General features: G+C 43.4%; 44 protein-coding genes. 30 read left to right on the top strand and 14 right to left on the bottom strand.

The annotated features are described in order from the left end of the window. Nucleotides 1–362: 362 nt before the first annotated feature. The 16 genes from mraZ to lpxC all read left to right on the top strand — a co-directional run bounded on the left by mraZ (nucleotide 363) and on the right by lpxC (nucleotide 18,888). Nucleotides 363–821 carry a division/cell wall cluster transcriptional repressor MraZ gene (gene mraZ / locus J7384_RS11950; protein ID WP_209114311.1) on the top strand — a complete coding sequence of 153 codons (459 nt, stop codon included), beginning with the start codon at nucleotides 363–365 and terminating at the stop codon, nucleotides 819–821. A 1-nt stretch (nucleotide 822) separates the two neighbouring features. Beyond that, on the top strand, nucleotides 823–1,776 hold the full coding sequence (gene rsmH / locus J7384_RS11945) for a 16S rRNA (cytosine(1402)-N(4))-methyltransferase RsmH (RefSeq protein WP_209114309.1): 954 nt from the start codon (nucleotides 823–825) through the stop codon (nucleotides 1,774–1,776). Between the two features lie 18 nt (nucleotides 1,777–1,794). Beyond that, complete coding sequence (ftsL, locus tag J7384_RS11940) at nucleotides 1,795–2,109, top strand: cell division protein FtsL (protein ID WP_209114307.1); 315 nt, start codon at nucleotides 1,795–1,797, stop codon at nucleotides 2,107–2,109. Continuing rightward, the gene (locus tag J7384_RS11935; protein WP_209114305.1) at nucleotides 2,106–3,875 is read left to right on the top strand and encodes a penicillin-binding transpeptidase domain-containing protein; all 1,770 of its coding nucleotides are present in this window, start codon (nucleotides 2,106–2,108) and stop codon (nucleotides 3,873–3,875) included. The genes ftsL and J7384_RS11935 overlap by 4 nt, the downstream gene beginning before the upstream one ends. After that, nucleotides 3,868–5,526 carry a UDP-N-acetylmuramoyl-L-alanyl-D-glutamate--2,6-diaminopimelate ligase gene (locus J7384_RS11930; RefSeq protein WP_209114303.1) on the top strand — a complete coding sequence of 553 codons (1,659 nt, stop codon included), beginning with the start codon at nucleotides 3,868–3,870 and terminating at the stop codon, nucleotides 5,524–5,526. Before J7384_RS11935 ends, J7384_RS11930 begins: the two co-directional genes overlap by 8 nt. Beyond that, entirely contained in the window at nucleotides 5,523–6,974 is a 1,452-nt protein-coding gene (murF, locus tag J7384_RS11925; protein WP_209114301.1) for a UDP-N-acetylmuramoyl-tripeptide--D-alanyl-D-alanine ligase, read from the top strand. Before J7384_RS11930 ends, murF begins: the two co-directional genes overlap by 4 nt. After that, nucleotides 6,974–8,053 (top strand): phospho-N-acetylmuramoyl-pentapeptide-transferase, encoded by a 1,080-nt coding sequence (gene mraY / locus J7384_RS11920; RefSeq protein WP_209114299.1) that lies wholly within the window; start codon nucleotides 6,974–6,976, stop codon nucleotides 8,051–8,053. Before murF ends, mraY begins: the two co-directional genes overlap by 1 nt. 33 nt (nucleotides 8,054–8,086) lie before the next feature. Further along, a complete protein-coding gene (murD, locus tag J7384_RS11915) occupies nucleotides 8,087–9,583 on the top strand; it encodes a UDP-N-acetylmuramoyl-L-alanine--D-glutamate ligase (RefSeq protein ID WP_209114297.1) in 1,497 nt (498 codons plus the stop codon). Then, on the top strand, nucleotides 9,577–10,782 hold the full coding sequence (ftsW, locus tag J7384_RS11910) for a cell division protein FtsW (protein ID WP_209114295.1): 1,206 nt from the start codon (nucleotides 9,577–9,579) through the stop codon (nucleotides 10,780–10,782). Before murD ends, ftsW begins: the two co-directional genes overlap by 7 nt. Continuing rightward, a complete protein-coding gene (gene murG / locus J7384_RS11905) occupies nucleotides 10,779–11,894 on the top strand; it encodes an undecaprenyldiphospho-muramoylpentapeptide beta-N-acetylglucosaminyltransferase (RefSeq protein WP_209114294.1) in 1,116 nt (371 codons plus the stop codon). Before ftsW ends, murG begins: the two co-directional genes overlap by 4 nt. 33 nt (nucleotides 11,895–11,927) lie before the next feature. Beyond that, nucleotides 11,928–13,406, top strand: a complete 1,479-nt coding sequence (gene murC, locus J7384_RS11900; RefSeq protein ID WP_348523869.1) for a UDP-N-acetylmuramate--L-alanine ligase — start codon at nucleotides 11,928–11,930, stop codon at nucleotides 13,404–13,406. Beyond that, entirely contained in the window at nucleotides 13,399–14,337 is a 939-nt protein-coding gene (locus J7384_RS11895; protein ID WP_209114292.1) for a D-alanine--D-alanine ligase, read from the top strand. Before murC ends, J7384_RS11895 begins: the two co-directional genes overlap by 8 nt. Before the next feature lie 59 nt (nucleotides 14,338–14,396). After that, nucleotides 14,397–15,242 (top strand): cell division protein FtsQ/DivIB, encoded by an 846-nt coding sequence (locus J7384_RS11890; protein ID WP_209114290.1) that lies wholly within the window; start codon nucleotides 14,397–14,399, stop codon nucleotides 15,240–15,242. Between the two features lie 29 nt (nucleotides 15,243–15,271). Further along, nucleotides 15,272–16,507, top strand: coding sequence for a cell division protein FtsA (gene ftsA / locus J7384_RS11885; protein ID WP_209114288.1), 1,236 nt, complete (start codon nucleotides 15,272–15,274; stop codon nucleotides 16,505–16,507). Nucleotides 16,508–16,634: 127 nt separating this feature from the next. After that, complete coding sequence (gene ftsZ / locus J7384_RS11880; RefSeq protein WP_209114286.1) at nucleotides 16,635–17,804, top strand: cell division protein FtsZ; 1,170 nt, start codon at nucleotides 16,635–16,637, stop codon at nucleotides 17,802–17,804. Between the two features lie 163 nt (nucleotides 17,805–17,967). After that, nucleotides 17,968–18,888 carry a UDP-3-O-acyl-N-acetylglucosamine deacetylase gene (lpxC, locus tag J7384_RS11875; RefSeq protein ID WP_209114284.1) on the top strand — a complete coding sequence of 307 codons (921 nt, stop codon included), beginning with the start codon at nucleotides 17,968–17,970 and terminating at the stop codon, nucleotides 18,886–18,888. Nucleotides 18,889–18,959: 71 nt separating this feature from the next. Here lpxC and J7384_RS11870 read toward each other — a convergent pair whose 3' ends face one another. Further along, the gene (locus tag J7384_RS11870) at nucleotides 18,960–19,463 is read right to left on the bottom strand and encodes a DciA family protein (protein ID WP_209114282.1); all 504 of its coding nucleotides are present in this window, start codon (nucleotides 19,461–19,463) and stop codon (nucleotides 18,960–18,962) included. A gap of 61 nt (nucleotides 19,464–19,524) precedes the next feature. Between J7384_RS11870 and J7384_RS11865 the strand changes: the two genes are divergently transcribed. From J7384_RS11865 to mutT, 3 genes are all read left to right on the top strand, one after another. Next, nucleotides 19,525–20,466 carry a M23 family metallopeptidase gene (locus tag J7384_RS11865; RefSeq protein ID WP_209114280.1) on the top strand — a complete coding sequence of 314 codons (942 nt, stop codon included), beginning with the start codon at nucleotides 19,525–19,527 and terminating at the stop codon, nucleotides 20,464–20,466. A 108-nt stretch (nucleotides 20,467–20,574) separates the two neighbouring features. Continuing rightward, complete coding sequence (secA, locus tag J7384_RS11860) at nucleotides 20,575–23,256, top strand: preprotein translocase subunit SecA (RefSeq protein WP_209114278.1); 2,682 nt, start codon at nucleotides 20,575–20,577, stop codon at nucleotides 23,254–23,256. Between the two features lie 116 nt (nucleotides 23,257–23,372). Continuing rightward, nucleotides 23,373–23,786: an 8-oxo-dGTP diphosphatase MutT gene (gene mutT, locus J7384_RS11855; protein WP_209114276.1), complete on the top strand. Its 414-nt coding sequence runs from the start codon at nucleotides 23,373–23,375 to the stop codon at nucleotides 23,784–23,786. Between the two features lie 101 nt (nucleotides 23,787–23,887). Here mutT and yacG read toward each other — a convergent pair whose 3' ends face one another. The 9 genes from yacG to J7384_RS11810 all read right to left on the bottom strand — a co-directional run bounded on the left by yacG (nucleotide 23,888) and on the right by J7384_RS11810 (nucleotide 32,228). Next, nucleotides 23,888–24,124, bottom strand: coding sequence for a DNA gyrase inhibitor YacG (yacG, locus tag J7384_RS11850; RefSeq protein WP_209114274.1), 237 nt, complete (start codon nucleotides 24,122–24,124; stop codon nucleotides 23,888–23,890). Between the two features lie 76 nt (nucleotides 24,125–24,200). Next, on the bottom strand, nucleotides 24,201–24,941 hold the full coding sequence (gene zapD, locus J7384_RS11845) for a cell division protein ZapD (RefSeq protein ID WP_209114272.1): 741 nt from the start codon (nucleotides 24,939–24,941) through the stop codon (nucleotides 24,201–24,203). 118 nt (nucleotides 24,942–25,059) lie between these two features. Then, on the bottom strand, nucleotides 25,060–25,674 hold the full coding sequence (gene coaE, locus J7384_RS11840; protein ID WP_209114270.1) for a dephospho-CoA kinase: 615 nt from the start codon (nucleotides 25,672–25,674) through the stop codon (nucleotides 25,060–25,062). A gap of 112 nt (nucleotides 25,675–25,786) precedes the next feature. Continuing rightward, entirely contained in the window at nucleotides 25,787–26,671 is an 885-nt protein-coding gene (locus J7384_RS11835; RefSeq protein ID WP_348523867.1) for an A24 family peptidase, read from the bottom strand. 100 nt (nucleotides 26,672–26,771) lie between these two features. Beyond that, nucleotides 26,772–28,007, bottom strand: a complete 1,236-nt coding sequence (locus J7384_RS11830; protein WP_209114268.1) for a type II secretion system F family protein — start codon at nucleotides 28,005–28,007, stop codon at nucleotides 26,772–26,774. Between the two features lie 95 nt (nucleotides 28,008–28,102). Then, entirely contained in the window at nucleotides 28,103–29,806 is a 1,704-nt protein-coding gene (gene pilB, locus J7384_RS11825) for a type IV-A pilus assembly ATPase PilB (protein WP_209114266.1), read from the bottom strand. Between the two features lie 124 nt (nucleotides 29,807–29,930). Next, the gene (locus tag J7384_RS11820) at nucleotides 29,931–30,422 is read right to left on the bottom strand and encodes a prepilin-type N-terminal cleavage/methylation domain-containing protein (protein ID WP_209114264.1); all 492 of its coding nucleotides are present in this window, start codon (nucleotides 30,420–30,422) and stop codon (nucleotides 29,931–29,933) included. A gap of 300 nt (nucleotides 30,423–30,722) precedes the next feature. Continuing rightward, nucleotides 30,723–31,625, bottom strand: coding sequence for a carboxylating nicotinate-nucleotide diphosphorylase (gene nadC, locus J7384_RS11815; protein ID WP_209114262.1), 903 nt, complete (start codon nucleotides 31,623–31,625; stop codon nucleotides 30,723–30,725). A gap of 87 nt (nucleotides 31,626–31,712) precedes the next feature. Then, nucleotides 31,713–32,228: a retropepsin-like aspartic protease gene (locus J7384_RS11810; protein WP_209114261.1), complete on the bottom strand. Its 516-nt coding sequence runs from the start codon at nucleotides 32,226–32,228 to the stop codon at nucleotides 31,713–31,715. Between the two features lie 38 nt (nucleotides 32,229–32,266). Between J7384_RS11810 and ampD the strand changes: the two genes are divergently transcribed. The 7 genes from ampD (at nucleotide 32,267) to J7384_RS11775 (ending at nucleotide 42,390) form a co-directional block, all read left to right on the top strand. Then, nucleotides 32,267–32,905: a 1,6-anhydro-N-acetylmuramyl-L-alanine amidase AmpD gene (gene ampD / locus J7384_RS11805; protein WP_247741769.1), complete on the top strand. Its 639-nt coding sequence runs from the start codon at nucleotides 32,267–32,269 to the stop codon at nucleotides 32,903–32,905. Nucleotides 32,906–33,023: 118 nt separating this feature from the next. Then, entirely contained in the window at nucleotides 33,024–34,019 is a 996-nt protein-coding gene (gene ampE, locus J7384_RS11800; RefSeq protein WP_209114259.1) for a beta-lactamase regulator AmpE, read from the top strand. Between the two features lie 433 nt (nucleotides 34,020–34,452). Further along, nucleotides 34,453–35,247 carry a pyruvate dehydrogenase complex transcriptional repressor PdhR gene (gene pdhR, locus J7384_RS11795; protein WP_209114257.1) on the top strand — a complete coding sequence of 265 codons (795 nt, stop codon included), beginning with the start codon at nucleotides 34,453–34,455 and terminating at the stop codon, nucleotides 35,245–35,247. A 342-nt stretch (nucleotides 35,248–35,589) separates the two neighbouring features. Continuing rightward, nucleotides 35,590–38,265 carry a pyruvate dehydrogenase (acetyl-transferring), homodimeric type gene (gene aceE, locus J7384_RS11790; protein WP_209114255.1) on the top strand — a complete coding sequence of 892 codons (2,676 nt, stop codon included), beginning with the start codon at nucleotides 35,590–35,592 and terminating at the stop codon, nucleotides 38,263–38,265. A 20-nt stretch (nucleotides 38,266–38,285) separates the two neighbouring features. Continuing rightward, complete coding sequence (gene aceF / locus J7384_RS11785) at nucleotides 38,286–40,235, top strand: pyruvate dehydrogenase complex dihydrolipoyllysine-residue acetyltransferase (RefSeq protein WP_209114254.1); 1,950 nt, start codon at nucleotides 38,286–38,288, stop codon at nucleotides 40,233–40,235. Between the two features lie 209 nt (nucleotides 40,236–40,444). Next, entirely contained in the window at nucleotides 40,445–41,875 is a 1,431-nt protein-coding gene (lpdA, locus tag J7384_RS11780; protein WP_209114252.1) for a dihydrolipoyl dehydrogenase, read from the top strand. 161 nt (nucleotides 41,876–42,036) lie between these two features. Then, a complete protein-coding gene (locus tag J7384_RS11775; protein ID WP_209114250.1) occupies nucleotides 42,037–42,390 on the top strand; it encodes a hypothetical protein in 354 nt (117 codons plus the stop codon). Between the two features lie 128 nt (nucleotides 42,391–42,518). On the opposite strand, the gene J7384_RS11770 is transcribed toward J7384_RS11775, so the two are convergent. Continuing rightward, nucleotides 42,519–45,317: a bifunctional aconitate hydratase 2/2-methylisocitrate dehydratase gene (locus J7384_RS11770; RefSeq protein WP_209114248.1), complete on the bottom strand. Its 2,799-nt coding sequence runs from the start codon at nucleotides 45,315–45,317 to the stop codon at nucleotides 42,519–42,521. A gap of 447 nt (nucleotides 45,318–45,764) precedes the next feature. Here J7384_RS11770 and acnB point away from each other — a divergent pair, with 447 nt between their 5' ends. Together acnB and J7384_RS11760 are read left to right on the top strand one after the other, a co-directional pair. Next, nucleotides 45,765–48,368: a bifunctional aconitate hydratase 2/2-methylisocitrate dehydratase gene (gene acnB / locus J7384_RS11765; protein ID WP_209114246.1), complete on the top strand. Its 2,604-nt coding sequence runs from the start codon at nucleotides 45,765–45,767 to the stop codon at nucleotides 48,366–48,368. 199 nt (nucleotides 48,369–48,567) lie between these two features. Continuing rightward, the gene (locus J7384_RS11760) at nucleotides 48,568–50,520 is read left to right on the top strand and encodes a DNA topoisomerase III (protein ID WP_209114244.1); all 1,953 of its coding nucleotides are present in this window, start codon (nucleotides 48,568–48,570) and stop codon (nucleotides 50,518–50,520) included. A 9-nt stretch (nucleotides 50,521–50,529) separates the two neighbouring features. Here the strand turns inward: J7384_RS11760 and J7384_RS11755 are convergent, their stop codons facing one another. The 3 genes from J7384_RS11755 to J7384_RS11745 all read right to left on the bottom strand — a co-directional run bounded on the left by J7384_RS11755 (nucleotide 50,530) and on the right by J7384_RS11745 (nucleotide 55,573). Further along, nucleotides 50,530–52,317 carry a FimV/HubP family polar landmark protein gene (locus J7384_RS11755; RefSeq protein WP_209114242.1) on the bottom strand — a complete coding sequence of 596 codons (1,788 nt, stop codon included), beginning with the start codon at nucleotides 52,315–52,317 and terminating at the stop codon, nucleotides 50,530–50,532. Between the two features lie 112 nt (nucleotides 52,318–52,429). Continuing rightward, nucleotides 52,430–53,224, bottom strand: a complete 795-nt coding sequence (locus J7384_RS11750) for an outer membrane lipoprotein-sorting protein (RefSeq protein ID WP_209114240.1) — start codon at nucleotides 53,222–53,224, stop codon at nucleotides 52,430–52,432. Between the two features lie 18 nt (nucleotides 53,225–53,242). Next, nucleotides 53,243–55,573 carry an MMPL family transporter gene (locus tag J7384_RS11745; protein WP_209114238.1) on the bottom strand — a complete coding sequence of 777 codons (2,331 nt, stop codon included), beginning with the start codon at nucleotides 55,571–55,573 and terminating at the stop codon, nucleotides 53,243–53,245. Nucleotides 55,574–55,866: 293 nt separating this feature from the next. Between J7384_RS11745 and J7384_RS11740 the strand changes: the two genes are divergently transcribed. Next, the gene (locus tag J7384_RS11740) at nucleotides 55,867–56,376 is read left to right on the top strand and encodes a DUF3016 domain-containing protein (RefSeq protein WP_209114236.1); all 510 of its coding nucleotides are present in this window, start codon (nucleotides 55,867–55,869) and stop codon (nucleotides 56,374–56,376) included. A 262-nt stretch (nucleotides 56,377–56,638) separates the two neighbouring features. Further along, entirely contained in the window at nucleotides 56,639–57,484 is an 846-nt protein-coding gene (locus J7384_RS11735) for a PEP-CTERM sorting domain-containing protein (RefSeq protein WP_209114234.1), read from the top strand. Nucleotides 57,485–57,671: the final 187 nt, after the last annotated feature.

Raw genomic sequence — 57,671 nt, 5'->3', positions numbered from 1 at the left:
ACCAATTGCCATATTGCTGACACAATTGATGCAATTTTTGTCATTTGGTTGACCAGATTTGGTTAAATTTGATCAGTAATCTGCTTTTTCAACGATAAAAAAACAATTTTTTGGGTGAATGATCCACAAACTTCCACAAAAACATCAACTTCGCGCAACCCCGCAATTTTCTTGGCGATCCTTAGCATTTATTTAGTCAATCTCTGCTTGACACTGACTTGCTTAACTCTCTAAACTGTATCAATGTGGGATAAAGTGGGAAAATGTGGATCCTATCCTGATTTTCTCTAACAATTAATCAATACTGTTAGCACAGCTAGCAAAAATAAAATGATTAGACACTAAATTTTAACGACGGGTTTATGTTTAAAGGTACCAGCGCGATAACGCTCGACAGTAAAAACAGGATCACGATGCCAACGCGCTATCGAGAAGAACTGTTGGCTGATTGCCAAGGGCAATTGGTCTGTACCGTTGATATTCAAAACCCTTGCTTAGCGCTTTATCCAATTGATGAATGGGAAGAGATCGAAATTAAGTTAGCGGGTCTTTCCAGTATGCAACCAGCCAACAAAATGCTGCAACAAGTTATTTTAGGACATGCCACTGAATGTCAGATGGACAAAGCTGGCCGTTTATTGCTTAGCGGTCCGTTGCGCGAATACGCCAATCTCTCTAAAAACGTGCGCTTAGTTGGTTCCTTGAAAAAATTTGAAATATGGCAAGAAGACGCTTGGCTCGCGCATATTCAGCAGGGTATTAGTAAGATCCAGTCAGGTGAAATTGAGTTAACGGAACAAGCGTTGGAGTTGTCGCTTTAATATGACTGAAAAAACAGATTTTCAACATATCTCAGTATTGCTTGAAGAGTCGATTTTCGGCTTAGCCATTCAAGATGACGGTGTTTATATCGATGGCACGTTTGGCCGCGGCGGCCATTCTGGCTTGGTGTTATCCAATCTTGGTCAAGATGGACGTTTGATCGCTATCGATCGCGATCCAACGGCCATTGCCGCGGCGCAAAAATTTGCCGACGATCAACGTTTTACCATTGAGCACACCGGCTTCGCTGATTTAGCTGACGTTGCTGCCAAACACGATTTAGTCGGTAAAGTTAATGGCATTTTGTTGGATTTAGGGGTTTCATCGCCACAACTTGACGATGCTGAGCGCGGCTTTAGTTTTATGAACGACGGCCCGCTCGATATGCGCATGGATACCTCAAAGGGACAAACCGCCGCCGAGTGGCTAGCCGTTGCCGATGTTGAAGATATCAGCTGGGTACTAAAAACCTTTGGCGAAGAAAAACACGCGTGGCGCATTGCCAATGCCATTGTCGATAGTCGCGATGAACAGCCGTTAACGCGCACCAGTGAGTTGGCTAAACTAATTGCCAAAACTGCACCTCAGCGCGAGATCAAGAAACATCCAGCAACTCGAAGCTTTCAAGCAATTCGCATGTATATCAACAGCGAATTAGATCAAATTGAAAAGGCACTTAACGCAGCCCTTGATGTGTTAGCGCCGGGCGGCCGTTTAGTGGTGATAAGTTTCCATTCACTTGAAGACCGCATGGTTAAACAGTTTATGGCGAAGCACTCACAGGGTAAACAAGTCCCTCGTGGCATGCCGATTACCGAAGCTGAATTGCAAAAAGGCAAAAAATTATCGCTGGTTGGCAAACGCTTAAAGCCAACGAAAGGCGAAGTAGAAAGAAACGTGAGATCGCGCAGCTCAGTATTGCGAATTGCTGAGCGCTTGGCGGATTGCGATTAAGCATAGGGAAGAGCGAAGATGGCGTCGGCAAAAGTCGTACTGGCAATAGAAATTTGGCAGGACATTCGTCGTCATATATTGACTTATACCTTGATGGCGTTAGTGGTTTTGTCGGCGTTTGCAGTGGTTTATTTCACCCACTTAAATCGTCAAACCACCAGTGAACTTGAACAGTTGTTAAGTCAACGAGATGAATTAGATATCGAGTGGCGAAATTTGCTGCTTGAACAAAACAGCTTAGCAGAGCACAGCTCGATAGAGAGTAAAGCCGGCAAGCTGTTAAACATGAAACGACCAAACATAGAATCAGAAGTGATTATAGAATTACCATGAATAAGGCTGCTAGTAAGAAAAGCAATAAAAACAAGCCAAATTCAGTTGCCTGGCGCTTCTACTTAGTGCTGGGCGTTATTCTATTAGTTTACAGCGGTTTAGCCGCTCGTAGCGCTTATATTCAAGTCATTGAACCAGATATGTTACGCAAACAGGGCGATATGCGATCACTGCGCACCTTGTCGAGTGATGTGCAACGCGGCTCTATTTTAGATCGCACTGGTGCTGAGCTAGCCATTAGCGTTCCAGTTGAAACCGTTTGGGCCGACCCTAAAATTGTCGTTGAGCGCAATGCATTGACTATGACCGAACACTGGCAAGCCCTCGCCGATGTTTTGGGGCACGATGTTAACAAGCTCACCAATCGCGTCGTTAAAAATCCAAAACGCCGCTTTTTGTACGTTGAGCGCCAAGTTTCTCCGGCCGTTGCTGATTACATTAAAGCGTTAAAAATCCCCGGTATTCACCTGAGAAAAGAGTCTAAGCGCTTTTACCCCGCCGGTGAAATTAGTGCTCATGTTGTTGGTTTCACCAATGTCGACGATAAAGGCATTGAAGGCGTTGAGCGAGTTTACGACCAACTACTCACTGGTGCCAGCGGTGCCAAGCAGTTTCGCAAAGACGCCAAAGGTCGCAAAATTGAAATCTTATCGGTTGAAGCGGCTGAAAAACCACAAGATTTAGTACTGAGTATTGACCAGCGTATTCAAGCCCTTGCTTACAAAGAGCTAAAAGGTGCGGTATCGGCATTTAAAGCAACTTCGGGGTCGGTTGTGGTTGCTAATGTTCACACCGGTGAAATTTTAGGTTTAGTTAACAACCCGTCGTACAACCCAAATAATCGCGCCAACACGGCACAGCACAGGTTTAGAAATCGCGCTATTACTGATATGGCGGAGCCGGGCTCAACCATGAAGCCGCTCTCGGTATTGTCAGCATTAGAGTTTGGCAGTGCCGAAAAAAGTACGGTGATCAATACTAGCCCAGGTCGCATGCGTCTTGGCGGCCGTTTGGTTAAAGATCCGTTTAATCGCGGTAAGCTCAACTTACAAGAAATCCTCAATACTTCGTCTAACATGGGCACTGCCAAGTTAGCCTTGTCGATGCCAAAAGACTTTTTACTCGATAAGTTTTTTGAAGCGGGTTTTAGTGAAGACACCGGTTCCGGCTTAATTGGTGAAAGTGCTGGCTTGATGCACGACCGTCAGCGCTGGTCAAAGTTTGAATTGGCAACGCTTTCTTTTGGTTACGGCTTGGCGATTACGCCAATGCAGCTGGCGCGCTTTTACGCAACCTTGGCAAATGGCGGTACCAAGATTCCATTCTCGATTACTAAACTCGACAAAGCGCCGGAAGGTGAGCGTATTTACAGTACAGAAATGACGCAATATTTGTTGGCGTTGTTGGAAGGTGTCGTTGAAGAGTCGGCCACAAAAGCAAAAGTTGAAGGTTATCGCGTTGGTGGTAAAACTGGCACCAGCATCAAAGCCATTGCTGGTGGTTACGGTAATGATTACGTCGGCTTATTTGCCGGTGTGGCACCGATTTCTGACCCTGAATTAGTGGTTGTGGTATTGATCAATGAGCCGGGTGGCGATTTGTACCACGGTGGTGATGTTGCCGCACCTGTGTTTTCTCGGGTGATGAAAGGCGCCTTACAAATTTTGAATATAGCGCCAGATAAATTAAACAAATCGGGTCAAGAGCGTCGTTCACAATCGGCCAATGTTGGCAATGCTGTTGCGGGAGGACATAGTAATGTCTAACCTCAACAGAGCTCAACAGTCATTTGATTTGCAGGCCTTGTTACAAGTGCTCGACCTGTCTTCTTCACTAGCAGCTCAAACACTTATTCAAGAGCATGAGTGTTTCGGTCAATTGCACGTTGATAGTCGCTTAGTGTCAAACAGCGATATTTTCTTCGCTGTGATTGGTCATCAGCTTGATGGTCGCGCTTTTATTGACAAAGCGGTCGAACAAGGTGCTCGCCTTGTTATCGCCGGCTGTGAAACTGAGCAAGAACACGGTCAGTTGCAAACTTGCGCTGAGGTGCCAGTACTTAGTTGTTTTGACTTGAATAAACGCTTGTTCAATGCGGCCAAAGCATATTACCGCGCACCACAAAATAGCATGCTAACCATAGGTATTACCGGCACTAACGGTAAAACCAGTGTCAGCCAATTAATTGCTCAGTTATTTGATTTACTCGGTGGCAATGCGGCCATAATCGGTACCACAGGCGCCGGTAAATTAGCCCAGTTAGCACCAGTAAATAACACGACGCCGGGCGCGATTGAACTTCATCAGTTATTTAATGATTTTGTTGAACAAAACATTGAACAAGTGGCGATGGAAGTCTCGTCTCACGCGTTGAGTCAAGGGCGCATTAATGCCGATGAACTCGATGTCGCTGTCTTTACTAACTTAAGCCGTGACCATTTAGATTATCACGGTGACATGGCGAGTTACGCCGAGGCTAAAGCACAAATTTTTGCCGTTGCTGGTTTAAATGCAGAACGCCCGCAACAAGTGACTGTGTTAAACGGTGATGACAGCCAAGCCCAGAGCTGGTTGAAACAGTTACCACAACTGCAAAATAGCTTGGTTTACGGTCGTCAGCCAAGCGTTAAAGTATTTAGCCGTTACCTCTACGCCTGTGATATTGAGCACAGTGCCAGTGGCGTTAGTTTTACCTTAGAAACCGAGTTTGGTCAGTGCCAAATGACAAGTGCATTACTTGGCGATTTCAACATAGATAATTTGCTCGCGGCAATTGCGGTGGTCTTAGACCAGCAATTGAAAAAGCTGGCTCAGCAAGAGGCTAGAGAGCAACAGTCATTGGGGCGTGCAAAGTCAGCGCAAGTCTTAGCTGAAATTCAAGAGGCAGTCATCAAGATCAAGCCGGTTGCTGGTCGTATGGAGCTGTTTACTGATATTGAGCACGCAGCAACTGTGGTTGATTATGCCCATACGCCAGACGCGTTAGCCAATGCGCTAAGTGCCTGTCGCCAACACTGCCAAGGGCAGCTCATTGTGGTCTTTGGCTGTGGTGGCAATAGAGATCGCGGCAAGCGCAAAGAAATGGGCGCTATTGCCGAGCAATTTGCTGATGCCATTGTCTTAACTAATGACAACCCGCGCAATGAAGCTCCTGAGGCTATTGTCAGTGATATTCAAGGCGGTATCACCAATTTGAACAAGGTTTCTGTTTGCTATGACCGCAGTCAAGCGGTACGTCAAACAATAGCTTGCAGCAATGCGGGCGACATTATTTTGTTGGCCGGAAAAGGCCATGAAACTTCGATTATCCTAGGTGAGCAAGTATTGCCTTACGACGAAAGAGCTTTGGTTGCTGAGCTTTATCAACAATCACAATCTAGCCAACAATGGTCGGATAAATCGGAGGTTAAGCTTTGATTTCACTCTCGCTTGCCACCATTGCTGAGGTTTTATCTGGCCGTTTAGTCGGCGCTGATAAGATCATTGACTCAGTCACTACCGACAGCCGAGCTTTGGCGCCAGAACAAGTCTTTTTAGCGTTAAAAGGCCCTAATTTTGATGGCCATAAGTTTGCGCAACAAGCCTGTTCACAAGGGGCGAGTGCGCTGATTGTCAGTGAACAACAGGCTCTAGATATTAGTCAGGTGATTGTTGAAGACACTCATCGTGCGTTAGGCCAGTTAGCAGCTTATGTCAAACAACAAGTGGCACCGAAAACGGTTGCTATTACTGGCAGCAGCGGCAAAACCACAGTGCGAGAAATGGTTGCCGCCGTTTTATCGCGATTGGGTAAAGTGTTAGTGACCGATGGCAATTTTAACAACGATATTGGTGTGCCGTTAACCTTACTGCGCTTAGAGCAAGATCATCACTTTGCCGTGGTTGAACTCGGTGCTAATCACATTGGTGAAATTGCTTACACAACGGGATTAACCAAGCCAGACGTTGCCTTGATCAATAACATTGGCGCTGCTCATATCGAAGGGTTTGGCAGCTTATGTGGTGTTGCTCGTGCTAAAGGCGAAATTTATCAAGGCTTGGCTGCTGGTGGCATCGCCATTTATAACCAAGCTTGTAGCTTTGCCGACAAGTGGCAGCAAGTACTAGCCGATAAAACAGTGCGACAATTTGCTTGCGACAAAGACTTTGCCACCAGCGATGTCGATTACTTTAGTAGCGACGCGATTTTAGATGACAACGGCTGTGCAAGTTTTCGCTTACACACGCCTGTTGGTAGCACTTTTGTTCAGCTTACTGTACCGGGCGAACACAACATTTGTAACGCCGTCGCCGCAGCAACAATTTGTTTATCACTAGGCGCTAGCCTCGATGATATAGCGCTTGGCCTTAGCCAAATGAGCGCAGTAAAAGGGCGGTTAAACCTCCATCAACTGGGTGCAAATACTAAGCTTATCGACGATAGCTACAATGCCAATGTCGCCTCAATAAAAGCAGCAATAAAATTACTGGCAACATATCCGGGCAAGCGCATTTTAGCCCTTGGTGATATGGCGGAATTGGGCGCAGAAGCGCGAGCATATCACGCCGAAATTGGTCAGTTTGCCGCAGAGCAAGGTATTGAAGTGCTATTGGGCTTTGGTGTTTTAAGCCAACATACCGTTAATGCTTATCAAGGTGCAACATCATCTGAATGTGGTAATGGTCAGCATTTTTATCAACACGCAGATGTGGTCAACGAAATTATTTCAATGCTTGAAGCTAATTCAAACGCTTTTTCTCAAACCAATAAACAGGAGCAGCAAGTATCCATGTTAGTAAAAGGCTCGCGTAGTGCACGTATGGAGCAGGTCGTTCAAGGGGTACTTGATTGGTATTCACAGCAAAGTAATGGGGAGCAAAGCTAATGTTACTCTGGCTTGGTGAATTTTTAACCCAGTATTTTAGCGGTTTTAACGTTTTTTCATATTTGACCTTTCGCGCCATCGTTAGCACGTTAACTGCGCTTGCTATTTCATTGTATTTTGGTCCTAAACTGATTCGCGGTTTACAGCGCATGCAAATCGGTCAAACCGTGCGCGATGACGGCCCTGAAAGTCATTTGTCAAAGTCAGGTACGCCAACCATGGGCGGCTTGTTGATACTGACTGCAATTATTTTCAGTGTTTTACTGTGGGGCGACTTAACTAACGTTTATGTGTGGGTGGTGCTATTTGTCGTCGCCAGCTTTGGGATTATTGGTTTTGTCGACGACTATCGCAAAGTGATTCGCAAAGACTCAAAAGGCTTAATCGCGCGTTGGAAATACTTTTGGCAAACCGTGATTGGTTTAGGAACGGCTTTCTTTTTATATAGTATTGCTCAACCGGCGGAAACTCAGTTGTTGATTCCATTTGTTAAAGATGTGCTGCCGCAACTTGGCTTGTTATACATCGCAATGACCTATTTCGTTATTGTCGGCACTAGTAATGCGGTTAACTTAACCGATGGCTTAGACGGACTTGCTATTGTACCAACCATTATGGTTGCCGGTGCGCTCGCTATTTTCGCTTACGTTACCGGTAATGTTAACTTTTCTGCTTACCTCAATATTCCTTATATTCCAATGACCAGCGAATTAGTGGTGGTTTGTACCGCGATTGTTGGCGCAGGGCTTGGCTTTTTGTGGTTCAACACCTATCCAGCCCAAGTCTTTATGGGCGATGTTGGTTCATTAGCACTAGGCGCTTCTTTAGGTGTGATTGCGGTATTGGTTCGCCAAGAACTTGTTTTATTTATTATGGGTGGCGTTTTTGTTATGGAAACGGTCTCAGTTATTTTACAGGTTGGCTCCTACAAGCTGCGCGGCCAACGGATTTTTAGAATGGCGCCAATTCACCACCACTACGAATTAAAAGGTTGGCCTGAGCCAAGAGTGATCGTCAGGTTTTGGATTATTTCACTGATTTTAGTGTTGGTTGGTTTAGCGACATTGAAACTTAGATAACGATAAAAGCGAGAAGATAACAAAGTGCAAACCTTGTCACTGTTAAAAAACAAGCGTGTCTTAGTACTGGGAGCTGGGCTTTCGGGACTGTCTTGCGCGCGTTTTTTACAGCGTCACAACATTGCCTTTGAGCTCAATGACAGTCGCGATAACATTATCGATGCACAATCGTTTGCCGAGACCTTCTCACTTGGCCAATTGGCATTGGGGCAATGGCGCAAAGACTGGTTGGCGCGAGCGGATATCGTCTTGATTAGCCCGGGCATTGATTTAGCAACGCCTGAATTGGCGTGGATTAAACCTGATGCTGAGCTTTGGGGCGATGTTGAGCTTTATTGTCGGCTAATTTCTAGTGATTTGACTGACAACGCTGAGACTAACGCTGGGGCTCAGAGTCTTAATCAGCAAAAACGTCCAAAAGTTATCGCAGTCACTGGCTCGAACGGCAAATCAACGGTGGTGAGCTTGTTGCAATTTTGGGCCAGCCGTTTAAACCTCAACGCACAACTTGGTGGCAATATCGGTACACCGGTACTCGATAACTTAAATTGCTTTGATAGCACAACTGAAGGCGAGCAAGCGTTACCGGATTACTTGATTCTTGAATTGTCGAGTTTTCAATTGGAAACATTATCAAGCTTGGCGCCAAGCGCGGCGACTGTATTGAATTTAAGTGATGACCACCTCGATCGCCACGGCGATATGGCGAATTATCAGCGCATTAAACAGCGCATCTACCAAGATGCCAAGGTTGCAGTGGTGAATCGTCAAGACTCAGCGACTCAACTGCCTAATGAGTTATCAAGTGCTGATACTCAAGTGATTAGCTTTGGTTTAGATGAGCCCGAAGCCGGTCAGTTTGGCTTGGCGATGAAAGCGTCAACCGAAAGTAATTCGTCAACCGAGAGCTTGCATTTGTGCTTTGGTGAACAAGCACTGATCGCTTTAGATAAATTGCCAATCGCCGGTGCTCACAATGGTTTAAATTGCCTAGCAGCGATGGCGTTAGCAACCTCAGTGGGTTGGCCACTGCAAGCATTAGTTGCCTTGTTGCCAGAGTTTACGGGCTTGGCACATCGCTGTCAGCCAGTTGCTAGCAACGATGATATTTTGTGGGTAAACGATTCAAAAGCGACTAATGTTGGCGCAACACAGGCGGCAATTGCAGGCTTAGCACCACAAACTCCAGAACAAAAGCTTTACTTAATTGCTGGCGGCCTTGGTAAAGGCGCTGATTTTAGTCCTTTGGCCGCGTTAATTGAAGCACATGTTAGTCGCGTGTTTTGTTATGGCCAAGATGGCGCCAAAATAGCGGCGCTATCTGAAAAATCACAGCAAGTAAGCTCGCTGCAAGCTGCCGTTGAAAGTGCTGCTGAGAGCGCCAAGGCTGGCGATATTGTTTTGTTGTCTCCAGCGTGTGCCAGCATGGATATATTTAAAAACTTTGCTGAGCGCGGGCAAGTTTTCGCGGATGAGGTGCAAGCACTGTCAAGCAAACCAGCGAAAACTGGCGGGGAGGTGCAATGCTAGCAGCTTTGTTAACTCGTCCAAGTTTTAATATTCAGCAGTGGTTTACGTCACTGTTTGATGCCCCAGTGGTGAGTAAAGCGACTTTTGACCGCGGCTATGTCGTGCTTGGCCTTGCTATGTACGTGATTGGTTTAGTGATGGTGGCAAGCTCGTCGATGCCAGTTGCTGAGCGCTTGTTTAACGACCCATTCCACTTTGTCACTCGGCATTTTATTTATATTGGTTTGAGTTTGTCGATTGCGGCGGTGGCGCTGCAAGTGCCGATGTCATGGTGGCACAAGTACAGTGGTTATTTATTGCTCGTCGCTTTGGGGCTGCTGGTTGTTGTTCTTGGTATTGGTCGCAACGTCAATGGTTCAACTCGCTGGATTGTGCTTGGCCCAATTACTATTCAAGCGGCAGAGCCAGCTAAATTATTCTTTTTCGCCTATTTAGCCGCTTATTTAGTGCGCCGTCGCGATGAAGTGATGGAAAACTGGAAGGGATTTGCCAAGCCGCTAATTGTCTTTGGCTTGTTGGCGTTTTTGCTACTGATGCAACCGGATTTAGGCACGGTTATTGTTATGTTTGTCACCACCTTTGGCTTGTTATTTTTAGCCGGAGCTAAACTTTGGCAATTTTTAGCGATTGCTTCTGTTGGTGTTATGGCGTTGTCGGCACTAGCGGTATTTGAGCCGTATCGCTGGAAGCGAGTGACCAGCTTTTTAGACCCGTGGCAAGACCCTTTCGGCAGCGGTTATCAGTTAACCCAATCACTGATGGCATATGGCCGTGGTGATTTGTTTGGTCAAGGCCTTGGTAATAGCATTCAAAAGCTTGAGTATTTGCCAGAAGCGCACACCGACTTTGTTATGGCGGTGCTGGCGGAAGAGTTTGGTTTTATCGGTGTCAGCTTAGTCTTGGTGTTGAGTGCATGGCTAGTGATTAAGGCGTTGTTACTGGGCCGCAAAGCACTGGCGCAAGAGAAATATTTTGAAGGCTTTTTTGCCTTCGCTATTGGTATTTGGATGAGCTTCCAAACCGCGGTTAACATTGGCGCGAGCGCAGGAATTGTGCCGACCAAAGGATTAACTATGCCACTGATTAGCTACGGTGGCAGTTCTATGATAGTGATGACATTGGCACTAGTGGTGCTGATTAGAATAGATCACGAGATACGTTTACAGAGTATTCAAGCGACTTATGGAGGGCGAAAATGAGCAGTAAGCGCCCAATGATTTTGATTATGGCAGGCGGCACTGGCGGGCATATTTTCCCGGGTGTTGCAGTCGCTGATTATTTAGTTGAGCAGGGTTGGGATGTCCATTGGTTGGGCACGGCTGACCGAATGGAGGCAGAAATAGTACCAGCCCAGGGTTATGCTATTTCTTTTGTCAATATTGCTGGCTTGCGCAACAAGGGTTGGTCAAGCTGGTTGAAATTGCCGTTTAAGCTGGCACAGTCTGTTTGGCAATCTATTCAGGTGATTCGTCAAGTTAAACCTGATGTTGTCTTAGGTCTTGGCGGCTACGCCAGTGCACCGGGTGGATTAGCTGCTTGGCTTACGACAAAGCCACTGGTTTTACACGAACAAAATGCTGTTGCTGGTATGAGTAATCGTTATCTTGCCCGTTTGGCGTCAAAAGTATTAAGTGCTTTCCCGGGCGCATTTGGTCCGCGCATGGGCTACGACGTGGTAGGTAATCCGCTACGCAGCCAGATATTAGCGATGGATAACAAGATTCCTGAGCAGCCTTCAATTAGCAAAAAAGTATTAATTGTCGGTGGCAGTTTAGGCGCTAAGGTGCTTAACGATATTGTCCCGCAAGCGATGAAGCAAATTAAGGTGCAAAACATTCAAGTTTGGCATCAAAGCGGTAAAGGCAATGAAAGCGCGGTTAAACAAAGTTACCTCGATTATGGTTTAACTGACGAAGGCATTAAAGTCACTGAATTTATTGATGATATGGCGGCGGCTTACGATTGGGCCGATGTCGTTATTTGTCGCGCCGGCGCATTAACGGTTTCTGAACTGGCATTAGCTGCTAAGCCAGCTATTTTTGTGCCTTTGCCCCATGCAGTTGATGATCATCAAACTAAAAACGCCATGTATTTGGTCGATCGCGGTGCGGCAAAATTATTGCCTCAACACGAGTTTAACGGCACGCGACTAGCGCAGATGCTCAATAGTTTGTTTGTTTCCGACAGTGTTATTCAAACCATGGCGAAGCAAGCTCACGACGCTGCTCATGCTGATGCCACCGCCAAAGTCGCGCAAGCCTGTATAGCTCAAGTGCCAGCGTTAGCGCTTAGCTCTGAGCAGGAGGGCTAACCAATGAGTAAATTTTCTAAGCAAGAACAAGTAATGAAAACAACCGATAACAAGGACATGGCGCCGATTAAAATCCCTGAGATGCGCCGGGTAAAAACGATTCATTTTGTCGGTATCGGCGGCGCTGGTATGGGTGGTATCGCCGAAGTGCTATTAAATGAAGGTTATTGCATTACTGGTTCTGATATCGGTGAAAACCAAGTTGTGCGACGCCTAACTGGACTTGGTGCAAAAGTGGCAATTGGCCACAAGGCTGAGAATGTCGATGGCGCAAGCGTAATTGTGGTGTCAACGGCGATTGCCGCTGATAACCCTGAACTTGTCGCTGCCCAAGAGCAGCGCATTCCTGTGGTGCGCCGCGCTGAAATGCTTGCTGAGTTAATGCGCTTTCGCCACGGCGTCGCCATTGCTGGAACTCATGGAAAAACAACTACTACTAGCTTAACCGCGAGCATTTTTGCCGAAGCGGGCTTAGATCCAACTTTTGTTATCGGTGGTTTACTCAACAGTGCTGGCACTAATGCCCGCTTGGGGACAAGTCGCTATTTGATTGCTGAGGCCGACGAAAGTGATGCTTCGTTTTTGCATTTACAGCCGATGGTTGCTGTGGTCACGAATATCGACGAAGACCACATGGAAACCTATCAAGGTGACTTTGAAAAGCTCAAAGACACTTATATTGAGTTTTTGCACAACCTGCCATTTTACGGTTTGGCGGTGGTGTGTATCGACAACCCTGTGGTTCGTGAAATTATTCCGCGTATTGGCCGCCAAGTGATTACCTACGGCTTTAGTGAAGATGCCGACGTCAGAGCATTCGACTATCAACAAAGTGGTCAAGTAAGTCAGTTTAAAGTCTCGGTTAAAGGTGTTAACGAGCAAACTGCACCGCTTGTTTTAAGCCTTAATTTGCCGGGCCAGCACAATGTTTTAAATGCGCTGGCCGCAATTGCCGTTGCCATTGATGAAGGTGTTGATGAGCGTGCGATTTATCAAGCGCTAACTCAATTTCAAGGTATTGGCCGCCGTTTTGAGCACATTGCTGATTTATCAACAGAGCAAGGTCAAGCGGCATTAATCGATGATTACGGTCATCACCCAGAAGAAGTTGCCGTGACCATTAATGCAATGCGCGCAGGTTGGCCAGATAAGCGTTTGGTGATGGTATTTCAGCCGCACCGATACTCTCGTACTCGCGATTTGTATGAAGAGTTTGTCGATGTCTTGTCGCAAGTGGATTGTTTGTTATTACTCGATGTTTACCCAGCCGGCGAAGCGCCAATTAATGGCGCTGATAGTAAGAGTCTTGCTCGCAGCATTCGTCAGCGCGGTCAAGTTGAACCGGTTTATGTCAGCGATATTGAACAGCTTGAGCAGCTTTTGGCAAATCAAATACAAGACAGTGACATGGTGATCATGCAAGGTGCTGGCAACATTGGTGCAATTGCTCGCCAAGTGGCAACTAGTCCGTTGCTCAACCAGTCTGCTAAAGCGGAGGCTAACCATGACTAGCCTCGAACAATTAAAACAAGAGAAAATCGCGGTCTTATACGGCGGGGATTCAGCCGAGCGCGAAGTATCGCTGAACTCTGGTAGCGCAGTGGCAAAAGGGCTAACCGAAGCCGGTTTTAACGTTGAGTTGATTGATACCCAAGGTTTTAACTTAGGCGAATTGAAAACACGCGGTATAGATCGCGCCTTTATTGCCTTGCACGGCCGCGGCGGAGAAGATGGTTGCATTCAAGGGGCGCTGGAATATTTAGGTGTACCTTACACCGGCTCTAATGTGCTTGGTTCAGCGCTTGCGATGGATAAAATTCGTTGTAAACAGATTTGGCGCACTTTAGGTTTGCCTACTGCTGAGTTTAAGATGGTTGAAAAAGCTGATTTTAACCCTGAACAAGCTGCTGATATTTTGGCAGCACTTGGCGGTAAGGTCATGGTAAAGCCCGCACATGAGGGCTCTAGTATCGGTATGGCAAGTGCCGATAGCGCAGAGAGTTTAATCGCAGCCCTCAACAATGCCTTTGAATACGATTCGAGTGTGTTAGTTGAAGCGTGGATTACCGGCGGTGAATACACAGTCGCGATTTTGGGGCAGCAAGCGCTACCGGCGATTCACATGGAAACGCCACATGAATTTTATGATTATCAGGCTAAGTATCAAGTCAGCACAACTCAGTATCACTGCCCGTCAAACCTGCCAAAAGAGCAAGAGGCGGAGTTACAAGGTTTAGCGCTTCAAGCGTTTAAGTCGTCGGGTGCCAGTGGCTGGGGACGGGTTGATTTTATGCTCAATAGCGATAATCAATGGCAGTTATTGGAAGTAAATACCGTACCAGGTATGACGGAAACATCTTTGGTACCCAAGGCCGCCAAAGTCCATGGTTTGACTTTTAATCAACTAGTCACTGAGATTTTACAGCTAAGCGCTAATAGGTAAAAGCTAGGCACATATATTAAGTACATCGCAACGGTTGGCTTAATTTATTAGAGAGCAAGATGGCAAAAGCAATAGAGACAAATAAAACCGCGAAGGCAAAAAGCGGTATTGATTACCAAGGGCAAACGCCGTTAGCGTTTTGGCTCGGGGTTGTCTTTTTTGTTTTAGTGTTGGTCGCTATTGTGGTAATTGGCTGGCGTATTCAAAACAATGTCGCCGCCGAAGAAGCGGTGCCGGTGACCTCAATTGTTATTGATGGTGAAATGCCTTACAGCGTGCGAGCGGATGTTGAAGAGGCTATTGCCAATGTCAATTTAGGCAACTTTTTTCAACTGAACGTTGATCAAATACATCGGCAAGTTGAAGCCTTGCCTTGGGTTAAGTCGGTATCGGTGCGCAAGCAATGGCCTAATCAACTCAACATTTACGTGGTTGATCAAACGCCGGTTGCGATGTGGAATGGCGACTTTTTGCTCAATGTTGACGGTCAAGCGTTCCAAGCTGACATCAGTAGAGTGAGGCATGGTTTGCCAGCATTTTATGGCCCAGAAGGCAGTGAACTAACTGCATTGGAAAACTACCACAACCTTAACCAGTTGTTGGGCTTTGCCGAGCTTGCCATTGACGAGTTGTTGTTAACTGAACGCTTTTCATGGCAATTAACCCTGAATGATGGGGTTGTTTTAAATTTAGGGCGAGAAAATAGAGTAGAGCGCATTCAGCGTTTTATCGATGTTTATCCGCAGATAAAGCAGCATCAAGCAGCGTTGACTTTAGCTGCTAAAAGTAAGAAAAAAGGCCGCTCGCAAGAGCTGCCAAAAGTTCCACAGATTGATTATATCGATTTGCGTTATGACACGGGTTTAGCAGTTGGTTGGCAGCAGCCAAGCAAGCAAGAAAGCTAATAGTAGAGATTAGATAGAGTTTACATTTAATGGCGAAAGTGACAGAAAGAAATTTAGTTGTTGGTTTAGATATTGGCACCTCAAAAATTTCCGTAGCTGTGGGTGAGATTACACCAGACAACAAGTTGAGTATTGTTGGTGTCGGTAATCAACCGTCTCGCGGCATGGATAAAGGCGGTGTCAATGATCTGAACTTAGTGATTCAGTCGATTCAGCGCGCCATTAACGAAGCAGAATTGATGGCGGACTGCCGAATTAGCTCTGTTTACTTAGGAATTTCCGGCAAGCACATCAGTTGTCAGAATGAAAATGGCATGGTGCCAATTAACGATAACGAAGTGTTACAAGAAGACGTTGATAACGTGATTCACACCGCCCGCTCAGTACCTATTTCGGCTGAGCGCAGAATGCTACACGTATTGCCGCAAGAATTCAGCATTGACGTGCAAGACGGTATTAAAAGCCCGATCGGTATGTCGGGTGTTCGGATGGAAGCTAAGGTTCACATCGTCACTTGCGCCAATGATATGGCAAAAAACTTAGTGAAGTGTGTCGAGCGCTGCGAGTTAAAGGCCGACCAATTGATTTTCTCGGCACTTGCGTCAAGTTACGCCGTGCTTACTGAAGATGAAAAAGAGTTGGGTATTTGTGTTGTCGATATTGGTGCTGGCACCATGGATATTGCCGTATTTACGGGTGGTGCATTGCGCCATACCGCTGTAATTCCGGTGGCGGGTAATCAAGTGACCAGCGATATTGCGAAAATCTTTAGAACGCCGCTCAGTCACGCTGAAGATATTAAAGTGCAATACGCTTGTGCCTTGAGACAAATGGTCTCGATGGAAGAAAATATTGAGGTGCCAAGTGTTGGCGGCCGACCTGCTCGTTCGATGTCGCGCCACACCCTTGCCGAAGTTGTCGAGCCGCGTTATCACGAATTATTTGAATTAATTCAGGAAGAGTTAAGGGAAGCGGGCTTAGAAGATCAAATTGCGGCTGGCTATGTCTTAACTGGCGGTACCGCAAAAATGGAAGGCGTGGTTGAGTTCGCAGAAGAAGTGTTTCAAATGCCAGTGCGTATCGCAGAGCCGACCGATGTTCTTGGTTTAAAAGAATATATTAACGACCCGAGCTATGCCACAGTAGTCGGCTTGTTGCACTACGGCTTACAAGCGAGCGGGCAAGAAAGCATTGACAAAAAGAGCAGTGAAGGGGTCACAGGTTTGTGGTCACGACTGCATGCTTGGTTTAAAGGTGAATTTTAATAGCGGTAACTTATTGATTTACGTTACAATAAGTTACCAATTAACTGATTGGTCAAATAAAGGACAAGCTGACCAGTTGAAATTGTAGTTTTTGGTGGAACAAAAAGGTAAAAAACGGAGAGAAATTATGTTTGAATTGATGGAAGATCACAGCGAAGATGCGGTCATTAAAGTCATTGGTGTTGGCGGGGGCGGCGGTAATGCCGTTGAGCACATGGTTAGCCAAACCATTGAAGGCGTTGAATTTATTACGGCCAATACTGACTCGCAAGCATTGCGCAACTCATCGGCAAATGTCACCTTGCAAATGGGGAGTGATGTTACAAAAGGCTTAGGTGCTGGTGCTAACCCAGAAATCGGTCGTCGCGCGGCTGAAGAAGATCGCGAAACTATTCAGCAAACCCTTGAAGGTGCTGATATGGTCTTTATCGCTGCCGGTATGGGCGGTGGTACAGGTACAGGTGCTGCGCCAGTGGTTGCTGAAATTGCCAAAGAAATGGGGATTTTAACGGTTGCTGTTGTGACCAAGCCATTCCCGTTTGAAGGTAAAAAGCGTATGAATTACGCTGACCAAGGTATTGAGTTTTTATCGAAAAACGTTGACTCATTGATCACCATTCCAAACGAAAAATTATTAAAAGTGTTAGGCCCAGGCACTAGCTTGCTCGACGCTTTTAAAGCAGCTAACAACGTCTTGTTAGGCGCTGTTCAAGGTATTGCTGAGCTTATTACTCGCCCTGGCTTGATCAACGTTGACTTTGCCGACGTAAAAACTGTGATGTCTGAAATGGGAACCGCGATGATGGGGTCTGGTATGGCATCAGGCGAAGATCGCGCTGAAGAAGCAGCTGAAGCAGCGATTTCAAGCCCACTATTAGAAGACGTAGATTTAGCGGGTGCGCGCGGTATTTTGGTGAATATTACCGCTGGTATGGACATTAGTATCGACGAGTTTGAGACCGTTGGTAATGCGGTGAAGGCATTTGCTTCTGAAAACGCAACCGTGGTTGTAGGTGCGGTTATCGACCCAGAAATGAGTGACGAATTGCGCGTAACTGTTGTTGCAACTGGTATCGGTGCTGAGCGCAAGCCAGACATTACCATTGTTGCACCGCCGGTTGAACAGCGAGTGGTTGGTGGCGATTACACGCCAAGTGCGCAACCTGAAGCAAGTGCTATTACGGCGGCAATGCCAGAAGCAAATGCTCAAGCGCAAGCTCAACCAAAAACAACCAGCGCAGCTGATTTGGATAACTACTTAGATATTCCAGCGTTTTTGCGTAAGCAAGCCGACTAAATTTTACGCAGCTACTAAGCACTGTCATCAAGCACTGATTTGGTGCAGGTGCTGTGTTAAATTTGAGCAATTTTGCTATTGTCGCGCTTTTTTGCTATATTATGCGGCCGCTTATCCAGCGAAAGTTGGTTAGTGACTGAAAAGCTTAAGAAAAAGGCAAGTTATGATCAAGCAACGTACAATTAAAGAATCAGTTTCCAGCGTTGGTGTTGGATTACACAAAGGTGAAAAGGTGCAGCTTACTCTCCACCCTGCGCCTGCAAATACCGGTATCGTTTTTCGCCGTGTAGATCTTGATCCTGTTGTAGATATCAAAGCAACACCTGCAGCCGTGGGTGAAACGACTTTGTGTACGTGTTTGGTCAATGAAGAAGGTGTTCAAGTTTCCACCGTTGAACACTTGCTTTCGGCAATTTCTGGTTTGGGCATTGATAACTTGATTATCGATGTTGACTCACCTGAAATTCCAATTATGGACGGCAGTGCCTTGCCTTTTGTTTACTTAATTCAGTCAGTCGGTATTGAAAGCTCAAATGTCGCTAAACGCTTTTTGCGCATTACGCAACCGATTAAAGTGGTAGAAGGCGACAAATGGGCAGAGTTAAAACCATACGAAGGTTTTAGAGTTAATTTTGCCATTGAGTTTGATCACCCGGTTATTGCCAACACCTGTCAAACTATGAGTATGGACTTTTCAACCGGTTCATTTATCAAAGAAATTAGCCGCGCTCGTACTTTTGGTTTTATGAAAGACATTGAGTTTTTGCGCTCTCATAACTTGGCGCTCGGCGGTAGTTTAGAAAACGCTATTGTACTTGATGAATACCGCATGCTAAACAGCGATGACTTGCGCTACGACGACGAGTTTGTTAAACACAAGATTCTCGACGCGATTGGCGATTTGTACATGGGCGGCGTCAGCATTTTAGGTGAGCTCAATGCGTTTAAATCAGGCCATGGTTTGAACAACTTGTTATTGCGTGAAGTGTTTAAACGCACCGATTGTTGGGAATGGGTGACTTACGAAGACTCAACAGCCGAGTCGCCAATTGCTTACCAAGAAACTGAGCTAGTCGCCGTTTAACAGCTAAACGAATATTAAAAAAACCAGTGCACTGCACTGGTTTTTTGTTTTTGCTCTGTTTTTTGTCGAAGCTATTTTTGTTGATTATTTTTGTTGGCGAGAGCCGCTAACCGAGCAATTTTCGCTTGCAGAGACGCTGGCGCGTGCTCAGCGGCTTGTAATAATTGTTCGCCAGCTTGGGCAGGAATCACTTTTTTGGCGCTGGCTTGACGTTTTTCGGCAAGCTTTTCAGTGATGTTTTCTTGCTGCCTGCGTTGATGAGCTAAAAATGGCATTACTTTAATATCGATATGGCTAATCAGCCCTTGGCTGGCTTGGCTAAAGGCTTGGGCTAAACGGTTGCGTTCAAATTGCAGTCTTTGTCCCCAAACCGAGTTAGCAACTTCTATGGTTAAGGTTTTATCTTTAACATTGCCAAGTTGGTAGCCTTGCTCTGGTAGATCAGGGCAGATTTGTCGTACAATATCAGCTAATTTTGTCAAAGAGTTGGCTTTTTTAGCAATTTGTGCCAAAGTGCCTGTCGATGAATGAAAGAGCACCGACATATCGGCTGGCTTTTTAGAATTTCTAGACATAATTAACCTGAGTTCTGGATTGTGCCTGACCTGACAGTCGCTGTTGAAATAACGTAATATTATGAGTTTAACACTACTATACCGTGGAAAAAATGTTAGATTTTCACTGCAGCTCACTAAACTGCATTGGTTATCCGCGTTAGCTGCTTTTGCTTTAGTGTCAGGTGTTGTTGTCCACTTGGTACTGTCGGCTAATCAAACCCCATACATGGCGCCAACACTGTCGGCATCGACCGCCGATAATCAGCAAGTTGTTGAAAATGAGCGTAACGACAACACTCGCTTGAATGCTGAGCAACAAGCCAATGCCGCGCAAGTAACTGCACTTACAGTGAAATTAGCCGAATTACAGAGTCAAGTACTGCGCCTAAACGCGCTTGGCGATCGCCTTGCCACTGAAGCTAATATTCCAGAAAAAGAATTCAATTTTGACCAGTTACCGCCAAGCGGTGGTCCAATAGCTGGTGACTACGTTCAGTCAGATAAATCGTTAGCCGAGCTGCTAATTGAGTTGAATCAACTGTCTGAGCAGGTCAATCACGAAGAAAAGCAATTAGAGATGCTTGAATCTTTGTCGCTTGGTCACCATATAGGTAAAACAGGATATTTGTCGGGACGGCCAATTAAAAAAGGTTGGTTGTCTTCGTACTACGGAATGCGTAAAGATCCATTCCACGGCCGACCAGCAATGCACAAGGGCATCGATTTCGCCGGTAAAGAAGGTGCAGAAGTTATTGCCACCGCATCAGGTGTCGTCAGCTGGGCTGATGAACGATATGGCTATGGTCAATTAATTGAAATTAATCATGGCAATGGTTTAAAAACCCGCTACGGCCACAACAAGACCTTACTCGTTAAAGTGGGCGATGTTGTTAGTAAAGGCCAAGCAGTTGCGTTAATGGGTAGTACTGGCCGTTCAACTGGGCCACATGTGCATTACGAAATTTTGCGCAACGACCGACAAATCAATCCGATCAAATACGTGTACCGAAAGGGCAAGTAGAACGATCACAGTACAGTAATAATTAACAAGTAAAAGTTTTTTAGCCTTGACTGGAATGTCGAGGCTTTCGTTTTTAGCAGTAGTTCTCTAAATAAATGGTTTAACAAGATGTTTGTAAAGTTAGCAACAAAACTGTTTGGTAGTCGCAATGACAGACTGATCAAGCAAATGCGTAAAGAAGTCAAAAAAATAAACGCACTCGAGCCAGTCATTCAAGCGCTGAGCGATGATGAATTAAAAGCTAAAACAGCTGAGTTCAAAGAGCGAATTGCTAACGGCGAAACCTTAGAAGCACTATTGCCAGAAGCATTTGCCGTTGTTCGTGAAGCCAGCATTCGCGTATTTGGCATGCGCCACTTCGACGTGCAAATGATCGGCGGCATGGTGTTAAACCAAGGCAAGATTGCCGAAATGAGAACGGGTGAAGGTAAAACGCTTACTGCGACTTTGCCTTCGTACTTAAACGCATTAACCGGTAAAGGTGTTCATATTGTTACCGTTAATGACTACCTTGCTGCCCGTGACGCCGACTGGAGTCGCCCATTATTTGAATTTTTGGGCTTAACCGTTGGTTGTAATATTCCAGGTATGGCACCGCAAGACAAACAAGCCGCTTACCAAGCCGATATCACTTACGGTACTAACAACGAGTTTGGTTTTGATTACCTGCGTGACAACATGGCATTTTCGCCAGCTGAGCGCACTCAGCGTGAATTACACTTTGCCGTGGTCGATGAAGTTGACTCGATTTTAATCGATGAAGCGCGTACCCCGTTAATTATTTCTGGTCAAGCGGAAGATAGTTCAGAGCTTTACCGTCAAGTAAATACTATTGTCCCGACGTTAGAGCAGCAGGAAGAAGAAGACAAAGAAGGTGAAGAAAGCACTGGTGACTTCACTATCGATGAAAAGTCTAAGCAAGTTTACTTAACTGAACGCGGTCAAGTGCGCATAGAAGAAATCATGCAAGAAAAAGGCTTAATTGCCGAAGGCGAATCACTATTTGCCGCGAGCAATATTTCTTTGTTGCATCATGTTATGGCGGCATTGCGCGCCCATAAGTTGTTCCAAAAAGACGTTGATTACATTGTTAAAGACGGCGAAATTGTTATTGTTGATGAGCACACTGGCCGCACAATGGAAGGTCGTCGTTGGTCTGAAGGTTTACACCAAGCGGTAGAAGCGAAAGAAGGTGTTAACATTCAGAACGAAAACCAAACTTTGGCTTCAATCACCTTCCAAAACTACTTCCGCATTTACGACAAGTTAGCGGGTATGACAGGTACTGCCGATACTGAAGCGTTTGAATTTAATCACATCTACGGTTTAGAGACAGTTGTTATCCCAACCAACCGCGATATGATTCGCGACGATCGCGCTGACTTAATTTATCTAACTGCTGAAGAAAAATACGAAGCTATCCTTGAAGATATTCAAGATTGTGTCAAACGCGGTCAGCCAGTATTAGTGGGTACGATTAGCATTGAAACATCAGAGTTTTTAGCATCGTTCCTGAAAAAAGCGAAAATTAAGCACAAAGTTCTAAATGCTAAATTCCACCAACAAGAAGCTGAGATTATTGCAGAAGCCGGTAAAATTGGCGCGGTAACAATTGCCACTAACATGGCTGGTCGTGGTACCGATATTGTTTTAGGTGGTAATTTAGATGCGGCGATTGCCAAGTTGAACAACCCAACTGAAGATCAAATTGCCAAAGTGAAAGCTGATTGGCAAGCTGAGCACGATAAAGTATTAGAGCTTGGTGGTTTACACATTGTTGCCACAGAGCGCCACGAATCTCGCCGTATTGATAACCAATTGCGCGGTCGTGCAGGTCGTCAAGGTGACGCCGGTTCTTCGCGTTTTTACTTGTCGATGGAAGACGGCTTAATGCGTATTTTCGCCTCAGAGCGCATTGCTAACATGATGCGTAAGCTAGGTATGGAACGCGGTGAAGCAATTGAGCACCCTTGGGTAACGCGCAGTATTGAAAATGCACAGCGCAAGGTTGAAGGTCGTAACTTCGACATTCGTAAGCAACTACTTGAGTTTGACGATGTTGCTAACGATCAACGTAAAGTTATTTACGAACAACGCAACGGTTTGATGGAAGAGAGCGATATTGCTGATGTTATCAAGTCAATTCGCGAAGATGTTGTTTTTGGTATTATCGAGCAACACATTCCGCCGCAGTCACTAGCAGAAATGTGGGATATCAGTGGTCTTGAGGAACGCTTAAAAGGCGAACTTCAACTGGACTTGCCGATTGCCAAATGGCTAGAAGAAGACAGCAAGCTTTACGAAGAAACACTGCGCGAGAAGATTCTTGAAACCGCTGAGCAAGTTTACGCTGAGAAAGAAGAATTAGTTGGCGCTGATGTTTTACGTCAGTTTGAAAAAGCGGTCATGTTGCAAAGTTTAGACTCTCATTGGAAAGAGCACTTAGCGGCAATGGATCACTTGCGTCAAGGTATCCACTTGCGCGGCTATGCACAAAAGAATCCTAAGCAAGAATACAAGCGTGAATCTTTTGAGTTGTTCTCTGAAATGTTGGAGAACTTAAAATACGACGTGATTGGTATTTTGTGTAAAGTACAAATTCAAGCTGAATCTGATGTTGAGGCCGTTGAAGAACAACACCGCAAATCGGAAGAGTTACCAAAAGAATACAACCACGAAGAAACTGAACACGTGACTAAAGCGCGCACTACACCGCGAGTTGGCCGCAATGATCCGTGTCCGTGTGGTTCAGGTAAAAAATACAAGCAATGTTGTGGTAAATTGAGCTAAGCGCTTAACTTTATTGCATACTTGTCGTATCGACAATCAGTAAAAAGGTGGACTATTTAGTCCACCTTTTTATTTATCAACTAATTTATCCAGAGAAAAATATTACAGAGGCTGTCATGGCAGAGAAAAAAGTGGTTCACGTGGCTGTTGGTGTTATTGTTGATGAAGGTCAGGAAACACAGCGTGTATTCTTAACCAGAAGGCACCTAAACGTTCATCAGGGCGGTAAATGGGAGTTTCCCGGCGGGAAGGTCGAAACAAACGAAACAGTTGCTCAGGCTTTATCTAGAGAGTTGAGCGAAGAAGTTAATATTGAACCATTGGCATGTCAGCCGTTGCTGAAAGTTGAACACGACTACGGCGATAAGCAAGTACTGCTCGATGTTTACTTAGTTAATCATTTCAATGGCCAACCAAGCCCGCAAGAAGGGCAAGAAAGCGCTTGGTACGATATTGGCCAGCTCGCTGATATCGACTTCCCTGAAGCTAATGTCGCAATCGTTGAAGCGCTAGCAGCACATTACGATTAGTGTTGAATTGCTGGCTGCCAGCGATTAGCAAAGAAGCTAACAACAAACTATTTACTGTAACAACAAACTATGTACTGGCAGCTAACTATAGAAAACTGCGATTACTCCGGCTCAACAAAGAATTTATTGTGCTGTAAAAATTGCTCTTCTAGTTTGTCGAGCATTTCTTCGCTAAGTTCAGTTTCTGTTTGCAGTGGTTGTGATATTTTGTGGCTTTCATCAGCCCAGTCACCCAAATCGATCAGCTTACAGCGCTCGCTGCAAAAAGGTCGGTATTGGTTTTCACTTTGCCATTGTACTTTTTTATCACAAGTAGGGCAGTTTACAATTAAAGTCATTATTAAGTACTAAATCTGTCAAGGTGTTCTAATTTTACCTGTCTTGAGCTTACTTGCCAAAATTATCTATCAGGTATTAGCAACGAGCGAGTTGAAAGCGCGTCGGCTCGCTGATGTAGCGCTTGCCTGATTCAGCGCATGGAGACATAAAGCGAATAGAATAACGCAAGCGATTGCCACTGACACTTGGGTAGTATTGTTCTGCGTCATCGACTTTTATTCTCAGCAGTGATAAACCCTCACCATTTTCTTGGTAAAAGCCACTTGGCGCTTCAATTTGTTCAAATGAAGATTTTTGTCGAATAAATTTTAAGATTAAGAGCAGCGACTGTGAAATGTGCTCTAGTGGTGTTAGCCAATCTTTGGTATCTTGCTGCGCCCGCTCTTGGTTTAACCAAAAGTGCAGCTGGGGTAAATCAAAACAAGCACTGCCGCCTTGAATCGCAAAGCGCTGTTTTAGTCCGGCGAGAAATTTATCTTGTTTAAGTTGCCACCATTTTTGTTGGTTAGACTTTAAGTGGCAACTGAGTGATATCGTTTGGCGCAGCGTTGGTTCTAAGACATCGACGTCAACATCGGGAGATTGCGACCAAAGCACCAAATTTTGTTCAAGTTTTTCTAAATCTTTGATTAAATCGCCGCGCACATCATTGCGCTCTAGCATATCTACAATAGCGAATAAGGCATTAAAATAAACTTGGTGGCTCGCTTTGATCGGGTAATCGCTACAAGCATTGAGCTGATTAAACAAGTGCTCTAGCCTGAGATAACAGCGAATTCGTTCATTGAGAGGGTGTTCGTATAAAATACTCGCCATTTACTACTGAGGTAAGATTAAACATGGAATTTTCAATCTTACCTTATCACGGCCGTAAATAGCGACTATTATTTTTGCAACAGAGCTTAGAACTGAAAGTTAATTTTTAAGCTCAATGTTAACTTGCTTGGTGGCCAGCAAATTCAAGATAAAGTCGATGTAAGTTTTGAAGTTGTTGCTTGAGTTGGCTTAAATCACTAAGGCTGTTATCGACTATGTCGTCAGCGTGTTGTCGTCGGTTTTCTCGTGATGTTTGGCTGGCAATAATGCTTTTGACTTCGTCCTCAGAGCTTGGATCTCGTTTTAAAGTTCTTGCCAATTGCGTGCGCTCATCTATATCGACGACTAACACTCGGTTGACGTAGCGTGTTAGTTTGTTTTCAATAAGCAGTGGTGCCACCAAAATACTGTAAGGACTGGTTGAAGCTTCTATATCTGCCAGTAACGTTTTTCGAATCAGTGGGTGAAGTAATTCGTTGAGCCATGTTTTGGCGTCGTTATTGGAAAACACTAAGCTGCGCAGTTTGGTGCGGTTTAAGGTTCCCTCTGCGGTGATATAGTCACTGCCAAAATGTTGTTCTATTTGCATTAGTGCCGGTGTTCCTGGTTCAACGACGCGGCGAGCGACAATATCTGCATCAATAACATCAATACCAAACTCTTCAAAAATTGCACTTACCGTTGATTTTCCAGAACCTATACCACCGGTTAATCCTACAACAAACTGGCTCATATTGCGTCCTTCAGTATTTTTGTTAGCATTTTATCGCTTGGTAGTTATTTAAGTATAGTGGCAATTAATTCGATGTAAATCAGCTTACATACTCAATCTTGTATTACTATTCTTATACCAAGGTTGACAGATACCATTGCCAAATACCTTGGCCCCACAATAAAGTAATCCAACCTGCTGTCGCTAAATAAGGGCCAAAGGGAATTGCCTGCTGTCGAGATTGGTTTTTAAACGCCATTAACGAAAGACCGACGACAGCACCAACCACTGATGCCATCAAAATAAGTAGTGGTAACAGTTGCCAACCCATCCAAGCGCCAAACACTGCTACTAACTTGAAATCACCAAAGCCCATACCTTCTTTACCAGTGGCGAGTTTAAACAGCCAAAAAATGCTAAACAAGCTCAAGTAACCTGCGGCGGCGCCAATTACCGCATCAGTTAGTGGAACAAAAACACCGTTAATGTTTACTAATAAGCCGAGCCAAAGCAGAGGTAAAGTAATTTGATCAGGCAAGAGCATGTGATCAAAATCAATCATGGTAAGTGCAATTAAGCCCCAGGTGAGCACGAGTAAAAGAGGTGTTGCTGGGCTAACACCAAATTTTACCGCAATCACGGTGCTCAGTATGGCGGTGTTCAATTCAATCAGCGGGTAACGCTTACTAATTGGTTGCTGACAGCTGCGACATTTGCCTGCTTGAATCAGCCAACTTAGTACAGGAATGTTTTCGTAAAAGCGAATTTTATGCTGGCAGTTAGGACAACTTGAAGCGGGTTTCGACAAGGTGATTGGTGTAATTTTTTTCGCGGGAATATCTTTAACTTCATCGGCTAAAAACTCGCGACATTCTTGATACCAGCCATTTTCAAGCATTTTAGGTAACCGATAAATGACCACATTTAAAAAGCTCCCCACCATTAGCGACAAAGTAGCAACAAAACCGTAAAAGAAAATAGGATAAGCATTAAATGCGGCAATAATATCGTTGAGCAAAACAAGCCTCAGAGATTTAGTTGTTTAATAAGCAAATGCCTTAGCACTGATTTCACGTGCTAAGGCATCTTTGTATGGATAAAAGCATATCAATAGCTAGTTACACTACTTGACCTATCTGGAATATAGGTAAGTACATGGCGATGATTAAGCCGCCAATGACTACACCTAATACTGCCATAATCATAGGCTCTAATAGAGCTGTTAGGTTATCAACGGCGTTGTCGACTTCTTGTTCGTAAACTGTTGCCACTTTAGCGAGCATATCGTCAACGGCACCAGATTCCTCACCGATTGCGACCATTTGAATGACCATGTCGGGGAAAATACTAGAGTTACGCATCGCCAAGTTCATTTGCATACCCGATGCGACTTCAGCTCTTATTTCCAGTATTGCATCACGAAACACTGCGTTGCCAGATGCACCTGCAGCAGATTCAAGCGCGTCAATCAATGGCACACCTGCGGCAAAGGTGGTTGATAAGGTCCGAGCGTAACGGGCAACGGCGGCTTTTTTTAATATTCCGCCAATAACTGGGATTTTTAAAATATTGGCATCGACTTGATCCCGGAGCTTGGCACTATTGCGATGGGCTCGTTTGAATAGATAACCAAATATAAATAAAGCACCTAGTACTAAGTACCATGATGCCTGCATGAGTTCTGAGATACCAATGACTAAGAGGGTAAAGGCTGGGAGTTCGGCACCAAAACTATCGAAAATTTCTTTAAAAGTGGGTACCACGAAAATAAGTAATATAGAGGTAACAATAATGGCAACAACAACTACGGATATAGGATAGGTGAGTGCTTTTTTGATTTTAGCTTTTAGTGCTTCTGCTTTTTCTTTATAGGTAGCAATACGGTCGTATATAGTTTCTAAAGCGCCTGATTGTTCTCCAGAATTTACCAAGTCACAGTAGAGGTCATCGAAATACCTAGGGTGTTCGCGCAAACATTCTGAGAGGGGAATACCTGATTGTAATTTATTGCCAATATCGGCTAATAATTTTTGCATATTGCCATTGTTGTGGCCTTTACCTATCATTTCAATGGTCTGCACCAAAGGAACACCGGCACCTAACATAGTAGCGATTTGCCTACTAATTTGTGCAATGTCTGCTGGGGTAATGGGTTTATCACCACCAAGACCAAATAGTGGCTTAGGTTTTTTCTTGATACGCCCTGGGGTAACGCCTTGTTTGCGCAACTGAGCCTTTAGCTCTAGCATACTAGCGGCAGAAAGCTCGCCACTCACTTTTTTACCTTTGCGGTTAACCCCTTGCCATAAAAAAACGTCTAGTGGCTGAGGCTTTACGGTTTTAGCTGTTGCCATAACTTTCCCGTCATCGGATGAACTGTATTGGAAAATAAGGTTATCTGAAACTAACTTATAATTACTAGCTGCTTACTGCAAACTTTTTCTTTTACTTACCCACTAGTCACTCGATTAACTTCCTCTAAGCTAGTAACGCCGTGCATAGCTTTTAAAAGGCCGGACTGTCTTAAATTATTGTAACCCTCTTTTTGACATTGTTCTGCAATATCAAGGGAATTGCCGCCTTCCATTATGATTGAAGACATAGCATCACTAATTTTGACTACTTCGTAAATACCAACTCGGCCTTTGTAACCACCAGTACATTGTTCACAACCAACGGGTTTAAACAGTTTAACGTCTGACAATTGTTCAGCTGTGTAACCTTGTTTTAGTAATTCAGCATCTGGAATATGCTCTTCTTCTTTACATGCCATACACAAGCGCCGAGCGAGGCGCTGGGCAATAATAATACTAACAGAGCTGGCAACGTTGTATGAGGGCACGCCCATATTGAGTAAACGAGTTAAGGTTTCTGGTGCTGAGTTGGTATGTAAGGTTGATAGCACTAAGTGACCGGTTTGCGCTGCTTTAATGGCAATTTCAGCAGTTTCTAAATCACGAATCTCGCCAACCATAACGATATCGGGATCTTGCCGTAAAAATGAACGTAGAGCTGATGGGAAAGTCAAACCGGCTTTGGTGTTAATTTGTACTTGGTTAATACCTTCAAGGTTGATTTCTACTGGATCTTCAGCGGTTGAAATATTGCGCTCAGGGGTATTGAGAATATTGAGGCCAGTATAAAGTGAAACGGTTTTACCTGAACCTGTAGGCCCGGTTACTAATATCATACCTTGTGGTTGGTCAAGAGCTTCAGTATATATTGCTTTTTGCTCTGGCTCATAACCAAGCATATCAATACCTAGCATGGCACTTGAACTGTCGAGTATCCGCATTACGATTTTTTCACCCCACATGGTTGGCAGGGTACTAACGCGAAAATCGATAGACTTTTTCTTAGATAAAGCTAATTTTATTCGGCCATCTTGCGGCACTCGACGCTCAGCAATGTCGAGCTTTGACATAACTTTTAAGCGAGCAGCCATTCGAGAAGCAAGTGCTACTGGTGGCTTAGCAATTTCAGTTAATATGCCGTCGATACGAAAACGGATACGGTAAGCCTTTTCATATGGTTCAAAGTGCAAATCAGACGCACCTTTTTTAATGGCATCCAATAATATTTTATTAATATAAACAACAATTGGGGCATCTTCTTTGTCACCACCCACAGGGTCGTCGTCAGAGCGCTCTTCTTCAACATCAATACCGGCTAGTTCGTCAGAGTCGATATCTGTAATATCAAGGGCGTCCGATTCGTCTTCTAAGACTTTTTCAATCGTATCTTGCAAGCTTTGTTCATCGGCAATAACTAACTCTGTGGTATAGCCGGTATTAAATTGGATTTCTTCCAATGCATCTAAATTGGTCGGATCAGAAGACGCAATGTAGAGAATTTTCCCTTTAAGATATAAAGGTAGCGCATGATGCTTGCGAATTAATTTTTCATTGCGAACACCTTCAGGAACTAATGTAGTATCAAAGGCAGTTAAGTCAATATAAGGGTGACCGAAGCTTTTAGCGAGCACCTGTGCGATATGCTTAGCGCTGTAGTTTTTATCTTCAACGAGGTATTTTACAAAAGGTTTTTTTTGTTGGATAAAACCAGAGCTGATTTCATCGACTTGCTCATCAGAAACAATGTGATTTTTCGCTAGTGCAGATAACAAACTAGACTGTTGGTGTAATCCCTTCATAAGAATTAGTTAGCTAAACCTAATATAATTTTTGTTAGTCTACTGTATTAACGTTATAAAGCCTACTCTAGATAGTAAAAAGGCTCCGGATGGAGCCTTTTTACTATCTAGAGTATTGAGGTTACTAACACAAGTTAGCACTCGTGTTACTACAAACACCAGCAGCCCAGTTGATATTACCAGCTGCTGTTAATGTACCTGTCAATGTAAAAGTTTCACCTGTATTTGGTGAGTCAGTAGGTGCAGTAGCAGTAATAATAAAGGTTTGCCCTGCAGCACCAGCATTAGCAGCAGCCGCTGGTGCTGTGCCTGTTAATGCTAAACCAACAGTACCTGCTGCTGCTGTTACGTTTGCTGGTACACCATTAGTACCTGGATCACAGTTACCAACATTGGTCAACCCTTGAGTCTGAGCGCAAACTGCTACTGCAGATTTTAGGTTGGCTGCACCGATAGTTGTTTCTGAGAATTCAGCTCTGCGAGTATAATCTTGATAAGCAGGTAATGCTACCGCTGCAAGAATACCGATAATCGCTACTACGATCATCAATTCAATTAAGGTGAAACCTTTGTTGTTAGATTTAGCTGTCGCTAGCTGTTGTAATGTTTTTTTCATAATATGTTTTCCATATTTATTACGGGGGCTGAGTTAATACTGCGATATTTTTGAACGAATGTAAAACCTTGTTGCAAATTTTTTTAATATTTTTTTACTTTTGTCCTAATTGTTTATTTTTTCTTTAAAAATCTGAAGAATTATCGCAGATATATGATGGTTTCGTGAAAGTTTGGTGAACTTAGCGTAATCAGTGAAAATGTCTAGTTCAGTGTGAGCATCAATTTGGATGATAAATTGATGCTCGCATGAGGTGAAAAGCTGTAACTAAGGTATTGCAGGGTTAGTCGAAAGAGTAGGTTATTTAAAACGCATCGATAAATCGACAGCATTAAGGTGCTTGGTGAGTGCGCCTACAGAAATATAGTCAACACCTGCTTTGGCATAGGTAGTGAGTTTTTCTAAGGTCATATTCCCTGATACTTCAAGCTTGGCTTTGCCATTACTGAGCGCAACTGCTTGGTCAATCATCTCAGGCGTAAAGTTGTCGAGCATAATAATGTCACTACCCGCTTCTAGTGCTTGGGTTAGCTCATCGAGGCTTTCTACTTCGACTTCAACCTTTTTGTTCGGATGATTGTTTTTTGCTGTTGCTACTGCATTGGCAATACCACCACAAGCTGCGATATGGTTTTCTTTGATAAGAAAGGCGTCGAACAAACCAATTCTGTGATTGTAACCACCGCCACATAATACTGCATATTTTTGTGCGCTGCGCAAACCGGGTAGCGTTTTACGGGTATCTAATAGTTGAGTCGTGGTATTTTCTAAAGCACTCATATAGGTGCTAGTTAAACTGGCAGTGCCAGAGAGGGTTTGTAAAAAGTTCAGTGCCGTGCGCTCACCCGTTAAAATAGTGCGCGCGTTGCCCGAGATTTCAAATAGGGTCGTGTTGGCCTTAACGTGTTCGCCATCGTTAACAAACCAAGTGATTTCGGTATTCAGCCCTGTGCTGGCATCGAGTTGTTTAAACACTTCGTTAACCCAAGCTAGGCCTGAAATAATGCATTCGTCGCGGCTGATAACGGTTGCCACTGCGGTATTTTCAGCAGGAATTAATGCTGCGGTAATGTCGTCGCTTGCATTTGGCTCACAGCCTGTCTTTGCCCCTAGGTCTTCACTTAACGCCCATGATACGGTCTCGGTAATGTCTTGTTGCAAGGCTTGTTGTTGTTCGGCTGATAAGCTCGCTAGAAATGGCATGGTTCAAATCTCGTTGGTTTGGTTAATACGAAGAAGTCATTGTATATTTGATCGTTAAAGAGACAATCAATAGGGGTTGCTGCTTGCTTAGTACTCTAAGATAAGCTGTTTCCCAGTTTGGCTAAATTGTACTTGTTTTAGTACGCTCATGCCTAATAATATTTCGTTGGTTTTCATGCCAGGGTTAATGCTGGCGCTGACATTGTTGAGTTGAATGTTGCCTATGGTGAGTTCGGCAATTTCTGTTTGATAGACGGTGACTTGACCATTTGCTGTATTGGCAATACCCGCTCGACCACGATCGAGGTACAAACTCTCGGCTAGGTGTGCTGGTACCGAGACCTGAGTCGCTCCTGTATCTAGCAAGAAAGTAACGGGTTGTTGATTTATCGTGCCATTAGCGAGGTAATGACCCGCACGATTTTGTTGCAATATCACCTGACTTTTACCATTAAAGCTGGTGCTGCTCTCAACCTCGCGGTTTGGATTGTATTGGTTTTCTAAGTAATCATTAAAAACAAACACCAGTAAACCAAATAAACTCAGCCATGCCAACCAGGTAAAAGTTCGATTAATTTTATTTGTTGGTGGTGTTTGACTCATAGTATATTCCATTGAGTTAGCAACAAGTTAAGAATGAAATGGCAGGGTACTCGTTGGCTGAAAATAAAAAAACTAACGTATTAAACAGTAATAAGGTTCAAGATTGCATTATTCAAGATAATATGGTTCGAGACAGTATTGTTCAAGGTTGGTTGAATAATGTTGAAAAACAATATTCCAGTCATTTTGATCAACGACCTGAGGGTACCAATATCGACTTATTGGTGATCCACAATATTTCTTTGCCACCGGGACAGTTTGGCGGGCCGTACATTACTGATTTGTTCATGGGGCGCTTAGACCCTAGTCAGGATTCATTTTTTGAGGGGATTTATCAGCTTAGGGTTTCCGCACATTGTTTGATCAGACGAGATGGCGAGATTATCCAATACGTTAATTTTGATCAAAGAGCATGGCACGCCGGTGTTTCTAAGTATCGGGGCAAAGAGCGCTGTAACGATTTTTCGATAGGTATTGAACTAGAGGGAACCGATAATATTCCCTATACAAAACAACAATATCAACAACTGGTCAGCTTAGTAATTAAGCTCAGAGAAACGTATCCTTTAATTAAAGATAATATTGTTGGTCACTGTGATATTGCGCCGGGGCGAAAAACGGATCCTGGACCATCTTTTGATTGGCAGTATTTTAATCAATTGTTGGCTAGTACATAGACTTATATGAAATCACAAAAGTAAGACAGCCAATATTAGAAAGCTAGTACAAAACAGTTAATAAAGATTACTAATCGACAGTAAATAATATAACCACGGCTATGAGTAGAGAAACACTATGAGTTTAATCAGTCTTTTAATTGCCCTTGCTGCTCAACGTAGCCTCTCTTCGCCAGTGTGGCAGTTTAGCTTCTACTTTCGTCGTTATTGCCAATTGGCAATTAACAACCAGTGGGTGAAGTCGCCGTGGCAATCTAGTCTTAGTACGTTTATCTTTTTGCTACTACCGGTTGTTTTGGTTTACGTAGTGTTAGCGGCAATCGACGACACTATACTGCACCTAGTTGTCTCTACCTTATTGTTAATTGTTTGCTTTGGCTGTGTCCAAACCCGAGAGTGCTACAAAAATTATCTGAACTCAGCGTTTCGCGGTGAATTGACGACATGTGAATTGCATCACCAACAGTTACAGCAAGATAAGAATCTCGCCGATATGAGCTTTGGCCAAATTTTGGTTTGGCTTAATTTCCGCTATTTTATTGCCATCATGATCTTCTTTGTTTTGTTTGGTGCGCCGGGGGCTTTGTTTTATCGATTATTGTTAACACTTGTTGAAAATGCCGCCCTCAAAAAAGTCGAATGCGAACAAGCTAATGAACAAATGGCTGATGATACAGAACAAGTTGAATTAGCGGCCGATGATGTAGAGTCAGAAGTTATTGGTGATTCGGAAGACTTTACCAAGCATACCGCCACTGAGCAAGGCTATATCAATCACGATGCTGTTGAATGCGATTACAATGCGGAAGTGCACGGCCAACTACAAAAAATACTGTTTATACTAGAATGGCCGTTAGTACGTATAGTCGCATTTTGCTATATGTTGGTTGGACATTTTTCAAAAGCTTTCCCAATATGGTTAGAGAGCGTTTTTAATTTTAGCCAGTCTCCTCATAGTGTGCTGGTTAATGTGGCAGAGAAGTCAGAAGACTTTATGATTGATGAAGGCGACTGTAGTGCAGAACCCTGTATTTTAGTGCGTTTGGCCAAAAGAACCTTATTACTTTGTTTAGCCGTGGTTTCCCTATTGATCATAACTGGCGTGATTACTTAATTAGCTACTTGCCAATTACAGGAACAGGCTTTATATGCTGACCAAAGTACTGTGTTAGCTAAGCTTAAAGCTTAGTTTGGATGTCTATTTAAACGATTCAAATGAGCAAAAATTAATTGCTGATTTGAGTCGTTTTTTATTGACCAATCATTTGTTTTACTTCGTTTTGTAATGACATCAATTAAGATGTTAAAACCATACTTACGGGTGCTTGTAACCTAAATGGTCTGACCATTATTTCAAACGGTTGTATTAAGTTTTTACTTTAATTTAGCGCTTGGCAACCATCCCGATATCCACTAAATTCATTTACATTTAGCCGTGTCTTTGGTATGTTATTTATACTTAAGAATCATTGGTAAGACCAATTTACCAATTGGTGTTTGAGTTTGAGCGAAACAGGTGTTAAAGCAATAGGTAGTAAACAAGCGTTATGTTAACCAGCAAACAATCAGCAGTACCTTCTGCGACAACATCATTGAGAACGCCGAAACTATCGGACGTTATTCTTGCTCGTTTGGAAGCAATGATTGTTGAAGGCAGCTTGCAACCAGGGCAAAAGCTATTACCTGAGCGTGAACTTGCTAGACAATTTGAAGTTTCAAGACCTTCGCTTAGAGAAGCTATTCAAAAGCTTGAAGCCAAAGGTTTGGTTACGCGCAAGCAAGGTGGTGGAACGTTTGTCGCCGAAAATTTGCTTTCTGGCCTAGCTGATCCATTGTTTAATTTGTTGTCACAGCATTCAGAAGCGCAATTTGATTTACTTGAGTTTCGCTACGGTATTGAAGGTATGTCTGCATACTATGCAGCGATGCGCGGCACAGAAGCAGATTTTGCTGAGATTAAACTCAAGCACGAAAACATTGGTCATGCCCAAATCGAAAATGATTATGCGGCGGAAGCTAAAGCTGTGTTCGAGTTTTATTTAGCGGTATGTGCGGCATCGCACAATGCCGTTATGTTGCATTTGGCACGCAGTATGTCGCCATTGTTAATTGAAAATATTGAGCAAAATTTAACGATTTTAGCTCAAAGGCCTGTGATTTTTGCCAAGATTGCTGATTATCGCACCCGTTTATTAGAAGCGATTTTAAGTGGTCAGCCTGAAAAAGCTTGGGCGGCAAGCCATCGTCATTTGGCCTACATTGAAGAAGTTTTATTAGACTTGTCGCAAGAGCAGAGTCGCATGGAAAGATCGATGCGCAGAATGCAGCGACGAGAATATTAGTAATATACTCAAACTACTTCAAGATGCGTAGTTCAGCGTTGTCACAGGGGCTCAATATCAAGGCGCAGCTAGCAGGAATGGTTATTCCCTTTCAATTAGCTGCAACGAAGAGATTAAGCCCCTGTGAAGCGCCCAAAGGGTTGGTTTAAAAGACGATTTATACGGCGTTATTGATTTTAACAAGGGAATAACCATTCTTTGCAATCAATGCCTTGTCTAAATCGCTTTTAATCCCAACTGAACATTTATCTTGAAGTAGCTTGAGTATAACAGTAAGCGCGTTGTTAGCGATTTGTTGCTGGCAGCACAATTAACCCTAACAGTCGGAGACTAAGTAAAATTATGTCTGAGCTCCTTAATCAAGATATTGATGCACTAGAAACACAAGAGTGGATCGAATCAATGGAATCAGTTTTGGAAAATGAAGGTCCAGAGCGTGCCCATTACATCTTAGAGAAATTGATTGAACGTGCCCGTCGCAGTGGTACACATTTACCGTTTGATGCGACGACTGCGTATGTAAATACTATCCCACCGGGACAAGAGCCTCACATGCCGGCTGACCAAACTATTGAAGCGCGCATTCGCGCTGCGATTCGCTGGAACGCTATGGTCTTGGTATTACGCGCATCTAAGAAAAACCTAGAATTAGGTGGTCATATTGGTAGCTTTGCCTCTTCGGCAATGCTTTATGATGTTGGTTTCAATCACTTTTTTAAAGCGGCCTCTGAAAAAGATGGCGGCGATTTTATTTTTGCTCAAGGTCATATTTCACCGGGTATTTACGGTCGAGCGTTCTTAGAAGGTCGTTTGACTGAAGAGCAAATGAACAACTTCCGTCAGGAGTGCGATGGCAACGGTTTATCTTCATACCCACACCCGCACTTAATGCCTGACTTCTGGCAGTTCCCAACGGTATCTATGGGCTTAGGTCCTTTACAAGCGATTTACACAGCACGTTTCCTTAAATACTTAACTGATCGCGGTATTAAAGATTGTTCAGATCAGCGCGTATACTGTTTTATGGGCGACGGTGAGTGTGATGAGCCAGAATCACTAGGTGCTATTGGTCTAGCGTCTCGCGAAGGCTTAGATAACTTAACTTTTATTATTAACTGTAACTTACAGCGTCTTGACGGCCCTGTACGCGGTAACGGTAAAATCATCCAAGAGCTGGAAGGTACGTTCCGCGGCGCTGGTTGGGAAGTGATTAAAGTTATCTGGGGTAGCTACTGGGATGCACTATTATCTCGCGACACTTCTGGCAAATTATTACAGTTGATGAACGAAACCGTTGATGGTGAATATCAAAACTGTAAAGCCAAAGGCGGTAAGTACACTCGCGAAAACTTCTTTGGCAAGTACCCAGAAACTGCTGCTATGGTTGCTAATATGTCTGACGAAGACATCTGGCGCTTAAACCGTGGTGGTCATGATCCAGTTAAAGTTTATGCCGCCTATGAGCGCGCAGTAAACACCAAAGGTCGTCCAACTGTTATCTTAGCGAAAACCGTAAAAGGTTTTGGCTTGGGTCAATCGGGTGAAGCACAAAACGTTGCTCACAATGTTAAGAAGATGGATGTTGAGTCGATTAAGCAATATCGCGACCGTTTCAATATGCCTATTTCTGACGATCAAATCGAAGACTTGCCATTCTTCAAATTTGAAGATGGTAGCCCAGAAATGGAATACATGCGCGCTCGTCGTCAAGCCTTGGGTGGTTCTTTACCTGCGCGTCGTGAGCAAGCAGAAGAGCAGTTAGAAATACCTGCACTGAAAGCATTTGATGCGGTCTTAAAAGGTTCAGGTGAGCGTGAAGTTTCATCAACCATGCAGTTTGTTCGTATTTTAAATAGCTTATTGAAAGACAAGAAAATCGGTAAGCGTGTCGTGCCTATCATTCCTGATGAAGCGCGTACTTTCGGTATGGAAGGTTTATTCCGCCAAGTAGGTATTTACGCTAACGAAGGTCAAAAATACGTACCGCAAGATGCCGATCAAGTTGCTTACTATCGCGAAGACAAAAAAGGTCAAGTACTTCAAGAAGGTATCAACGAGTTAGGTGCCATGGCGTCTTGGGTTGCTTCAGGTACCTCTTACTCAACTTGTAACGCGACCACTATTCCGTTCTACATCTACTACTCAATGTTTGGTTTCCAACGCGTTGGTGACTTAGCGTGGGCAGCAGGTGACTCGCAAGCACGTGGTTTCTTATTAGGTGCTACCGCAGGTCGTACAACGCTTAACGGTGAAGGTTTACAGCATCAGGACGGTCACTCGCACGTTCAAGCGGGTCTTATCCCTAACTGTGTTACTTACGATCCAACATACGGTTACGAAGTTGCGGTAATTGTCCGTGAAGGTTTGCGTCGTATGTACGAAGAAAACGAAAACATTTTCTTCTACTTAACATTGATGAATGAAAACTACCAACATCCAGCAATGCCAGAGGCAAAAGATGTTGAAGAGCAAATCATCAAGGGTATTTACCAGTTAGATCGCGTTGAAGCATCAAGTGCTAAGGCGAACGTTCAGTTAATGGGTTCAGGTACAATTTTGAACCACGTGCGTCAGGCAGCACAAATCTTAGCTGATGACTACAATGTTTCGAGTGATGTTTACTCAGTAACTTCGTTCAACGAGTTAGCGCGTGAAGGTCAAGAAGCGACTCGTTGGAACATGCTACACCCAGAGCAAGCACCCAAAACAGCGTACGTTGGTCAAGTGATTACTGCTGACAAAGGTCCTGCCATTGCAGCAACTGATTACGTTAAGAACTATGCTGATCAAGTTCGCGCTTTTATCGATACTGACTACCGCGTACTAGGTACTGACGGCTTTGGTCGTTCAGACAGTCGTGCTAACTTGCGTCAACACTTCGAAGTAGATCATCACTATGTCGTGGTTGCAGCATTGTATGAGTTGGCAAATCGCGGTGACATTGAACGCTCTGTTGTTAGTGACGCAATTAAGCGTTTTAACATTAATGCTGACAAGCTTAACCCGCTTTACGCATAATTCTGGATAGGATAAATAATATGTCTGATATTCAACAAATTATTGTGCCAGATGTTGGCGGTGAAGAAGTTGAAATTATCGAGCTTTGCGTTGCTGTTGGTGACGCAATTGAAGCCGATGAAGGTATTGTGACCGTTGAAACCGATAAAGCCTCTATGGATATTCCAGCACCCGTTGCTGGTACCTTAGCTGCGTTAAATGTTGCTGTTGGCGACAAAATTAAGCAAGGCGATGTTATTGGTGAAATAAAAGGTGGTGAAATTAAAACGGGTGCTGAGGCTCAAGTACCAGCAGCTGAACCAGAAGCGCCAGTTGCTACTCCTGCTCAGCCAGCAGCTCCGGCTCCTTCAGCTGGCGGTGAAATCGTTGACGTTTTTGTCCCTGATATTGGCGAAGATGGCGAAGTCGATATTATCGATATTTTAGTGGCTGTTGGTGACGAAATCGCAGAAGAAGACGGTTTAATTACCTTAGAGACAGATAAGGCAACGATGGATGTACCTTCATCTCATGCCGGTACTGTTGTCGAAATTTGTGTTGAGAATGGCGGCAAAGTAAAAACTGGTTCATTGGTATTGAAAGTACAAACAGGTGCTGCTGTTGCTGCTCCTGCGCCTGCAGCACAACCAGCGGTTGCACCAAGCCCAGCACCCGCTGCGGCAAGCTCAGTGATTGACGTTGCTGTCCCTGATATTGGTGAAGACGGCGAAGTTGACGTTATTGACGTACTTGTAGCCGTTGGCGACCAAATCGCAGAAGAAGACGGTTTAATTACTTTAGAAACTGATAAAGCAACCATGGATGTACCGTCTTCTCATGCCGGTACTGTTAAAGAAGTATTGGTGAATACTGGCGATAAGGTTAAAACCGGTTCATTGGTGATTAAGTTGGAAGTTAGCGGCGGTGAAAGCCCAGCTGCTTCAGCTCCTGCACCAGTAACAGCACCTGCGCCAGCATCAGCTCCTGCGGCTCCGGCTCCTGCAGCTAAAAAATCTGCGCCAGTGCCTCATCATCCGCAATCTGGTAGCTTTAAAGCTACAGGTGCTATTTATACATCTCCGTCTATTCGCCGTTTAGCGCGTGAGTTTGGCGTTGATTTAAGCTTAGTGAAAGGTTCGGGTCGCAAAGGTCGTATCTTGAAAGAAGACGTTCAGTCGTATGTTAAATATGAGTTGTCACGTCCAAAAGCTAACGCGGGTAGCTCAGTCGCTAATGGTGAGGGTGGCTTACAAGTTGTTGCTGGTAAGTCGATTGATTTCTCTAAGTTTGGTGAAATTGAAGAGAAGCCGTTATCGCGCATTCAAAAGATTTCTGGTCCATTCTTGCATCGCAGCTGGGTTACTATTCCACACGTGACACAGTTTGATGAAGCTGACATTACCGATGTTGAAGCGTTCCGCAAAGAACAAAACCTTGTTGCCGAGAAGCAGAAGCTAGGTTTCAAAATAACACCATTGGTGTTTATGATGAAAGCTGCTGCCAGTGCATTGCGCGCTTACCCAACGTTTAATGCTAGCTTGAGTGAAGACGGCGAAAGCTTGATCCTCAAGAAGTACGTTCACATTGGTATTGCGGTTGATACACCAAACGGTTTAGTTGTTCCGGTTATTCGCGACGTTGACAAAAAAGGCATTTATGAATTGTCAAAAGAGCTACTAGAAATTAGTGTTAAAGCGCGCGAAGGCAAGCTGAAAGCCACTGATATGCAAGGCGGTTGTTTCACTATTTCTAGCCTTGGTGGTATTGGCGGTACGTCATTTACGCCAATCGTCAACTCACCAGAAGTGGCTATTTTGGGTGTTTCTAAGTCTGAAATGAAACCTAAGTGGAACGGCAAGGAGTTTATTCCTCGCTTGATGTTACCACTTTCAGTTTCATATGATCACCGCGTTATCGATGGTGCATTAGCAGCTAAGTTTACCGTTCACTTAGCGGGTGTAATGTCAGACATTCGCAAACTGATTTTGTAATTGGCCAATAAAGTGAGTGCAGTGCACTCACTTTTACATTAAAGCAAGATAAATATGGCGATTTTTGCTGACATTCAGTACACTTGCCAGCCATAATGAACAAGTTTTCACTGGTAAATGTCACCAGTAAAAGTCGCATGATAATTGAGCGTGATTAACCCTGTTAGTGATGCTGGAATTATCGCTATTAATTAATTATTGAGGTTAGCATGAGTAATAATATTAAAACTCAAGTGGTTGTATTAGGTGCAGGCCCTGGCGGATACTCAGCCGCATTCCGCGCTGCGGATTTAGGACTTGACGTTGTTTTAGTTGAAAGCCGTAAAACGCTAGGCGGTGTTTGTTTAAATGTTGGTTGTATTCCTTCTAAAGCACTATTACACGTTGCTAAAGTCATTGATGATGCTGCTGATATGGCATCTCACGGTGTTAGCTTTGGTAAGCCTGAAATTGATTTAGACAAAGTTCGCGACTGGAAAGACAGCGTCATTGGTCAGTTAACTGGCGGTTTGGCTGGTATGGCCAAGCAGCGTAAAGTGACGACTGTATACGGCTACGGCAAGTTTACTTCAGACAAAACTATTGCAGTTGAAACTGAAGAAGGTACAACAACGGTTGAATTTGACAATGCGATTATCGCTTGTGGTTCATCGGTTGTTGATTTGCCATTTATTCCAAAAGAAGATCCTCGTGTTATCGACTCTACAGGTGCTCTTGAGTTAAAAGACGTTCCTGAAGAAATGTTAGTACTTGGTGGCGGTATTATCGGCCTAGAAATGGGGACAGTATACAGCTCTTTAGGTTCAAACGTGTCTGTTGTTGAGTTTGCTGACCAGTTAGTGCCTGCAGCCGACAAAGACATTGTTAAAGCTTACCAAAACTACAACAAAAAGCGTTTCAACATTATGTTATCAACTAAGGTTGTTGCCGTTGACGCTAAAGACGATGGTTTATACGTCACTTTCGAAGGCAAAAATGCGCCAGAGAGCCAAGTGCGTTACGACAAGATCTTGGTTGCTGTAGGTCGTAAGCCAAACGGTCACTTAGTAGCAGCAGACCAAGCTGGTGTTAACGTTGATGAGCGCGGCTTTATCAATGTTTCAAATGAACTTCGCACTAACGTTAACCACATTTTTGCGATTGGCGATGTTGTTGGTCAACCTATGCTTGCCCACAAAGCGGTTCACGAAGCGCACGTAGCTGCTGAAGTTATCGCTGGTAAGAAGCACGTATTTGAACCTCGTTGTATCCCTTCTATTGCTTACACAGACCCAGAGATGGCTTGGGTTGGTGTAACCGAGAAAGAAGCAAAAGAGCAAGGCCTTAACATTGAAGTGGCTAACTTCCCTTGGGCAGCTTCTGGTCGCGCTATTGCTTCAGCACGTACTGAAGGTAAAACTAAGCTGATTTTTGATAAAGAATCTGGTCGTGTTTTAGGTGGTGCAATTGTTGGTATCAATGCTGGTGAAATGCTTGGCGAAATTGGTTTAGCTGTTGAAATGGGCGCTGACGCTGAAGACGTTGCCTTAACTATTCACGCTCACCCAACATTAAATGAGTCAATTGGTTTAGCCGCTGAAGTATTTGAAGGTTCAATCACTGATTTACCTAACGCGAAAGCCGTTAAAAAGAAAAAATAATAACAACTAACACTAGTTGTAATAGAAGGGCCAGTGACAACACTAGCCCTTTTTTTATTTCTGAATTTTTATATGGCGAGTAAAGCTATAAATGGAAAACAAGCGTTAATATTGATAGATTGTTTAAAGTATAAAGTTTCAAACATGGAAAGAGGAAAGCAATGAACAAAGTTGTAATCGCTGCTCTGTTGGTAAGTGTGTTGTCAGGATGTGCTCAAAACATTGAATCGAGCAATGGTCAGGCTCAGTGGGATTTTGATCACAACGTTCAGTTTCGCGAAACCAAACGCGAAGACGGTACTTATCACATAGAAGTTATTCCAAACTCAAAAGCACCGTTTAGCACCTTATCAACCTTTTTGTTAAGACGATCTATTATGATTTGTCGAAGCTATGGTTTTAAGCTTGAGTTACTGGAAGGTATTGAAGAATTCAATGACAGACGTTCATTCCCCAATATGATTTTTGGTTCGTTAGCCGCCAACTTAGAGTGCCCTGTGCCCCAAGAAAAGTGAGACTAACGCGACAAGTTTAAGTGGTCGCTGTTTACCTTTAAGGGTATAGATACAAAAAAGCCTAAACTTATTCAGTTTAGGCTTTTTATTATTTGTTTGTGTTAGCTAAATTAGCCCACGCGTTACTCTTAGCCTACACGTTTTACGGCAATAAACTCTGTAGTCATTTCTTCTTTTGGCGGCTCAAAGCGAGTCAGGTCAATGCCTTCAACTGCTGCTTTGTACTCATCCATAGTTGGGAAACGACCTAGGATAGTTGAAAGTACAACTAGAGGCGTTGAACCTAGTAGAGATTCACCCTTCTTCTCAGCTGAGTCAGCTACAACACGGCCTTGGAATAGACGAGTTGAAGTGGCGATAACAGTGTCACCTGGCTCCGCTTTTTCTTGGTTACCCATACATAAGTTACAGCCCGGGCGTTCTAGGTATAAGATGTTTTCGTAAGTCTTACGAGCTTCACCTTTCGGGTTGTCGTCGTCGAATACGAAACCTGAGTACTTCGCTAGAATGTCCCAATCGCCTTCTGCTTTTAACTCGTCAACGATGTTGTACGTTGGTGGAGCAACAACTAGAGGCGCTTTGAATTCAATTGCACCGTTTTGCTTTTCTAAGTTACGGAACATTTGCGCGATGATTTGCATGTCACCTTTGTGAACCATACAAGAACCAACGAAACCTAGGTCAACTGGCTTACCATCGTAGTAAGAAACAGGACGGATAACATCGTGGGTGTAACGCTTAGATACGTCTTCGTTGTTTACGTCTGGGTCAGCAATCATAGGCTCTACGATTGAATCTAAGTCGATTTCAACTTCCGCGTAGTACTTAGCGTTGTTATCAGGTGCTAGTGCTGGTTGCTCACCAGACTTGATACCAGCGATACGCTCGTCAGCTAGCTTGATTAGACCACCTAACATGCCCGCTTCGTTTTCCATACCTTTGTCGATCATGATTTGAATACGAGATTTGGCAAGCTCGATAGACTCAATCAATGTTTCGTTATTAGAGATACAGATAGACGCTTTCGCTTTCATTTCTGCAGACCAGTCAGTGAATGTGAATGCTTGGTCAGCTAGAAGCGTACCTATGTGTACTTCGATGATACGACCTTGGAATACGTTTTCGCCGTCGAACTGCTTAAGCATTTGAGCTTGAGTAGCGTGAACGATGTCACGGAAGTCCATGTGGCCAGCCATGTTACCTTTGAATGTAACTTTTACTGACTCAGGGATTGGCATTGCAGACTCACCTGTTGCAAGTGCGATTGCGACCGTACCTGAGTCAGCACCGAACGCTACACCTTTAGACATACGAGTATGTGAGTCGCCACCGATGATAATTGCACGGTCATCAACTGTGATGTCGTTCAATACTTTGTGGATAACGTCAGTCATTGAGTGGTAAACGCCTTTCGGGTCGCGAGCTGTGATAACACCAAACGCGTTCATGAATGCCATTAGCTTAGGTGTATTTGCTTTTGCTTTGCTGTCCCATACAGAAGCTGTGTGGCAACCAGACTGGAAAGCACCGTCTACGCTAGATGCGATTGTAGAAGCAGCCATTGCTTCTAATTCCTGACAAGTCATTGGACCCGTTGTATCCTGAGAACCTACGATGTTAACTTTAACACGTACGTCAGAACCAGCGTGCAATGGCGAGTCTGAAGCAACACCTACAGCGTTACGGTTGAAGATCTTTTCTACCGCGGTTAAACCTTGGCCTTTGTGAGAAATTTCTTTCGACAGTGCGTAAACCGCTGGCGCGTTAACACCTAGAGTTTCAGCTGCGAATGTTTGTAGCTTTTTACCGAAAGTAACAGCGTATGAGCCGCCAGCTTTCATGAACTCCATTTTTTGTGGAGTGAATGCAGAAGAAATGTCAGCTAGCTCGTCGCCGCCATTGAATAGTTTCTTTGCTTTCGTATCGATAGTTAGAACTGTACCCGTTGCTACTGAGTATGCTTCTTCTAAAACTGGGTCGCCATTTGCGTCAGTTACAGTGTTACCGTCGGCGTCAACTTTCTTAACCCAGTTTTTAAGGTCAAGACCTATACCACCAGTTACGTCAACCGTAGTAAGGAAGATAGGTGCGATACCGTTAGTACCAGCAACAATAGGTGCGATATTAATAAATGGAACGTAAGGAGATGCTTGCTCACCAGCCCAAAGTGCTACGTTGTTAACACCAGACATACGAGAAGAACCAACACCCATAGTGCCTTTTTCAGCAACCAACATTACTTTCTTGTCTGGGTGCTGTTCTTGAAGAGCAACGATTTCTTGTTGTGCTTCAGGAGTGATCATACATTGGCCGTGTAATTCACGGTCTGCACGAGAGTGAGATTGGTGGCCTGGAGATAACAAGTCAGTTGAGATATCACCAACTCCAGCGATGTAAGTAACAACTTCAATTTTCTCTTTAACTTCAGGAAGCTTAGTGAAGAACTCTGCGTTTGCATAGCTTTCTAAAATGTCTTTTGCTACGGCATTCCCTGCTTTGAATGCAGCTTCTAAACGCGCAGTGTCAGCATCGTATAAGAATACTTGAGTTTTAAGAACCGCAGCTGCTTGTGCGGCAAGTTCAGCGTTGTCACCTAATGCGATGTCTAAAAGGACTTCAATAGATGGACCACCTTTCATGTGTGAAAGTAGTTCAAACGCAAATTCAACTGAAATTTCAGCAACGATTTCGTTGCCTAAGATAATTTCTTTTAAAAATGCTGCTTTAGCGCCAGCAGCACTTGTTGTACCTGGAAGTGTGTTGTAAATGAAGAAGTTTAATGAATCTTCACGGTGAGCATTATCTTTATCTTTGATCTGCTCGATAATTTCCGCTAACAAATCAGCGCTATCAATTGGCTTTGGTGCTAAACCAAGCTCTTCTTTGCGGGTTTTGATTTCCGCTAAATATTCTGAATATTGACTCATTTGATACTCACTTTATAAAAATGCTAATTGATCTTTTAGTTATTTTAGCTGGGTATTTTACCTGATTTTTTAAGCGCGAGTAATCATTTGCTGAAATAAGTATTATTCATGTTGTTTATAGGAGGTAGAGATTTCGATTATATTGGTTATACCAATTGTCAATAAAGCGTTTCAAGCGAGTTTTTATCTGAGCAGTGTCTAAATTTAGTGCTAGTACTAAGGTCTAATTTTAGCTGTTGTGAATTTATTTTAACCTCTAACTTTACACTTTGAGTCAACTAATGTGTTGCGATTTTAGCACCTAATTGTCAAACCAAGTCATGTTCGCTGCTTTGAGTAAAACAAACAGGTGCCTATGTAAAAAGCTGGGCAAAAAATTAGTACTCGTGCTGTTTAGTGTGCTCAGTTCTCAAGTTCAACAAATACAAATAGATATGGGTAAAGATAATGCTTGCAGAATATTATCAACACGTCGAAGAACGTGCGAAACAAGGTTTAGTGCCAACACCGCTTAACGCTGAGCAAACGGTGGCACTTGTTGAGTTAGTAAAAGCGCCACCAGTAGGTGAGGAACAAGTACTACTTGATTTATTGTCCAATCGAGTACCTGCCGGCGTTGATGAAGCAGCCTATGTTAAAGCGGGCTTTTTAGCCGCGGTTGCCAAGGGTGAGGTTAGTTCACCAATTTTATCGCCAGCACAAGCAACGGAGCTCTTAGGGACTATGCTTGGGGGTTATAATATCGAGCCGCTAATCGACCTTTTAGACGATTCAAAGTTAGCCGAAATTGCCGCGTCTGGATTAAAGAAAACACTGTTAATGTTTGATGCCTTTTACGATGTTAAGGATAAAGCAGACAGCGGTAACCAAGCTGCTAAAGCGGTTATTCAATCATGGGCAGAGGCACAGTGGTTTACTGAAAAGCCTGCCGTTGCTGAAAAGATTACTGTTAAAGTTTTCAAAGTGCCGGGTGAAACCAATACTGATGATTTGTCGCCGGCACCAGATGCGTGGTCGCGTCCTGACATCCCTGTGCATGCTAAAGCGATGCTAAAAATGGAGCGAGAGGGAATTACTCCTGATCAACCTGGTGTTGTTGGGCCAATTAAGCAAATTGAAGCGATGCAGCAAAACGGTATTCCACTGGCCTATGTTGGCGATGTGGTTGGCACTGGCTCATCGCGTAAATCGGCGACTAATTCTGTATTGTGGTTTATGGGGCAAGACATCCCACATGTGCCTAACAAGCGTACGGGCGGTGTCTGTTTAGGGGGCAAAATTGCCCCTATTTTTTACAACACTATGGAAGACTCAGGAGCGTTGCCGATAGAGCTCGATGTTCAGCAAATGAACATGGGGGATGTTATCGATATTTATCCGTATCAAGGCGTAGTAAAAAACGCAGCCGGTGAGGTTATTTCTGAATTCTCACTAAGCCCTGTTTTACTGGATGAAGTTAGAGCTGGCGGTAGAATTCCGTTGATCATTGGCCGTGGTTTAACAGCTAGAGCACGAGCCGCAATGGGCTTAGCTGACACCGATTTGTTCGCTAAACCACAAGACAGCGAAAACTCAAGTAAAGGTTATACTCTGGCGCAAAAAATGGTTGGTCAAGCATGTGGCCTTGATGGGGTTCGAGCAGGACAATACTGCGAACCCAAGATGACCACTGTAGGTTCACAAGATACTACTGGCCCCATGACTCGAGATGAGCTGAAAGATCTCGCTTGTTTGGGCTTTTCTGCAGATTTAGTGATGCAGTCATTCTGCCATACGTCAGCTTACCCGAAACCGGTAGATGTGAACACTCACTATACCTTGCCTGATTTTATGATGAATCGCGGCGGCGTCTCATTACAGCCCGGCGACGGTGTTATTCACTCTTGGTTAAATCGCATGTTATTGCCAGATACGGTTGGTACGGGGGGCGATTCACATACCCGTTTCCCTCTTGGTATATCATTTCCAGCCGGTTCTGGCTTAGTGGCTTTTGCAGCCGCAACCGGCGTGATGCCATTGGATATGCCTGAGTCTGTTTTAGTGCGTTTTAAGGGCAAAATGCAGCCGGGTATTACCTTGCGCGATTTAGTACATGCGATTCCATACTATGCCATCAAGCAAGGCTTACTAACGGTAGAAAAAGCCGGAAAAATTAATGAGTTTTCAGGTCGCATCTTGGAAATTGAAGGGTTAACTGGCTTGACTGTTGAACAGGCCTTTGAGCTCTCTGATGCATCTGCTGAGCGTTCAGCCGCTGGCTGCACAATTAAGCTCGAAGAAGACGCGGTTAAAGAGTATCTAAGATCAAATATTATCATGCTTAAATGGATGATTAGTGAGGGCTATGGCGATGTTCGAACTATTGAACGTCGGATTACCGCGATGGAAAATTGGTTAGCGAACCCGTCGTTAATGAGTGCCGATGCCGATGCCGAATACGCTCATGTGTTAGAAATTGATCTCAATGAAATTATTGAACCGATAGTGTGTTGCCCAAATGATCCTGACGATGCCAAGTTATTGTCTGAAGTCGCTGGCGACAGTGTTGACGAAGTATTTATTGGTTCGTGCATGACTAATATTGGCCATTTTAGAGCAGCTGGTAAATTACTCGATAATTATATGAGTAACACTGGCGGAGTGTTGAATACCAGAATGTGGGTTGCTCCGCCGACCAAAATGGATCGCGACCAGCTCACTGAAGAAGGTTACTACTTCACTTATGGCAAAGCGGGTGTGCGCATAGAAACACCAGGTTGTTCATTGTGTATGGGCAATCAAGCGCGGGTAGCAGAAAAGTCAACGGTGCTGTCTACGTCAACGCGAAACTTCCCAAATCGTTTGGGCACGGGCGCTAACGTTTATTTGACCTCGGCAGAACTCGCTGCTGTTGGCGCAATTCTTGGCAAATTACCATCGCCAGATGAGTATTTTGAATATGCTAAGCAAATTGATGCTACCGCTGCAGATACCTATAGATATTTGAATTTTGATCAAATGGATCGTTATACCAAAAAAGCCGAAACAGTCATTGTTCAACAGGCGGTCTAGCACTCAGTGTTCAACTTCGCTTTTAATAAAATACCACCAACTGGCGGTATTTTTATATTCAGGACGAACGGTCAGACTTTATGGCGCGAAAAATAGTAAGTGTTAGATTTGAGCTATTAAGCTATTATTAAAGACTGTTTTTATATACAGTGTTTGTGTTAAGCTTTGTTAATCGATAGCTATTGAGTCACCATTAGTTTTGAAACTATACATTGCCGAAAAACCAAGCTTAGGTCGAGCAATTGCCGCCGCTTTACCTAAGCCCCACAAGAAACAGCAAGGTTACATTGAAGTAGGCAATGGTGATGTGGTGACTTGGTGTATTGGCCATTTACTTGAACAGGCTGACCCTGAAGGTTATGACCCAAGTTATGCAAAATGGCAATTAGAACATTTACCTATTATTCCCGAGCAATGGCAGTTAAAAGCTAAATTTAAAACGCGCTCGCAATTAACGATATTGCGAAAGCTGGTTAAGCAGGCAACACAACTTGTTCATGCTGGCGATCCAGACCGCGAAGGACAATTACTCGTTGATGAAGTCATTGATCACTTAAAGGTCAGTGCTGTCAAAAAATCGCAAACTCAGCGCTTATTAGTGAGTGATCTCAATTTAGCTGCGGTGAAAAAATCACTATCGAGTTTGCGATCAAACCAAGAATTTGTTGCTTTATCGATTTCTGCACTGGCTCGCAGTCGAGCTGATTGGCTTTACGGTATTAATTTAACCAGAGCGTATAGCATACTCGGACAAAAGTCTGGTTTTCACGGCGTGTTATCTGTTGGCCGAGTGCAAACGCCAGTATTAGCGTTAGTGGTTAATCGAGATCGTGAAATAAGTGAGTTTCGCCCTCATGATTATTTTCAAGTGGATGCGCATTTACAAACTGCTGATGGTCAATGCTTTACCGCGAGATGGCAACCAAGTGAGGCCTGTGCTCCTTATTTAGATGCAGATGGTCGCGTGATCAGTCGCGCTTTGGCGGAAAATGCTATCGCGAGGGTCAATAACCAGCCTGCTATGGTGCAAGAGGTCAAACAGCAGCAAAAAAAGCAGTCTGCGCCGCTACCCTATAATTTATCATCACTGCAAATAGACGCAGCTAAACAGTTTGGCTTGAGCGCAAAACAGGTGCTTGATATTTGTCAGGCCTTGTATGAAAAATATCAATTGATCACTTATCCGCGATCAGATTGTCGTTATTTGCCAACTGACCACTTTAAACAAGCGCCAGAAATTTTATCTATGCTGGCTAACGCACAACTCAAGTTCAGTGATTTGATTGACAAAGCAGACTCTCGTCATCGTTCAAAAGCTTGGAATAACGCTAAGGTAGGCGCTCACCATGCGATTATTCCGACGCTGAAGTCACCAATAAAAATTACCCTTAGCAATACTGAACGCAACGTTTACCAGCTCATTGCCCGTCAATATGTTGCACAGTTTTTTCCGCTTTGCCTGAGTCAACAAACTAAGGTTGATATTGAAATTGCGGGGGGCCGTTTTGGTGCAACCGCTAATGTGCCTGAGCAGTTGGGGTGGAAGTTGCTCTATCAAAGAGCTGAAAATAATCAAACAGCCAGTGAAAAACTTTTGCCACCGTTAGTCAAGGGGCAAGCGTTACATTGTCAGCGTGGAGAGTTATTGCAAAAAGTAACCGAACCACCTAAACCGTTTACCGATGCCAGCTTACTTGCCGCTATGACAGGTATTGCCCGTTACGTGGTTGATCCTGAGTTAAAAAAAGTCCTCAAAGAAACTGATGGCATTGGCACTGAAGCGACTCGTGCTGGTATTATTGATCTACTGTTTAAACGCGGCTTTTTAGTCAAGTCAGGTAAAACTATTAATGCCTCTGAGCTAGGGCGGGGACTAATTCAAACCTTGCCTGAACAAGCGCGCGTGCCTGATATGACTGCACGTTGGGAACTAGCACTAAATCAAATCAGTGAACGACAGCTCAATTATCAGCACTTTATGGTACCGCTGGAGCAGAGCTTAACTGAATTACTGGTGCTAGCACAACAGCAAGACTTTTCAGTTTTACCAAAAAAGGCATTTAAGCCAAAGCGAAAGTACACCAAGAAAAAAACAACCGCTAACGCTAAATCAAGTAGTAGAAAATCATCAAAAGCTAATTTTAATGATTAATATCAGCAATTAATAATAATACTCTAGACTAAATTGAATGTGATCGTCTCTACGCAAGAAATTGAAGGGATCGAGACTGTTGTTGCTGGAAAATAATCTGGCATCAAGTCGCCACTTCCAGTAGTCATTTAATCGACTGGATGCCTCAATAAAGCTTGAACGAGTTGTCGAATCGTCTAAGTCTTGGATGTAAGCGATAAGAATTTCTGTGCCTGCAACGTCATTGAGCACAAACCGTGTTCCTAACATTAAATCGTTCTGTCCCGGTGTAGTCGCGTTGTTATCGCGATCATCAAACTGGTATTCCATTAACCAGCCCAAATCTATTTGTGAGTCAAATATACCTATTTGGGTGTATTCAAAACCGGTCGCGATAGCAACAAAATCTTGAGCTAGCTGTTGATCGAATTGGCGGTAAATGCCTTCGAACTTATATAGCCAATCGCCAACGGCTGCTAAAGCATCAATGCCGAGCTGTTGAATTTGTGGGTAGAGCAATACTATTGTTGGCTGATTGGTTATAGGATTTAACTCGGGAATAAGCAATGGCTCTCTATCTGTGCCGTCAAACCAAGCTACACCGAGATCCCAAGCACCAACTGAATGACTCCAGCGCAATGCGTAATCTATGTGGTGTTCTTCTCGGCTTGATTGATATCTTGGGTTATCTTGATCAATTAATATTTCTGGGCGCAATCGGCCTTCTAGACCCGGAAATGTTCTTTCTCTAAAGCCAGGTAAAATAAAAAAGTCTAGATTTCCCCAGTCTTGAATGAGTGTCAGATTGACCATTGCTTGTCCGAGTTTATCTTCACCGTCGATGGCTTCAACTAAATCGGTTTGGTTAATAATATCAACAAGGTGTATCGACTCCGTTTGCCCCCAGTAGACTTTGTTGATACCTGTTCTCAGCTCCCAAGTCTCACCGACATGTAGCCAGACTAACTCTCGTACATCAAAGTGACTGCGCTCATCGTCGTATTGATCCCAACGATAAAAAGGCTTAAATGTTAAGCTGTCGTTTTGTTGATTCCACTGAAAATAAATTTCAGGTTCAATAAAAGCTGACAAATAACCATTGTGTTGCTGAGTGAATTGGAACTCTTGTGGGAAATAACGATACTCCAATGCTGCAATTAGGCTAAGCTGAAAGGCATTGTTGTGTGGTTCCGAAAAAGTAGCGTTACTCGTTTGTGGTTGGCTTCTATTGGTTAGCTCTTTCGATGATTCGTTATTGTTGTTGTCGCTAGACACGTCAGGTTGGTCGATACTTTGTACTGTTGCTGGCGGCAATGTCTCGATATTAGCATTGCTTACTGCATTTGTTTGCGCTTGTTTCTGAGACCCTCTGACAATTGATTCATTATCTCTTTTAGCTGACGTTGGTAAAACGTTTACTGTTCTCTTGGGGGCTGTTGACCAGCCTCCAATATCGTCTAGGAATTTATTTTTGGCTTGTTTGTTGTCAAAATCCTGAATATAACTCAGCGGCGGTATTTTCAAGTAATGCCCGGTAATCATGTAGTTCAGGTTATTTTCCCTAAATGCTTTAGGGTTGAAGTGATAAAGTGCTTGCATCACTTGATGAACAGATAATTCATCATTGGGTCTTACCTTTAAGGCTATACTCCAAATGGTATCGCCTTGATTGATTGGTCCGTAGCGGTCAGCTGTGACAGAACCACTAGCGTTACTAGTAATCATCTGAACACTGTTTGGTTTTGCAAAGGTTTGGGCACTAACGGTTAGACCCAGCAGCATTGCCGAGTATAAATAGCGACGTTTTAGTTTTACCATATGCAGTGTTTTCCCGTACTGAACAATGTTTTGACAAAAAATAAATAAACTTGAAATAAGCAACTCATGTACCAATTAACGACCAGCTTTTGGCTGATTGTACATTGAGCAGTTACTTGGCTCGCTTTAAGGTAGCTTTATTAAAATCTTTTTCTGTCAAACCTGTTTTAAAGCTCAAATTGTGTGTGACAAAATCGGTGCTTTTTCCCGTTTGATGGTTGACCATAACCATCTTTAATGGTCGCCAATATTGGTCTAAATATAGCTGATAATTCAATAAGGTTAACGTTTTTAATAAAGCGTTTTTACGGTCGTAGAAATCGACCTTTTGTGCGCGGTAATGAGCTTTATCAATCCAGTTGACTTGCCGGGTATAGCCTGAGTATTTATCTACAGGATCACTTTCGATGACAAAACAATCTACGCCATTGACCTTTTCATCGCGCAGATATCGGTATGTATACTTCTCAACCTCAAACGAACTCAGGTCTTCAAAAGCAAATTCACTACCCATAAATGGTCCTGACTTATTACGTGATGAAATGCGTTTTACTCTTTTTAGAGCTGGTAAGTATATCCATTGCTCGTCAGGGGTGGTTGCATGTGAAAAACTTAAAAAAGCGGTTCCTTTGACATCGCGTGGCCGATCAAAGATGGTTAGACTTTTGTCTCCATCGTTGTTGATTTCTAACGATTTAATACGAATTTTTCGAATAGTTTCTTGCTGTTGAGCATTGCGCAAGATCATTGAAGCATCGGCATAAGAGTCTTGCCAACCGATATCTCTTGCTTTCCTTTCAGTTGCTATTTCCAAACCTTTTTGCTCAGGTGTTTGTCCATAAGCACTATTACTTATCATCAATAGCGCCAGTAGTACTTGGCTGATGGCTATACTAGCTCGTTTCATAAAGTTTCTCCAAAGTTGTTAGGCTCTATTGATCTCTAGTTGAGTTTTGTTTTTACTTTTATCGAGCAACATTAAGAATGCAGGTAAGAAAAAGAAATCAACGATTAACGCTGTTACAATAATAATAGCGGTTAAAAGTCCCATGTCTGCGTTAAGCCTGAACGAAGACATTGCCAATACACTAAAACCAATGGTCAGCACAACTGTTGTCGTCCAAAGAGCATAACCAACATTATTGAATGCGTAGTGTATCGATTGTTCAGTGCTACTGCCTAATTTTTTTGCTAGCTGATACTTACTGAGAAAGTGCACTGTATCATCAACTATGATGCCCAACGTCATGCTCAGTACAACAGAAAGCCCCATATTGATTTCTGCAGAGTATATAGCCCAAATACCAAAACCTATTGCTGCTGGAATCAAATTGGGTAATAAACTGATAGCTCCCATTTTCCAGGACTTTAAGGCAAATACAAGCAAGCAGGAAATGATGATTAGCGCAACTAACGCCCCGACTAACATACTTTTCATATTTTTTTCGCCAACATGTGCAAACATCAACGCTGGGCTGGCTGCATCAACAGTAATATTCGGTGCATTCGCAGATATCCATTGCTTCGCTCGTTGCTCAAATTCAGTGAACTCTTTACTCCCTAAGTTCTTGAGAATAACTGTAATTCTGGTAGCTGACTTATCAATATCGAGTTGGTTATTGAGATCTAAGCCATATGGCAACGACATTTCATACAGCAACAGATACTGTGCCGCAAGTTCTTGGCTATCAGGCAATTGATAATATGCCTGGTCGTCGCCGTGCATGTTTTTATTTAATCTTTTAAAGGTGTCAGAAATAGTAGCAACGTGATCTACTTCCGATTGGGCTGACAACCATGTCGCAAAGCTCTGTATTTGCTTCAGTGTTGAAGGGCTGTTGATACCCGACTCGACTTCAGTGTAGAGTGCAAAATCTATTGTTGACATACCACTGACATTGGCCTGTTGAAAATCGGTTGCTTGTCTAAAATCGGTCGACTGGTCAAAGTACTCGGTAGGTACGTCGTTAATGTGATTGAAAGTAGAAAAATACAAACTAGCGATCACAATTATTACTGACGTAGGCAGCAGCTTTTTGTGGTTTCGTGTCACCCAGTAAGCGATGCCATTAAGTTTGGTTTTATTGTTCGAGTTATTTATTTTTACCTTTAGTGGCAGCAGATTGAGAAGAGCTGGTAACAAGGTAACTGAAAACAAAAAAGCAATCATGATACCCAACGCTGTTAAATTGCCTAAATCGACAATAACAGGCACATTGGAAAAGTTAAGCGTTAGAAAGCCAATGGCCGTAGTGGCGCTTGTAATAAATATCGGTGTTAGGTTTTGCTCTACGCTATAGCCAATTGCTTCGGATTTACTTTTACCTTGACTCAATGCCAATAGCATAGTTGATATCACGTGAACACAGTCAGCTACAGCAAGCGTCATTACGACTGTTGGCACGTTTACCGTTGCCGTGCTCAAAAAGAATCCGAACCAACCAGCTAGCCCCATGGTTGAAATTATTGCCGTAAAAATAATGAGCACCGTTGAGATAGTCGCCGCAATAGATCTTAGCATTAGCCACAAAATTGCAACAATTGCTAAAAACATTGCCGGAACTAATGTCATCACATCGTTTTTGGACTCTGTGATAAAGGCATTATTCATGTAAACAACGCCAGTATGATAAAAGTTGTGATCTGGGTATTTTTCTTTATAGCTATCTGTCAACGCCACTATGTAGTCAGCGATTTCTACCACAGCTTGAGCTGCTGTAGCTGCATTTTCTGGAATGGACGCGTCAGGCAGTTGGACGGTGATGTTAATAACAGCAACATCTCCTTGATCTGATATTAAGCGCTTAACTAGGTTGGGCTCTGAGATTGTAATTCGAGCAATTCGATCAATTAGTTGTTCATCTATGGAAGTTTCGTCTAACAGTAAATCTTCGACAATTAGATCATCTTCTTCAGCCCATGTGTGCTGATAATTGGTAATTGAATCTACGCGAGATGAAAGGGGGGTTTGCCAAGCTTCATCAGTGAGTTGTTTAATTAGTTTTAAACTTTTTTGGTTAAATATGTCTCCTGACTTAGGGGCAATAATAATAGCTGCGTTGTCATTGTTGCTAAATATTTTTTGCATTTTCTCAAATGCGACAAGTTGAGGGTTATCACGTTCAAAAAAGACTTTGTAGTCACCCCTGAAGTACAAGTTTTTAGCGCCAATAACCGATACGATAACAAACGACAATACGAGAATTAGAGTTAACCAAGAATGGCTAATTATTGCTTTGAGCCACAGTGCTTTCATGCTTGTTTTGTCCTTTGAACAATAAAAGTTAAATATCTTTTAGATATAGTAACTTAATTAAACAGTATCTGGTTTCCACTATCAATGTAATAAGTACGAACGTGTTCAATATGCTGCTGAATTAGTACCAATAATGTATCAAAAAGTAACATTGGTAGTGTAATTATTGACTATACTCGAAATAGAATGTAAAAAAAGTTGTTGACTATAGAGTAGCTTTTTGCAATGGAAAAACTATTTTCACGGTCAAACTACAAGAATGGTTACTTGGTATGTTAATTAAGGAGTAGTATATGAATAAAATTGTTATTTATACAGTTATAGGAAGCTTGACGTTATTAGCTTCGAATTTTTCCTTTGCGGCTACTGCTGAAGTTGAGTGGAACGAGCCTGAAAAATACCGTGATATTAGAGCTGGAAACGAAACTCGTAAGCATTTTCAAAACAGAGTTTTTAAGCAGCTTGGCGATCATTTTTCGAAGTTGGCAGAGCAATTGCCTGAAGGACAAACACTAAAGGTTAAAGTCACTGACGTTGACTTGGCTGGCGATGTTAACTTTGGAGGTATGAATCAAGTAAGAATTATCAAGCGCGTTTTTAGTCCGCGTTTAGAATTTTCTTATCAACTGCTTGATAAACAAAATCAAGAAGTTACCGCGAGTGATGTAGATTTAAAAGACTTAGGGTTTTTAGACAATCATTTGAAATTACGTTATCGCAATCGCTCGTTTGGTTATGAAAAACAAATGTTAGATGATTGGTTTAGTGAGACCTTCATGACGGAGACTATTGCAAAAAACTAGGCGTGCTTTGCAATTTGCAACAAAGTGGCTCGATATTTCTTTTTGACTGAAGCGATGATTAACAATTATTAATCATCGCTTCTTACCATCTAAAGTCTCTTCTTTATTCTCACATAACCGTTTGTCGCTTATTTTTACACACCTGTACAATTAATTTTTATAATTATGTTTAAGTTGTTGTTTTTTATTTTGTTTTATTGTTTTGGTCCGTATTTTGCTTTTTTATTGACTGTAGTAGCAGTTAGCAAATTAAGGATTCTAAATGAAGTACGTAAATTTAGCCGCTTTAGCAGTATTGATAACGTCTTTTTCTTCGTCTGCAAACGTCATTGACGTTCAATTTGACGATTTTTCAGATCTCAGTCAGTTTCAATTAAACGGTACTGCAGCCTCATTAAACCCAAATTCAGATGATGTGTTACGTTTGACCAATGGTTTAAACCAATCTAGCAGTGCTTTCTTAAACAATGCTATTTCATTGCAAAACCAAGCATCTTTTAGCTCATTTTTTAGCTTTCAAATAGACAATAATATCGGTATTGGCGATAGTGATGGTGCTGGTGCTGATGGTATCGTATTCACCTTACAAACCCAGTCTAACACAGCTGGTGGTTTGGGCTTTGGTATTGGTTACGAAGGTATCTCTAATTCGTTAGGGATTGAATTTGATACTTACTTTAACAATGTAAACCGCTTCCCGTCTGTTGATGACCCGGACGGTAATCACCTTGGTATTAACCTTGATGGTTCGGTAAATTCTGAAGTAACGTTAAGTGAATCTGAGCGTTTTAATAACGGCGATGAATGGTACGTTTGGGTTGACTATAATGGCTTAACTGATTTGTTAGACGTTCGTTACAGCACAAGTGACTCTAGACCTGCGACCGCAAGCTTGTCATATACTGTTGATCTGGAAAATACATTTGGCAGCAGTGATGTTTTCGTTGGCTTTACTTCTGGTACTGGTGCTGGTGGTAATTTTCATGACATCAACAGCTTTAGATTTACTAACGATTTTCGTCCGATAGAAGTACCAGAGCCAAGCTCTTTGGCTGTATTTGGACTTGCTTTGATGGGCTTAGCGTTTAGAGCTAGAAAAGCTAGATAGTGTCAGTTGAACAAAATCAATAAAAAAGGGCCTTATGGCCCTTTTTATTTTTTATCTGAACCGTCCTAAATAAGGTTGACACTTTTCAATCAATGAATTGGAGAGTGCCATGAAATCAACCACTAAACGAACTCAAAAGGATTACTCACTCGCTTTTAAATTGGCGGTCGTCGACCAAGTTGAAAAA

The sequence above is a fragment of the Endozoicomonas sp. G2_1 genome, from assembly GCF_017744155.1.
Classification (GTDB): domain Bacteria; phylum Pseudomonadota; class Gammaproteobacteria; order Enterobacterales; family Alteromonadaceae; genus JAGHQT01.
Note: the sequence above shows the minus strand (reverse complement) of the source record. Positions and strands in the feature narration are given on the sequence as shown.

Bases quoted from the DNA above. Each gene is read 5' to 3' on its own strand.
- mraZ (WP_209114311.1), top strand. From the start codon at position 363: ATGTTTAAAGGTACCAGCGCGATAACGCTCGACAGTAAAAACAGGATC.
- rsmH (WP_209114309.1), top strand. From the start codon at position 823: ATGACTGAAAAAACAGATTTTCAACATATCTCAGTATTGCTTGAAGAG.
- ftsL (WP_209114307.1), top strand. From the start codon at position 1,795: ATGGCGTCGGCAAAAGTCGTACTGGCAATAGAAATTTGGCAGGACATT.
- J7384_RS11935 (WP_209114305.1), top strand. From the start codon at position 2,106: ATGAATAAGGCTGCTAGTAAGAAAAGCAATAAAAACAAGCCAAATTCA.
- J7384_RS11930 (WP_209114303.1), top strand. From the start codon at position 3,868: ATGTCTAACCTCAACAGAGCTCAACAGTCATTTGATTTGCAGGCCTTG.
- mraY (WP_209114299.1), top strand. From the start codon at position 6,974: ATGTTACTCTGGCTTGGTGAATTTTTAACCCAGTATTTTAGCGGTTTT.
- ftsW (WP_209114295.1), top strand. From the start codon at position 9,577: ATGCTAGCAGCTTTGTTAACTCGTCCAAGTTTTAATATTCAGCAGTGG.
- murG (WP_209114294.1), top strand. From the start codon at position 10,779: ATGAGCAGTAAGCGCCCAATGATTTTGATTATGGCAGGCGGCACTGGC.
- murC (WP_348523869.1), top strand. From the start codon at position 11,928: ATGAAAACAACCGATAACAAGGACATGGCGCCGATTAAAATCCCTGAG.
- J7384_RS11895 (WP_209114292.1), top strand. From the start codon at position 13,399: ATGACTAGCCTCGAACAATTAAAACAAGAGAAAATCGCGGTCTTATAC.
- J7384_RS11890 (WP_209114290.1), top strand. From the start codon at position 14,397: ATGGCAAAAGCAATAGAGACAAATAAAACCGCGAAGGCAAAAAGCGGT.
- ftsA (WP_209114288.1), top strand. From the start codon at position 15,272: ATGGCGAAAGTGACAGAAAGAAATTTAGTTGTTGGTTTAGATATTGGC.
- ftsZ (WP_209114286.1), top strand. From the start codon at position 16,635: ATGTTTGAATTGATGGAAGATCACAGCGAAGATGCGGTCATTAAAGTC.
- lpxC (WP_209114284.1), top strand. From the start codon at position 17,968: ATGATCAAGCAACGTACAATTAAAGAATCAGTTTCCAGCGTTGGTGTT.
- J7384_RS11870 (WP_209114282.1), bottom strand. From the start codon at position 19,463: ATGTCTAGAAATTCTAAAAAGCCAGCCGATATGTCGGTGCTCTTTCAT.
- J7384_RS11865 (WP_209114280.1), top strand. From the start codon at position 19,525: ATGAGTTTAACACTACTATACCGTGGAAAAAATGTTAGATTTTCACTG.
- secA (WP_209114278.1), top strand. From the start codon at position 20,575: ATGTTTGTAAAGTTAGCAACAAAACTGTTTGGTAGTCGCAATGACAGA.
- mutT (WP_209114276.1), top strand. From the start codon at position 23,373: ATGGCAGAGAAAAAAGTGGTTCACGTGGCTGTTGGTGTTATTGTTGAT.
- yacG (WP_209114274.1), bottom strand. From the start codon at position 24,124: ATGACTTTAATTGTAAACTGCCCTACTTGTGATAAAAAAGTACAATGG.
- zapD (WP_209114272.1), bottom strand. From the start codon at position 24,941: ATGGCGAGTATTTTATACGAACACCCTCTCAATGAACGAATTCGCTGT.
- coaE (WP_209114270.1), bottom strand. From the start codon at position 25,674: ATGAGCCAGTTTGTTGTAGGATTAACCGGTGGTATAGGTTCTGGAAAA.
- J7384_RS11830 (WP_209114268.1), bottom strand. From the start codon at position 28,007: ATGGCAACAGCTAAAACCGTAAAGCCTCAGCCACTAGACGTTTTTTTA.
- pilB (WP_209114266.1), bottom strand. From the start codon at position 29,806: ATGAAGGGATTACACCAACAGTCTAGTTTGTTATCTGCACTAGCGAAA.
- J7384_RS11820 (WP_209114264.1), bottom strand. From the start codon at position 30,422: ATGAAAAAAACATTACAACAGCTAGCGACAGCTAAATCTAACAACAAA.
- nadC (WP_209114262.1), bottom strand. From the start codon at position 31,625: ATGCCATTTCTAGCGAGCTTATCAGCCGAACAACAACAAGCCTTGCAA.
- J7384_RS11810 (WP_209114261.1), bottom strand. From the start codon at position 32,228: ATGAGTCAAACACCACCAACAAATAAAATTAATCGAACTTTTACCTGG.
- ampD (WP_247741769.1), top strand. From the start codon at position 32,267: ATGGCAGGGTACTCGTTGGCTGAAAATAAAAAAACTAACGTATTAAAC.
- ampE (WP_209114259.1), top strand. From the start codon at position 33,024: ATGAGTTTAATCAGTCTTTTAATTGCCCTTGCTGCTCAACGTAGCCTC.
- pdhR (WP_209114257.1), top strand. From the start codon at position 34,453: ATGTTAACCAGCAAACAATCAGCAGTACCTTCTGCGACAACATCATTG.
- aceE (WP_209114255.1), top strand. From the start codon at position 35,590: ATGTCTGAGCTCCTTAATCAAGATATTGATGCACTAGAAACACAAGAG.
- aceF (WP_209114254.1), top strand. From the start codon at position 38,286: ATGTCTGATATTCAACAAATTATTGTGCCAGATGTTGGCGGTGAAGAA.
- lpdA (WP_209114252.1), top strand. From the start codon at position 40,445: ATGAGTAATAATATTAAAACTCAAGTGGTTGTATTAGGTGCAGGCCCT.
- J7384_RS11775 (WP_209114250.1), top strand. From the start codon at position 42,037: ATGAACAAAGTTGTAATCGCTGCTCTGTTGGTAAGTGTGTTGTCAGGA.
- J7384_RS11770 (WP_209114248.1), bottom strand. From the start codon at position 45,317: ATGAGTCAATATTCAGAATATTTAGCGGAAATCAAAACCCGCAAAGAA.
- acnB (WP_209114246.1), top strand. From the start codon at position 45,765: ATGCTTGCAGAATATTATCAACACGTCGAAGAACGTGCGAAACAAGGT.
- J7384_RS11755 (WP_209114242.1), bottom strand. From the start codon at position 52,317: ATGGTAAAACTAAAACGTCGCTATTTATACTCGGCAATGCTGCTGGGT.
- J7384_RS11750 (WP_209114240.1), bottom strand. From the start codon at position 53,224: ATGAAACGAGCTAGTATAGCCATCAGCCAAGTACTACTGGCGCTATTG.
- J7384_RS11745 (WP_209114238.1), bottom strand. From the start codon at position 55,573: ATGAAAGCACTGTGGCTCAAAGCAATAATTAGCCATTCTTGGTTAACT.
- J7384_RS11740 (WP_209114236.1), top strand. From the start codon at position 55,867: ATGAATAAAATTGTTATTTATACAGTTATAGGAAGCTTGACGTTATTA.
- J7384_RS11735 (WP_209114234.1), top strand. From the start codon at position 56,639: ATGAAGTACGTAAATTTAGCCGCTTTAGCAGTATTGATAACGTCTTTT.